Genomic DNA, 46,637 nt, shown 5'->3' on the forward strand with positions numbered 1-46,637 from the left:
ATTGGTCATTGGTCATTGGTCATTGGTCATTGGTCATTGGTCATTGGTCATTGGTCATTGGTCATTGGTCATTGGTCATTGGTCATTGGTCATTGGTCATTGGTCATTGGTCATTGGTCATTGGTCATTGGTCATTTAGACAGGGCGGGTTTAGTGACATTATGGTGAACAAAAAAATGATAGTAGTGAAACCCGCCCCTACACATAAAACCCTTTTCTAGTCATGGATCATTTACCTTCCCCATCTTCCCCATCTTCCCCATCTTCCCCATCTTCCCCTGCTCCCCCTGCTCCCCCTGCTCCCCCTGCTTCCCCTGCTTCCCCTGCTTCCCCTCTCCCCATCTTCTACCCTCCATTCTGTTGGAATTGCCACTGACTAATTGCGGCTTGGGCTTGTGGGTAAAGCGCCCGTTCTGGGGGAATCTGGGCGGCGGTGGCGATCGCGGCGTCAAATCGTCCTTGGGCGGCTAGGGCGGCGGCGGCTTCGAGGATGGGACGATCTTGGGCAGTTTGAATTTGGGCAACCCATTGGGCGATCGCGCTTTGAGCTTCAGCATACAGCATTCGACCTGGACGAATCTGATTGGCGGTGGAAATGGCGGCGATTAAATCCCGGCGTTGGGCGAAGGCGCGGGCTAAGTCGAGGATGGGTTGATCCTCTAGGGTTTGGATTTGGCGATTCCATTGGGCGATCGCCGTTTGGGCTTCGGGGCGTAAAGGTTGACCTGGCTCAATTTTACGGGCTTGGGTGACGGCGGCGTTTAATTGATCAATGGTGCCACCTGCGGCTAGCTGTTGGGCGGTTTTGAGGATATTGCGATCGTCGATATGTTGAATCTGTTTGCGCCATTGGGCAATGTGTGTCTGTGCTTCGATACGCTGGGGGCGATCGGGTGTGATGAGAGTAGCTTGGTCGATTGCCATCTGTAGCAAGGGGCGTTGCTCAAAGCTGGCAGTCATTTGGGCAAGGCGTAACTGGAGGCGATCTTGGAGTTGAGCCTCCCACTGAACCGCTTGGGCGGCGGCTGACGTTTGCACCGGACTTTTGCCATCCAGTTGGCGAACGGCGGTTAAGGCGTCAATGAAGGCAAGAATGGTGTTTTGTTGTACCAGTTTCCCAGCTTGCCCTAAACGTAACCAATCTTGAGCCTCTTGATACAGGGATGTATTAATCGGAATTCCTTGAGCAACCTCAATAACCCCCTGATACTCTTGATTTTGGAAGCGAGTGGCAGCAATTTTAAGTAACGTGCGACTCCAATTCGACAGATCACTCTGAGCTTGGGCTTTAATATAGCTGTTAGGATCAACCTTGGCGGCTAAGGCGATCGCTTGTTCGATCTTTGCCAATTGATTCGATTGGGCTAAATCTCGTGCTTCTTGCAGTTGCGTCCACGCCTGTTTTTCCGCCGCCAACTGTTGGGTCAGGGTATCATAGCGGGATACACTCCAGTATTGGTCATTGAAGCGTGACAGTTGGCTAATTAACTTAGCTGCCTGTTGCCAGTTTTGCACTTTCAGGGCATCTTGAACTTGACTGACAATTGCCTGAGCCTCGATTCGTTCCTGTTTCCAGGTGGCGATTTGGGCTTGAGCTTCAGGATACAGGGGACTACTTACAGGAATTTGCATCGCCATTTTTAGGGCATCGGTATAGTTTCCCTGATTCAGGGTTTCCCGGGCAAATTGCAGTACCATTTGAGACCATTCCTGCAGCAGTTGCTGCGCCTGGGGATATAGGGAATGGTTAGGCGACCAATATTGCACGATCGCGATCGCGTTTAGCAGTTGCTCAAATTCTCCGGATTGGGCAGCCAGTTGAGCGCAGTATAATCGTTCGCTATCCGTGGATAAAGGAGAAATGCGTTGGCAATTTGCCGGAGGTGGCAATCGGGTGAGTAATAATGTACCACCAACAACCATGCTGCCAACAACGGACACAATGATCAACCACAGCAATGACCATCGCCACAACTCCCGTTGGCGGCGTTGGCGGTCTGGGTTTGAGCGCCTGTTGCGGACAACTTTAGCGTTTAAGTGTCCCGTTTCTGCTAAACTCGATGCCTTAGAGCCTCTTGCAAGTCGGATGACTAACTTATGTCCCCGAGGTTTGCGAGCAGGCAGGGAAGTATGGAGATGAAATCGGGGCACGTCTCGTTTGGACACAGATAGACAACAACTGATAATTCATTGTTCACCGTTTATTGTGCATCATTGTATTCCCAATCAACCGTAAATTTGGGTGATTCGTATTGAGTTCAATAGAGTCCACAATAGGATGAGGAATCGTTTTGGAGTAGTTAGGGTGGCATGAGCCTAAGCATTCGCAATTGGCTAGCAGAACGCCACATTGAACTTGCCCAACTGGGACAGGATAACGCCCAGTTGGCGGGCATTGCGTTTCGCATTGCCCAAGACATGGAGGTTAAGAGTCTGAATCCCTTTGCGATTAGTGTCTTGACCGAAGTGTTGGAGTTACCGTTAACTGTCGCTTGGCAAGTCGCGCCGATTTTGTCTCAGTTAACGGTGGGGTTGCTGCGGATTTTGAGTCGCAAGAAGCCCTTACGCCGGAGTGAAGGCACCTGGCTGAGTTTTCAGGTGGCGTATCTGAACGCTTTACAAGGACTTTTAGCCCAAGAAGCCCAACTGCGAAGACCTTGGGTGAATCGCGCCCAAGTTCCGGCGTCACCGAATGCTGAGGAACCTCTGGTTGATCCCCAATTGATTGCCTTGCTGAAAACCCTGCGTCCGGGACGTCTCAGTGATTCCCAAGCCGAACAAGCCCTGTCATCTGTAGCGAATTCCTTTCTGGTGCAGCAGATGAATAATTTAGCGATCGCCTGGTTTGTGGCGAATGGGGCGGAGGAAACGGAAGCGAAGTTATTAACCCAACGGTTGAGTAATGGACTCGCGGGTCATTTACTCAAGGTGATTGCCGAAAATGCGCTACCCTTGGCACAACTACAAAAGTTTGTCCGGTTGGGTCATTTAAGTAACACCCTCACCACCCCTCCAGAAGAGGATGAGGAGGAAGAGTTTTCCACGCCCCAATTGACCCTGGATTTGGATCGGGAATATTATCGGGCGGAACTTTCCCGATCCTTAAGCGAACCCTTATTTGCGGAACCCTTTTCCCTCAAGGAAATCTACGTGTCCCTGAACGGCAGACGCCTCCCTACCACCCTGGGACAAGAAAACCGGGAACGACGCCGCCAAAACGATCTTGACCCTGCCTATCTCGCCGCTGCTTCCTCGCCACCGACGGATTTAATGGCATGGGTGATGTCTCAACTGAATGATAAAAACAGTATTGCGGTGATTGAAGCCGATGGTGGCTGTGGTAAGACCAGTTTCTGTCAGATGTTAGCTGCACGGGTAGCGCAAGAGCTGTATCCCCAGTGGATGCCTGTGATTATTCGCCTGCGGGATGTGACGTTAGGTCAAACCTTGGAGCAAACCTTGGAGACAGCCTTCCCGGTGGGACGGTTCACGGATACAGACGGGTGGTTCTCTCGCAGTTCCCCCCCTTGTTTGCTGATTTTAGATGGTTTGAATGAATTGCCCCGTTCTCCCCAGACGGAGCGTCACTTGTGGACATTTATGGATCAGGTGATGCGATTTCATACTCAGAAGAGCGGGTCAAATTCGCCTCGCCACAAGATTATCCTTACCAGTCGCCCGGTTACTTTGGATGGCGTGTTGGCGCGTAAATATCGCCATAGTAGTCTACCGCCGCTACAAAGCCGACTCCAACGGATTGCTATTGAACCGATGGCGAAGGAGGAATTCCGCAAGTGGTTTCTCCAGTGGGCGAAACTGCAATCTAAATCCATTGCTCAGTCGTATTTTAATTTCTTAAAACATGGTGGTGTGTTTCAGCCGCAATCTCCCCATCCCGACTTAGTGGCGCTGCTGACTCGTCCCCTGATGCTGTATTTGGTGGGCATTTTACATCGAGATGCCTTAATTGACGATCGCATCTTTAAAATGAGTCCGGCTGAGGTTAAGTTTGAAATCTATGACCGGATATGTCGCTGGTTGCTAGGTGAACCGACGAGCGGGAGTGGACCGCCCTTGGAGTTAATTCGCGAAGGGTTGTCCCATGCAGGGCGTTCTCTAGAAGCGATCGCGAATCTCTTGGAAGGACGTTCCCCGCAAAAGTTACGCCGTCAAATGCAGGGGACAGCCCTGACGATTTTGCAGACGGGTCAGAATCAAGTGACACAAACGGTAATCCAGAATCGGTTCCAGAATCAAGAAACGACGACGGATTCCTTTACCCAACCCCTACCCACGTTCTTTTTCCGCACCCAGCCCAGAGATAAAGCCGGAGACTGGATGAAGTCCTCACCGCGCCAATCATTTGCGTCCCAGAAAGCGGCATCAGCACCCCTCTCCATTGAGTTTTCTCACCCTAGTTTAGGAGACTATTTAGCTGCCGAAGAAATTGCCCTGCAACTGAAGGCATTAACGCAAAAGCTGCCCAACCCGTATGGGGAAGTCTCGTTTGTGATTGATTCGTCCCTCCATCTGGCTGAACATCTTTATCAGTTGTTGGGGTATGGTTTGTTGTCTCCTCAAATTGAGGAATTGGTCATTGAGAGACTACGACGGGAGCAACAGCGCAATGCGGACGCCTTTTCCTTCCCGGTATTATTTCAACGACTCTATCGCTTTTATCGCGCCTACTGTCGCGGACGGTGGTTTGATGAAGGGGTGGCTCATCGGGTTCACGAACAGTTGCGGGATCTGAATAATCCCTTGAATACGTTACAAATTGATGCCACCGTGGGATTAAATGTCTTTTTAGTCCTCTGTTCAGCCACCAGAGAAGCCAATCTCCCCTTCTGGCCCTGTGGCAACCCAGAGATTCCCCAGGAATTTGATGCCGATCAATTGTTAAGTTTTATGGGTCGTACCGTTGCCCTATCTCCTACCACATTTTGGCAACGGGCGAGAGGAAGTTTGGCGCAGATTCATTTACCCCAAGCTTGTTTAAATCGGGTAATGCTGGCAGAGGCGAATCTTGTCCATGCCGATTTATCGACGGCTGAGTTAAGTGGGATTAACTTAGCGGCGGCTAATTTACAACAGGCAAATTTAGCCTGGGCAAGTTTAGTTGGAGCAAATTTAGCGGATGCGGATCTCAAAGGGGCGCAGTTAGAAGGGGCGAATTTATTGGGGGCGGATCTGCGGGGTGCTAATTTAACATCGGCAAATTTGACGAATTCTTGTTTAGTAGACGCTTTGTTAGATGAACCGAATAAACAGTTTGCGGTTAAAAGTGGAGCGTTCTTTTCCTGGGACGAGTTTCAGTCCTATTACCAATCTTTGGTTGTCTCTCCCTTCGTGAAAACTATCGAAGAGGAGCATTTGTTTGAAGATGATCCGATGATTTTCATTGAGAGTGCCGAAGGGGAACTCATGTTACCAACCATTTACTCGCAAGGAAGCGATCGCTATGATGGGGAAACTGAACAGTTTGACCGTGAGCGGTTAAATGCCCAAGCTACAGTGTCGGAAACGGATCAGTATGCGGGGGAGACAGCGCAAGCGGATGAGTGGGTAACGGAAGCCCCGGTTTCGGATACAGAGCAGTATAGTGGCGATACGCAGCAATTGGACGAGATGGGACAATACCCGTCTGTGTCGGATACAGAGCAGTATGCTGGGGAGACAGCCCAAGTGAATAAGTGGGAATTATCCGAGTCGGAAACTGAAGAGGAACAGTTAGAAGCGGGCGCGGAACAAGAGACTGGCGTGTTTCACGAAGATACGATTATGTTGGATGAAGAGGATGATTAATAGTTATTAGTCATTTGTCATTAGTCATTTGTCATTTGTCAAGGTTTGAGGAACATTGACAGAATCTAACATCGTTTGGTTTATTTTCACCAACCTACTTATTTACGGTCATTTGTTGAAAAATTTTTATTTTTTAAGGATATATTTTTGTCGCAGCTTATCAAAAAAACTCTGGGTCATTAATTTAGCTAACCGTATCTTTGTTAAACGGGGAATACTCCCCGGTTTATTTTGGCTTAAATCAAAAAAATCATTGACATCCGCTAAAATTATTTTCAGGCGATGGATAATATTGTTATACCGATATTCCGCCAAAAAATGTTCATCTAAAGGCTTGAGTGACGGATTTTCTATAACTCTGAGAATGCGTTTAATATCATACTCTTGAGAATATACCGCAATTTTATAGCAATTAAACCCCGGATCTAAATAATCCGATAATCCCCCATTCACACTCGAAAAAACCTGACAGCCACAAGCAAGGGCTTCCATTGGTTGCAGCCCAAAGCCTTCACTTACCCCCTGTTGCGCCCAATACTCAGCCGAATCATACAAATAAACTTTAGCCCGATTGAAGAGTCCCACTAAATCCTCGACGTAGGAATCAACAACTTTAACACGACAATGCTTCTGTAACTCTGGTATCAAGTCCTGAAGTAAATACTCAGACGATTTCCGCGCCTGAACTAACACATCAATATCCCGTTCTCGATTGAAGTTCTGGAATTCTTCCGAAATATGATTAGGTAAATAGTAAATTAAAGAATTAGGCGATCGCTGTCCCCAATATCCCATAGTATTGCGACTAACGGTAATAATAGGGATACGCGCCGGAAGTTGAAATCGATACCCAGCACTATGGGCATGGTAAATAACCGGATATAACTTTAGCTTTGCTACAAGTTTGGGGCTATCAAATCCCCAACTGACCACAAAAATAACATTATTTAAATCCTGTTTTTTGAGCAAATCATCTAGGAACAGCGTATTCTTTTCCCGTTGACGATAGGTGACCACCTCCGCAGGGCAAACCTGCTTTGCCAGACTCAGGGTTTTTAACTCCGCCCAAAGACCGCCGCAAGCAAACTTGCCATAAGTTCCAGGGACTAAAAAGTAAAGGGTTCTCAAAACACCAATTGCCTCACTGAGATTGTCTGATAGTTTAATATACTAGAGTCCCCGTAGACGGACTGGCTTTGGCGAGCCGGTCAGAAAATATAAAACTTTACTAAATTTTTATATTCAGCGGGTTAGATTTCATCGTAACTCTACCCATTTTGCTGATGATTGATGGAAACTAGAGAAAGCAGATGCACCCTGCCTAAAAAAAGACCCTAAATGAATATGAAAGGGCAGATGCACCCCTGAAACCCTGACAGCCGCCCACATTCTGATTGACAGCACGTACGTCAATCGAAATGTGGGCTTCACTTCTAGGGTAGAAATTTCTAGGGACAATTGTTGTGATCTAAATTTCCGCTACTGTGTGGTAAAAGCGGACTTTTTCGTGATCGCTATCACTAAAGCATCGGTCTAGTAATCCTAGTTAGCGATAAAAAAGTAATACGTCAATTGTAGGGGCGGCGCTGGGGGAATGTCGCTATTCATGATATCGAGTCAAGGTGTTTCTTTTTTCTTCATAAAACTGACTGGCAACGAATCCGAGGGAATAAATGAGAGCTGCATTACTAGAGGCTCCCACGGCTGCACCAATGACTGGCAAAATTTCGACAAAACTCAAACCCCCTTTAAGAACTCCGGAACCCCCTACAGATAAGCCAAAAATTGCCAGAACTTCACCGCGTCGCGTTGGCTCTTTTAGCGAAAATCCATAAGCCGCCGCAATGCGATAAACCATCTGTGCTTGGAGTGCTGTAACCGCCGCTAGCTCAATCCCAAATAAAGCCAGCGCTAAAGGGGGAATAAAGTTGGTGATTAATCCCAACCTACCTCCTTTGATTGCTGTATCCACCATAATCCGGTGAGCTAGCTGTTCGGATGTGTCAAACGGGTACTCCTGTCGCAGCTTGTCTACGTCTTTTTGAGCTTGCTCCAAATCCACTTGACCCAGTGCAGCAACAAGTAAGTTAATCCCTGGTACTTTAGCAGCATATTTAGTCAACGGGTGTTCTGCGATCGGTGCCACGATTTTGCCGACGGTTTCCGTTCCTGGTTCTAGGAATCGCACAGCCGCAGGGCGAACAACTTCTCCGACAGCCTTGCTTGTGCTGGTAATGGTATCAGCCGCCGATTGCGTGGCTTTAGTCGCCAACTGAGTGGCAAACGTGGCGACTTGAGTGGTTGTTGCGATCGCGTTACTGATATGGTCTGTAAATGAACTATTTTTCCGCTGTGCTGTCATATTTCAGTTAATTTTTATACATTGTGGTGGTTGTCACTTCTACTCTAAAAGAACAAAGACTCAATATCATCTATCATTTGATAGTAAAACTCAGTCAATAAATTTTTGTTATCACACTATTGACAAAAGAGGCTCAGTTAAGCTGCTAAGATCTAAAATCTCAAATGAGATGCGGTCTGAGTCGCATTATGATTCACCGAAAATGCGCGACGGGAAGCCCTCAGCTTCAGATGTAGGGAGGAACGTCGCGCCAACAAATAAAACGCTTGCTGAGGACATCCGCTTTTATACTATAATCTAGAGAGTGAAGTTTGAATTGTGCATGAAACAAGTTCTGACGCTAGTTGTGCAAGTGAAAGTTGATATCAAACAGCAGCAATTGTTACTTGATACAGCTAGGGTTTTTGCGTCAGCTTGTAATTGGATTAATCAAAATGTCAATCCATATTTTACCAATAGAAACTCAATCCAAGCCTGCTGCTACAAAGACGTAAAATACCAGTTTAGATTAACAGCTAATCATGTGGTTAGAGCTTGTGCCAGAGTAGCAGCTAATCGTCTAACAGCAAAGCAAAAAGGGAAAAAGGTTAAATCTATTAAACCAACCAGTTTTGATTGTGATGCTAGAACGTTTCGCTTTATTGAGGAAGATTGGACGGTTAGCATTAGCACCACGGGCAAAAGATTAACTGCGCCAATTAGAGCTAGTAATTATCATCGAGGTAAACTGAAAGGACAAAAGCCGACATCGGCTCAAGTATGTTTACATCGTGATGGTAACTGGTATGTTCATATCCAATTGAAATCTGAACCGCCAAAACCAATTAAGACTGATAACGTAATCGGTGTGGATTTTGGTAGACGAGATATAGCTGTAACTAACACAGGGCAATCATGGTCAGGAAAAGAGATTCAAGACAAAAGAGATAAATTCGCCAGAGTCCGAGCTTCTCTTCAAAGAAAAGCGTCCCAAGGCACAAGATCAACTCGACGTAGAGCTAGAAAGATTTTGAAACGGTTATCGGGTCGAGAGAGAAGGTATCAGGCATGGCTAAACCACAATATAAGCTCATCTATCATAACTGAAGCCAAAACAACTCAATCCTTCGTAAGCCTTGAAGATTTAACGGGAATTCGAGAACGAACCAACCAAAAACCAAGAAATAAAACTGAGCGCAGACGCTCTAATTCTTGGGCTTTCTACCAACTAAGGACTTTCCTTGAATACAAGGGAATCAAAGAAGGAGTTGAGGTATTAGCAGTTAATCCAGCTTATACCAGTCAAACGTGTCATTGCTGTCTACATATAGGACTAAGAAGCAATAAGTCTTTTCAATGCAGCAATAGCCGATGTGGATGGACTGGCGATGCAGATGATAATGGCTCAAAAATGATTGCTTTAGTGGGGTTGAGTGTAAACCAGCCCAGAGGCTCAGAATTGTTGGCTTGTCCGATCAATTCTAGGGCTACCGAAAGCCCCCGCATTCTATGCGTGGGGTAGTTTACTATAATTAAACGTTAGTAGTGACTGAAGAGTCGTGAATAAACATCCCCTGTTTCGGCCAATAATCAAAATCCTAGGATTTTACCTAGCCCTGGGTTTTGGTGTTTCGACACTACCAGCTAACGCCCAGTTTCGAGAGGACTTTGAGCAAGACTTTCAACAACAATGTCAGCGAGCCAGACAAGCTCCCGGTGCCAATTTGAGTGAAAGAACTGAATACGACAGGCGTCTTGAACAAGCGTATGTTTTGCCGAGGCAAAATCGACCAAGTTTAGTCGGTTGTGATTTGCGATCGGCTGACCTCAGAGGAGCCAATTTAGGAGGTGTTGATCTCAGCGCTGCCAACTTTAGTCCTAAAACATCGGTGGATCGGGCAATTGTCACAGAAGTTCCCGCCAATCTTACAGGAGCAAATCTGAGCAATGCCAAGTTAGATTATGCTAACTTGACTCGTGCCATTTTAGCTAATGCTAATTTTCGCGGCGCTCGGTTGTACGATACCAATTTGAGTGGCGCTCAAATCGTTGGTGCTAGTTTAGATGGTACGTTTGCCTCTTATGTCATTTTATACGGGGCAAATTTGAGTGGATCAACTCTGAGTTTGGGAAATTTTAGCTCGGCGAGAATGACAGGTGCTGATTTAAGCAATACGAATCTTTTCCGAGCCAATTTGACATTAGCAGACTTAACCAATGTCAATTTCAATGGGGCAAATCTCAGTGAAGCTGATTTAAGCGGCGCGAACTTGACAGGAGCAAAACTCATTGAAACTGATTTGCGGGGAGCAACAGGTGTCAATTTGCAGGGAGCGCAGTTATGCCGAACAATGCTTCCTGATGGCACAGTAGCCGCTCCAAATTGCGTGGTGACGGATAATACTCCATCGGTTGAGGCACGTCCAGAATTGTTTTAGGCAATGGGGAAGGGGAAGATGGGGAAGATGGGGAACACCTCGACTTCGCTCGGTGTGTCAGATGGGGGAGATTGTGTAGGGGCGGGTTTCACTACTATCTTTTCGGTTACACCTAGATGTAACTAAACCCGCCCCGACTTGACAAATGACAAATGACAAATGACAAATGACCAATCAACAATCTCGATTTGATATCGTACCATCTGCTAGCGTCGTCTGGCATAAAATAGCATCTCGCCAGTCAGCCCCTTCTAGGTTAGCCCCCTGTAAATTTGCGCCCTGTAAGTTCGCGCCTTTGAGATAAGCATTGGTGAGATTGGCATTCTCTAATCGAGCGCTACTCAAATTGGCGCGGGTGAGAAAACTAGCGATCAGGTTTGTATCTCTCAAGTCCGCATTACTGAGGTTGGTATCCACCAGAGAAGCATTAATCAAGTCGGCATTTCTGAGAATAGCATTAACAAGGTCAGCACGGCTGAGTTCAATACCGCTTAATTGAGCCAACCGGAGATTAGCACCTCGCAGGTTGGCTCCTTTGAGTTGAGCGTCTTCTAGATTTACCTCTCGTAAATCACACCCCATACAGCTATTGGTTTCTAGCAATTGGCGTACTGTATCTGCATCTTTCTGGAGATGGGTTGCTGCTGTGGCTACAGCGTTGACGTTAACTGTAGCCACAGGTGAGAGTAGCATCAGGAAAATGGTAGTAATTAGACGCTTGTGGTTCATAATTTGATTTATTACTCTCAGCTTTCTAACAGTCCAAGTCTCACCAATCGCCTTGGGTTCAAACCCAAGGCTAAAAGCAAAAGTCGTCTAAAGACGACTTAAGAATTAATCGCGGAGGACGCAAGAAATCCACGATTAAGCATTCTGTTGGGTAGGAAGCCTGCACTCACTCATAGAGGAGTGCAGGCAATACTGCTCGGACAAGCTTTAATTGCATTTATTCTCCCCCTGCTCCCCCTGCTCCCCCTGCTTCCCCTGCTTCCCCTGCTCTCCTTAATCGAACAGTATTGGGAGTGCAGGGAGTTCACCGCAAGGTAACAAACTCCTCAGAGGTCGAGGGATGAATACCAACGGTAGCATCAAAATCGGCTTTTTTCGCTCCCATTTTCACAGCGATCGCAACGCCCTGAATAATCTCAGCCGCTGATGCTCCAACCATGTGCGCTCCTAACACTTTATCCGTGGTTTCGTCAACCACTAACTTGACGATAACCCGTTCCTCTCGACCCGTGAGAGTGTGGTACAAGGGGCGGAAACGGGCGCGATAGACTTTCACCGCATCGCCATGCTTTTCCCTGGCTTGAGCTTCGGTTAACCCCACCGTTGCCGCTTCTGGGGTACTAAATACTGCCGAGGGGACATTTTCATAACTCATCACCCGAGATTTGCCGCCAAATTCTGTATCGGCAAAGGCACGCCCTTCGTTAATCGCAACTGGCGTCAAATTAATCCGATCTGTGCAATCCCCAACCGCATAGATATGAGGTTGAGAAGTACGGCTATACTCATCCACCGCGATCGCATCTTGACAGAGATCGACTCCAGCCTTATCCAGCCCTAGATTCTGGAGATTCGGCTTGCGCCCCGTAGCAGCGAGAAAGATATCTCCAATTACCGTTTCCTCATACTTGCCACAGACTGTAACCTTTAATCCATCTTCTGTTTTTTCAATCGCTGTCGGTACGCTACCCTCCAAAATCCGGACACCGTGTTGCTGCATTCCCTCCTGGATTTGAGTGCGAATATCGTCATCAAACCCCCGCAAAATCTTTTCTTTGCGGATAATCTGAGTTACCTCAGAACCCAAGCCATGCATAATACAGGCAAATTCCACACCAATGTAGCCACCACCGAGAATCACGACTCGCTTCGGTTGCTCCTTGAGGAGGAACATATCATCGGAGATAATCGCATGTTCTATACCCGGAATATTGGGCGTAACCGGATGTCCGCCCACGGCAATCAAAATTTTGTCCGCACTCACTCTCTGTGACGCCGTACTGCTATTGGGAGACTCAAAAATCTCTAACGTATGAGGGTCAACAAATTTGGCATAACCCCGAAACAGTTGCACTTCGGAATTATCCAACATCCGCAGGTAAACTCCATTGAGGCGTTCGAGTTCCTTTTGCACCGCCTCGATCATTTTATGCCAGTCGAGAGTGCTTTGTACAGGACTCCAGCCATACCCTTGCGCCTCTTCAAACACTTCCGGAAAATGAGAGGAATAAACCATCAGTTTTTTGGGAATACAGCCGCGATTCACACAGGTTCCTCCCAAGCGGCTGAATTCAGCTACTCCTACCTTTGCCCCATATTGTGCTGCTCGTCGTGCTGTGGCAATTCCGCCTGAACCGCCACCAATAACAAACAGATTAAAATCGTAACTCATAATTCGGTTAACTCCGTTTGATCAGCATGTGAACTACTTATCACTGTACGCGAAGCGTCGTGTTAACTAATAGCATTATCGTGTAACGGATTGGATATAATCGGCGCTTGGGATTAGCCGCCGTTATGGTGAATACCGTTTTGGTTATGGGTTCATCTTATGCGATCGCGTCTTTGGCTGACGGGGTGATTCGCTGGCTGCATCCGGTTTCTTCAGGGGAGTTACTGGACTTTAGACTAAATTTGGGAGTTTTCAAGAAACTATAAGAACATCGGGATAAATTCCTTGGAGCCTTCTGCCTTTCTTCGGTCAAGAAACAAAACAGCTAGGGGTACGGCAATGCCGTACCCCTACTTTGTATTTTTGGAGACATTAATTAAACTGAAGTTCCCCCAGCCCAAAAATATTGCACTGCCTCACCGTGCGGCTTTGCGCGATTTTTGACGCGCCCTACTTATGTACAATTGCGCTCAACCAAGATGAGAGCGTGGGTTTCAACCGATAAGATTGTCATATTCCAATATCTTAATTTATGCTAGTCCGCGCAGGCGGACTGTGTTTGTATAGCTGCGATTTCCAATCGCCAAAGCTTAATCCTAAACACTAGCATCTACCAACAACGGCTGAATCGCCTCCCAAGTTAACCCCTGCTGAATGTAACGAGGTGCATCCGGATTATAGGGACTAGCGACGCGATCAATTTTGACAATTTCTGCTTCGGGTGGTATGACAGGTACATCCGGATCGAAAGCCGTTGGACGCATCAACGAACTAGAAAACCCTTTGTAAATAGCAATCTGATCCTCTTCGCCAGCAATTTGAGCGGTAACGAGTAAGACTTCTTGAGGATACTTAATTGTGTATTGTTCTAAACGCTGTCCAATAGAAGTTCCTTGGTTCATGGTTGACTGGTGATTCGTCATTCGTCATTCGTCATTCGTCATTCGTCATTCGTCATTCGTCATTTGTCATTTGTCATTTGTCATTTGTCATTTGTCATTTGTCATTTGTCATTTGTTGATTGGAAAATCTCTCCCTCATCTTCCCCATCTCCCTCATCTTCCCCATCTCCTTCATCTTCCCCAGTTTCCCACTACTGTTCCATCGCGATTCGTCCCTGTTTCCCTAAGCGAATTAAAACAAAATAGATCAAGTACAGAACATAAATCAATAATCCAACAATTCCAATAAAACCCAAAAATTGAGGAGAAGACTCAGGATGGAAATATTGTTTAAAGAGAAAGGGAGGTTCTAGCCAAACTCTACAGGCAAATGTTTCCAAAGCGTCTGGAGTAAACGCGCATCCTAGAGACGGAAGACTCCACAAGACACCAATCCCACAGTAAATAGTTATTGCCCAGCGCCAAGCCGTCAGCGTAAGTTTCAGCGGATTCGTCGGTTGATCCTCAATATCCTCATTCACATCTACCCAGAACCAGAGGGAGATGGGAATCAAAACTCGGGCAAGCCAACCCGATATAAAACCAATGGGCCACGAGGCGATCATGATATAAACCGTAATTGCCAGTAAACTGGACACGCGCCAGTAGATAATTAATAGGCGCACCATGGCATCAGCTTTTTTGACAAAAGCCCATACAATTAGGATCAGGGGAATCAACACCGTAAATAAAACGGCTAACCGATAGTCTGTCCAGACTAATGCTTGCAGAAGTTGATCGGGCATAGCTAATAGCCGACGAGTTCCTTTGACTTAACAGTATAGTGACACCGCGATCGGTTCACCTCCCAAATTGTACGGTAATCTTGCCATTTCCGCTTCGGGAATATTATCGATTTCAATTACTGGACGGGTGTACTAGTGTCCTGGACAAGGGGTTCTCAGGAACAAAAAAAGCAGCCGGAATCACCCGAAGGAGTTCCAGCCACCAAACTGATTCACTGAATTCATCCATACAAAATATGCACGGATAGCAGATGAAGAGTCATTATTCGTCGTAGACGCGGCACTCATCTGCATCAGGATTTTCTTCGCAATACTTCTCGAAGGAGGTTTTCTTTGTGCCTTTTTGCTTCTGATGTGCTGCCTCAGCTTGTAATTCTTCTACAGAATCCCAAGCTACCGCACAGTCTGGGGACTCTGCGCCTTGAGCGTCACAAACAGTTCTAGCTTGCTGACGCTCCCGATCAATTTGTTCTTGAATATCACTCATCGAAACTCCTTTGGGTCTGAAACTCTGTCTTTATCAGACAGCTTGACAATTAAATGCTGGTGTTTAAGCTGTTTACAATTCTACACGATCTGCCCGACTACCGGAAGTAGGAGGCTGTTTAGTACTATTTATCCTCTTGCCATTGAAATATCTTGACGCTCCCCCGCCGCCCCAATACTACTCGGATAAGCTATAAATGTAATTTCTGCTTCCCCTGCTTCCCCTGCTTCCCCTGCTTCCCCTGCACCCTGACACCAGTCCCTTGGGAGTTAGCCAAATTGGAGTTATCATAAGGCTTTGCACCTGTAGCCAACCAGAAAAAACCCTACCCAGGGAAAACCTCAGTAAAAGTCATGGCAAATTTGATGAAGTGGGTAAATGCCTTATCAACTCGTCCGTCCTTGGAAACAGCGATCGCGGAGGTGGTAGAGCGTCTGGAACAATCCTTGTCGATGCCTGCGGATTTGGGTCTGGTGTTCATCTCTTCAGCTTATGCCAGCGAGTATTCCCGATTAATGCCCCTGTTACAAGAACGGTTATCTGTACCGGTGATCATTGGTTGTGGGGGAGGTGGCGTGATTGGGATGAATGCCCAAGGGCAACCTCAAGAAATTGAAGCAGAACCCGCTATATCAATTAGTTTGGCAAGTATGCCAGAAGTTTCAGTGCGGGCGTTTCATATTCCTGGGAGTGATTTGCCCGACTTGGATAGTTCACCCAGTACTTGGGTGGATTTAATCGGTGTTCCCCCCCAAGATCAACCCCATTTCATCTTATTAGCTGATCCCTTTTCCTCGAAAATCAATGATCTCCTGCAAGGGCTAGATTTTGCCTATCCGGGTTCGGTTAAGGTGGGAGGATTAGCGAGTGCCAGTGCCATGGGAGTGCAGAGCGGGTTATTTTATCGTGATCCGGAACGATACTCTGGAGGTACGCTACATCGAGAAGGTACAATCGGCGTGGCGTTAAGTGGGAATGTGGTACTAGACCCAATTGTTTCCCAAGGTTGTCGTCCTATTGGTCAACCCTATCAAATCACCAAAGGTGAACGAAATATTGTACTGGAACTAGCCGATAGTAACGGGATGAGCTTCAGTGAGGTTGAATCCCAGCCGCCGCTAGCTGTGCTGCGTGACGTAATTCAAAACCTGAGTGAGAGCGATCGCGAATTGGCGCAACATTCTCTATTTATTGGCATTGCCCGTGATGAGTTTAAGCAAAGTCTGGGTCAAGGGGATTTCCTGATTCGCAATCTGTTGGGCGTTGATCCCAGACTGGGTGCGATCGCGATCGGCGATCGGGTGCGCCCTGGTCAACGGATTCAGTTCCATCTGCGAGACGCTCGCACCTCTGAGGAAGATTTAGAATTACTTTTACAGAATTATCAAAACCAAGTCAATCCCACCCCAGAAACGGCGGGAGCCTTAATGTTTTCCTGTTTAGGGCGGGGTCAAGGATTGTATGGCAAACCCGATTTTGATTCCCAACTCTTGTGTCGCTATATCAATAATATTTCCGTTGGCGGTTTCTTTTGTAATGGCGAGATTGGACCCGTTGGCGGGAGGACATTTTTACACGGCTACACGTCAGTATTTGGCATTTGTCGGCAACCCTAAGTAGGTGGACACAATAAAAGCTAAATGTGGAGATCGTCATTTGTCATTTGTCATTCGTCATTTGTAGTTAGTAGTGGACTGACACAACTAAAATTGTGGAATAGATTTGACGTTTAAACTGGGCGCAAGCCTTGCGCCCCTACAATGCTAATTCACCAATTAAGGTGTGCCACGCCGCCATCGTGGGTTAGGCGGAAACTCAATCGGCAACATAACTGTTTAATTCAATATCCGCCGTAACCCACCAACAACAGTATTTGTGGAATTTTAAGATTTACCCGCAAATTTATCCACTGTCGAACTATTAAATGAGCTGGGGTTTTGGGTGGCGATCGCTCCCAAGGCTTAAGATTTTATACACAATAGCTTTCGCTTCACCCATGAGTTCAAAGTGATATATCGAGAATCGTACAGAGAGCTTGAGCTAGTTCTTGGAGATAGATATCATCCAAATGACCAAGCACTCTAATAATCCGAGATTTATCAATGACTCGAATTTGTTCACACAGAATCACTGAATTTTGGCTTAAACCCCCAACTCCTGCTGGAACGAACACATGAGAAGGTAAAAGCTTTTGCCGTATCTTGGTTGTAAACGGCGCAATGATAGTATGAGGACTAACAGCATTTGCCCGATCAATCTGTAGAATCACTACAGGTCTTATACCTGCCTGTTCTGTACCTACGACTGGGTTTAGGTCACATAAAACTACATCTCCCCGTCTAATTTGTAAACTGTTTGAAGGCTTGGCTACCACTGAATTTCTCCACGAGCGAGACGTTCTTCATACTCTTCTAAATTCGGTAAGTAGTCAGTGAAATCAGATTCAGCAATTTCTAGCGCTTCGTTAAACTGCATCCATAGGGCAGCACGTCTGTTGTCACTTCTCATCAGCAGGAACTCAATGTAATCGTTCACTTGCTGGACAAGTGGTTCCGGTAATTGGCGAATCTTCGCTATGGTTTTCTCATATACAGTCATTTATCTAATCTCCCGTGTTTAATCCTGTCTTTGTGGGAATAGCCATACCTAAGTTAAGTGCGACTTAAGACTTAAACCCTGATTATACCGTTAGCCTTTACAGCATTTTTGAGCAAGTATTAGTCAACCATCATTTTAAAGGAGTGGGATTTTTGGGTAAATCCTGCTTTCACGGCTCATTTTGGCTAAAGGCTTCAACGAGTTCCTCAAGAGTGCAATTAAGTACCTGCAATAATTTCTGAGTTTGCTCTGGATATAACCGTGGTCTTTGTCCTCCTGTCTCCCACAGGGAAACGGTACCAACAGTGACATCCATCAAAATTGATATTTTCCGTTGGGTTAAGCCAGCACGCTTCCTCAAGTACGCAAACGTTATTGATTCTTCTTCGTTTGCCATTTTGCATCCTTGTTAACTTTAGGTTGATCAGTCTTTTTGGACAAGTATTCGTCAACCATCATTTTAAAGGAGTGGGATTTTTGGGTAAATTCGGCTTTCACGGCTTGTTTTGGCTGAACGCTTCGACGAATTCCTCAAGGGTGCAGTCGAGAACTTGTAATAATTTCTGAATTTGCTCTGGAAACAAACGCGGTCTTCGTGCGCCCGTCTCCCACTGGGAAACAGTCGTAACGGTTACATCCATTGCAATGGAGATCTCGCGCTGGGTTAAACCCGCACGTTTCCTTAAATAGGTAAAAGTGGTTGGTTTTTCTTGACTTGCCACTTCACTTGCCATTTTGCATCCCGGTTGACTGGGGATTGACCAGTATTTTTCGACAAGTATTAGTCAACCCTAATTTTAGAGGAGTAGGATTTTTGGGTAAATCTTGACTTTCACTGTTCATTTGGGCTAAAGGCTTCAACGAGTTCCTCAAGAGTGCAATTGAGTACCTGTAATAATTTCTGAGTTTGTTCTGGATATAGCCGTGGTCTTTGTCCTCCTGTCTCCCACAGGGAAACGGTACTAACAGTGACATCCATCAAAATAGATATTTTCCGTTGAGTTAAGCCAGCACGCTTCCTCAAATAGGTAAAAGTGATTGGTTTTTCTTCATTTGCCATATCACATCCCCGTAAAATTTAGGTCGAACGGGAGGGGTTGACAACTTTAGGTCAACCTAAATATACTAGACATAGAAAAAGACAGGCGAATCGAGGAGTCGCCTCAGACCTTCGATCAACTTGTCTGTTTTCCTCACCTGTTAGGACTCGTCAACCTAACGTCTACCCTATCCATTGGCTAGCTAGCCCAACAGTTAGTTTAGCCATTGGCTAGGTTTCGTCTGGCTGTCTAGATAGCTTACGCATTAGACATTTTATCTTATCTGACCAAAAAGCGATGCCGCAAAAGGGCGATCGCACTCACTCAGTCTATCCATACATACCCTATGAAGACATTAAACGCAAGCTCGGCACTCGCTGTCGCGCCACAATTTGCTGCCATTCGCGCCGTTTTCCCTCCTGACGGTGATTACCAGCGCCAACGCCGGAAACGGTCAACTGGCAACGTTTTCACAGCCCTTAATCCCGCCCAAAAACGATGACCCATCCACCTATTCAACCCTTCGACTTCGCTCAGGGTTAAAAATTAAAATCTAAAATCCAATGACTGCCTTATTCCGCCGTATTAACCCCGCACAAAAGTTCCGCATCACCAAACGCCAAATCGCCCAATTCCTGGGAATTTCCGAATCCCTAATTGTTAAAGTTGAATCCTGGCTTTATGTTATATTCGTTCACCGTTTGGACAAAGGCGGACAATTTATCAGTTATCGCCAAATGGAACAATGGAAAAATGCTGTAGCCTGTCACCTGCAAAAATGCTCAACTTGGGAACAGTTAGAACATCTGCGGAATGCTATTAAAGTTGATCACACGAAGCATCGAAAACAATATGTCGCCTCTGTCTTGCCATTCCTGGACAAAATTAGGTTGAAATGTCTGGAAGCCATTTCCCCAGAGATACCACCCGTTGCCAAGACGCAGGGCTATGCTAGTTTATTAACGTGCGATCGCGTCCTGATCTCTTTTGGCTAAAGACTCGCTGATAAAGCGTTTTGCTTTTAGTACCCCCTTTATAGTTCAGTCCGCGTAGGCGGACTTTGTTTGTGTAGCCGCGACTTCAGTCGCCAGGGCAAAAAGGGCATTACTCCAAGAGTAATGTTGTGTGATTATCGATAAAAGCCGGCTTACCCTGACTATCCATCGCGCTGAACGTTTGGAAATAGCGGCGGACAGGCGGAGGAAAATCAGGAAAATCAAAATAGGTGTCACCCACGGCAATATCTGCCCAAAAGTTGCGTAAACTGGGGGCAAGTTTATCGGCGTCGTGTTGGGGTAAACATAACGGTGGGGCGGTAAGTAACTTTACCATAAACGGATAAGAGCGATCGCCCATCCATTTTCGCGAAATTTCCGGCAAATTCTCCCAACCGGGTACAGAGGTGATGTGATGGGATTCTATTTGTAACCAGCGATTCCCTAAATTATCGGTTCGCAGTTCTAAGACGCGGTAGGGATGGGGATAGCTGACTAATGATCCAGTGGTAATATCATAGATTCCCTGGTGATAGGCGATATCCTGGACATGAAGATGACCCGTAAAAATCAAATTGACCCCAGCCGCTTTGAGCAGATTTAACAGGGTGGGGGCATTATCCAGCATATAGCGGCGTCCCAAGGGATGCTTAGCTTGATCCGGTAGATGTTCAATAACATTGTGATGTACCATGACCACAATCAATTTATCCTGGGTTTGAGCAAGTACATCCTCAAGCCATGCCAATTGGGGTGCATCGAGACAACCGAGTTGTTTACCCATCTGGTCAAATTGGTTGGAATTTAAACCAATAAGCTGCACACCAGGGAAAATTTCATGGGTGTAGTAGAGTTTATCTGGATTGTTATAGCCAAATTGACGATAGTAGTGGGGAAACTCCTTTAATCCAATCGAACGTTCATCAGGTAATAGCGTGGGGACATCATGATTACCAGGTACAACGTAAACCGGGTAGGGTAGCTGGGACAATCGCCTTTGTAGCCAGTCATGGTTCGTCGGTTCGCCGTGCTGGGTTAAGTCTCCTGGAAGTAGGAGAAAATCTAGATTAAGCTGTTCTAAATGATTGAATACTAACTCTAGGGCAGGGATACTGATTTCCACTAAATGGAAGCGGTTGGGAATATCCCAAATAGTTTTGGGTAGGGCGATGTGTAAGTCGCTGATTACTGCAAAGCGGGCATTTAAACTCATGAAATTTTTCCCTCTCTCAGCCCTTGGTTTCCAGGTTGAGTGTCGGATTTGTATTGGCTGCAAAAGTTTCTGTGAAAACTGAGATGTTTCTGGCATCTAGATTTTCACAAAAATTAATTATTCTGTATATTTTCGAGCCAGATTCCGACACAATCGCTAGATTAGAATTAGCATCTATCATCTATAAGCTAGTGCTTTACCGAAATCGAGCGGCACTATCCAGAGTTGAAATTCATTATACCATTGTCAGAGGGGTAACAACCCTACTATTTACCAGGGTTTTGGAGAAAGTGGTTATGTTTGAAAAGATGCTTGTTGCCATAGATACCTCTGGTATGGGTGATTATGTTTTTGAGCAAGCCCTAGAGTTAGCCAAAGCGGTCAAGGGTAATCTATTACTGTTGCACGTCCTGTCTCCGGAGGAAGACACGAGTCCGGGTATGCCAGGATTTTCTGATGTGGACTACTATCCGTGGCGATTAGATGATGTGAATATTGCCTACCGCAAGCAGTGGGACGAATTTGAAAGCGAATGTCTGGAGATTTTGCGATCGCGCACAGGTGACGCTACGGCGGCTGGTGTCATGGCGGAGTTTACCCAGGTGCCAGGAAGTCCGGGGGAAACCATCTGTAAGGTGGCGAAGAATTGGCAAGCTGATCTCATTATCATTGGTCATCGGGGTTTGTCGGGGCTTTCGGAGTTAATTTTGGGGAGTGCCAGTAATTACGTTCTTCACCATGCTCCCTGTTCAGTCCTGACGGTGCAATCATCTACTGTTAAAACGTCTTAATCCTGTAAAAATGATGGAATGGAATCCTGAATCTTTAGAAAGCCAAATCGGTATTCAGTTTAAGCATAGTGATCTGCTTAGACTTGCTTTGATGCATCGTTCTTATGCTGAACAAATTGGAGAATCTGAACAGAATAATGAGCGATTAAAATTTATGGGAAATGCTATTTTTAATCTGGTAATTACTGACTATTTATATCACAACTGTCCCTATTTAGAGGTGAGTAATTTTAAAGGCTTACGGGACAAGTTAGTCGAAGGACAACGGTTAACCAAACTGTGGGATAAATTGGGGTTAGGCGAAGGGTATCCGTTTCTGGGACTGACGCAAGAACGGCATCGCTTGCGTTTACAAAATCATAATCCCTTTGAAGAAGCATTGATAGCGTTAGTTGGGGCGATTCATCAGGATCGGGGGTTTTCTCAGGCGCGGAATTGGTTAGTTAAGCAGTTGATTGCGCCCTTGCTGGAGCGTCATTTAAAAAAGATAAAAGAGCGTTCGTCACCGAATAAACAGTTAAGATTTCTGGGAGATGCGGTATTGAAGGGGATAGTTGCGGATTATTTGTATGGCTATCTTCCCAATGTTAAAGTGGGCAATTTAAATGACTTATTTAAGGAATTGACCTCTAAAGAGAATCAATCCAACTTTATCAATCAAATCACGACTGAAGAGTTGACGGCGCTAAATTTGGGAAATGAGAAAGTTTTAGGCAAATCATTTAAAGCATTATTAGCCGCCTTTTATCTGAATCGCAGTGCTGAAAATGATAAGCGGGGATTTGCGGAAACCGAAAACTGGTTTGTTGAACGGTTTATTGATCAGGAGCAGGTGTTGAGGAAGGCGATTCGTTTACTGATGGAGGATGGCAGATCACAAAAGTGGATTGTCCGGCATGTTATGGGGTATGAAAGTAAAGATTATCATGCGGGGAGAGATCGGTTTAATCAGGTGATGGAAGGTTAGGGATGCGATCGCGTCCGCCATCGGTTCCCATCTTACACCTGACACGGGCGATCGCACGGAGCATCCTATCTCCCCACATTGACGCAAAAATGCCCCGAATTCAAGGATTCGTCATTGTAAACGTCCCTCTGAAGGATAGTATTACTACTTGAGACTTCATCGTACACAACCATCATTATGAATATTCTGTTTGTTGCCGCAGAGGTAGCGCCCCTGGCAAAAGTCGGCGGTATGGGGGATGTCGTGGGCGCATTGCCTAAGTTCCTGAAGCGCTTGGGACATGATGTGCGGATTTTTATGCCGTATTACGGCTTTTTACCCGACAAGATGGAGATTCCCAAAGAACCTGTCTGGTGGGGATCTGCCATGTTTGAGCCATTCGCTGTCTATGAGACGGTATTACCCGGAACCGATGTCCCCCTCTATCTGTTTGGTCATCTCGCCTTCTCAGGACGCCATATTTACGCCGGAGCGGATGAAGACTGGCGATTTACTCTCTTTGCTAATGGCGCGGCTGAGTTTGCCTGGAACTACTGGAAACCGCAAATTATTCATTGTCACGATTGGCATACAGGCATGATTCCGGTGTGGATGAATCAATCCCCGGATATTTCCACCGTCTTTACGATTCACAACTTGGCGTATCAAGGTCCCTGGCGCTGGCGCTTACAGCAGATAACCTGGTGTCCCTGGTATATGCAAGGTCATAATACGCTGGCAGCAGCGGTACAATTTGCGGATCGAGTGACTGTCGTGTCGCCAACTTATGCAGAACAAATCCGCACGGCTGAATACGGTGAAACCCTAGAAGGCTTAATGTCTTTCATTAGTGGTAAAACCGTCGGGATTATTAATGGCATTGATACGGATAGTTATGACCCAGAAACCGACAAATATATCGAGCAAAAATTCAGCGCCGATACGCTGGAATTACGTCGCAAAAACAAAGTGACCTTGCAAGAAGAAGTGGGCTTAGAAGTCAACTCCAATGCCTTTTTCATGGGCATGGTCACGCGCCTCGTGGAGCAAAAGGGGATTGACCTATTATTACAAGTCATTGATCGCTTCTTAGCTTATACCGATGCCCAATTTATATTGCTGGCATCTGGTGAACGCTACTACGAAACCCAAATGTGGCAATTGGCATCTCGCTATCGGGGTCGTATGTCTGTCCAACTCCTTTATAGTGATGCTCTGTCCCGACGTATTTATGCGGGTTGTGATGCATTCCTAATGCCATCCCGCTTTGAACCTTGTGGCATTACTCAAATGCTCTCTATGCGCTATGGTTGTGTCCCCATTGTCCGGCGCACCGGGGGTCTGGTGGATACGGTTTTTCACCATGAACCTGTTAGCCAAACTGGGACAGGTTACTGTTTTGACCGCTATGAACCGTTAGACTTTTATACCTGTATGGTACGGGCTTGGGAAGGTTTCCGCTTTAAAGAACAATGGACAACACTACAGCAACGCGGTATGCGTAAGAATTTCAGTTGGGATAAATCAGCCAAACAGTATATCCGCACCTACCGAGAGGTTTTAGGATTACCGCCAGAGGACGAAACTGCCCAAACACAAGAGGCTGATTCAACCCTTACAGGTGTTATCAGATACATTTAACCCGGAAAAATCTGGTATGGCTCCGGAAGTTTCTGAGTATGGCACAATCTGGAATGAAGCTATCACACCAGATGTGGAGGTATCTCTCAAAGCCTTCAACAGAATGTTGAAAGCGCCATTGATATCACGCCCAATAGTATGACCACAGGAGGGACAAACGAATCGTTTGTTGCCTCCTAATTTTGTGTGAACATGACCACATTTTGAACAGGTTTTACTGGTGTACTCTTGATACCGCAAGTGTTTAAACTGGCGTCCCTTAGATAGACCGATTCGAGACATCAACCGATCAAGGTGACTGGCTAACCGATAAATGCGCCCTATGTCATACTTGCCAACCTCCCAGACTTCAGAACCGTCGAACCCGGTCAAGAATGTTCTCACGCCAGGGTCAAGGGCGATAGCCAGTTGGCTATCCAAAGGTTCGGGCTTAGGCGCGTCTATGGCATAACAAATAAACCAGCGCCCTCTGTCCAAGACCAAGGCAGGTTCATGCTGCATTTTATCGATGATTGGCTCACTTGCCTTAAAGCTTAATCCCTTGGTCTGTGTCGGGTAAAACGCTCCCTTCTTCCAATTGTCCTTTTGAAACCGAATGGATTTAACGGGTTCACGCACAGATCTGAATTGAGCATCTCCCCCCGACTTCCTTGCCGCTTTATGTGCTTCAAAGGCTTGAAATACCGCCAGTTGGCGTGGGTTATAAGGGGTTTGACTTACCCAAGATGGAGCCATGTCCATGACCATTTTTCGGAGGTCGTATTTGCCAATTTTCTGGGTCTTAAGTATGGCTATTGCCTGATTAAAGCACCATCGTGCAGCCGAAATCCACTGAAACCAGGCTTTAGCCAGCGTTGTTTCTGGATAAACTCGGATCTTCTTTGATAGCAGACTTGTACTTTCTGAGACCGTACAATCTGCAACTGAAGACATGGACGATGGCAAGGATATCTTCAACCATTTCTCGCTCATTAGACAAGTCACTTCGGTTGAGAACCACGAGGAAGCAATCTTTTTGTTGACAGAGCCATTCGATAAGGTCAAGACCGAACCTGACAAGTCGGTCTTTGATCGAGACCACAACTTCTCTGACGTTTCCTGACAAAACTTGTCCCAAAAGGGAAAGAAGTCCTTTGCGCTTGTAGTTGAGTCCTGAGCCGACTTCTTTGATAAGCTTTCCGTTTGTGAACAGGGATTGCAGGTAGTCGGCTTGTCGCACCATCTCTGACTTTTGTTTGTATGAGCTAACTCTGGCATAGAGGACTCTGATTCTTGTATCGCCCTCTGGATTGACGACGGAATCGATATCGTACCGTCGATGACCCGCAGGAGTTCTAATTGTTCGGTTCTCGCCGTCTCTGTCCCAGTTTCGCAGTGTTTTTGGAGAGACTTGGAGGACTTGAGACGCTTCCCTCGGCGTGGCATATCTTAATGTTAGTGTTTGATAAATCACTCAATATCCTACCACACAAGAGGAGATATTTCCAGAAAAATCTAGAAATTGCTGGCAAATCATGGTTTAGTCATTAACAGTTAGATTCACGTCCCGACTCAATCCCCGACCGATTTAATTAAGGCGTCGGGAATCTAAGGGGAAAAGGTGATTCGTGATACTTGTAGGGGCGGGTTTGGGGATTTTCTGTGGGCTATTGATGGTAACATTTGTGCAAAACCCGCCCCTACTCAGTTTGCAGGTAAACTACGAGACTTCGCTCCGTCCCCTGCACATGGAGTCCTTCGGCTTCCCTGCATTTCCACTGAACCACCAGCGTGATCCGTTCATGATCAGGCTATAATTATCTACTGCCCAATAAAAATCGGAATAGAAGCTTTTTGTCTGAATCGAATTTTTCACCGAGCAATTCTACCAACGCTATCGAGATCGACTTTGATCGCTTAGAGGAAGTAAGTCTAGGTGAAGTGGAGTTAAAAGGTGAGCTGCTCGCCGCCTTGCTGGAGGTCATTCGCGTTAACTTAGAAGCGATTAAACAAGCTGAAGCTGTCAATGATTATCCAACTGTCGCCAGATGCGCCCATCAGCTCAAAGGAGCGGCGGCTAATGTGGGTGTTTCATCTCTCCACGCGATCGCGACTGAATTGGAGCGTCAGGCAAAAGCCGAGTATTTGTCCAATGCGGCGGATCTGGTTGTTGCACTCGAAAGCCAGAGGTTAGGGGTAAAATCATATCTTTCCCAAGAATTCCCCTGATGTAGAATTGCGGTTAATCAGCTATGGCGAAAATTTTAGTGGTTGATGATGATTTGACGGTTCAGCTTGTGCTGAAAAATCTACTCACGAGTCAAAATCACGACGTCGCGATCGCCCCAAACGGAGAAGAAGCCCTACTCCAGGTCAAATTGCTCTATCCCGATTTGATGATATGTGATTGGATTATGCCTCGTCTGGATGGACTAGAAGTCTGTCGGCAAGTGAAAGCTGATCCAGAATTGGCAACCACGTTTATAATTTTGCTCACCATGCGCGATCAAATTACCGATCGCGTTCAAGGCTTAGATGCAGGTGCTGATGAGTTTATCTCCAAACCTATTGATGTCGAAGAGTTATTGGCACGGGTTAGGGCGGGGCTGCGATCGCGCCAATTAACTCAACAGTTAAGTCAAGCCCTGCGACAATTACAACAAACTCAGGCACAATTAGTGCAAACGGAAAAAATGGCAAGCTTATGGCAGCTTATCGCCGGCTTAGCCCATGAACTCAACAACCCCGTCACATTTATCTACAGTAACCTCAGTTACGCTGAACGCTACACCCAAGACTTAATTGAACTCCTCAATCTCTACCAAGGAATCACCCCCAACCCTCCCCGCGATGTTATTGACAAAATTGAAACCGTCGATCTGAACTTTCTCATTGACGACTTGCCGAAAGTTTTATCATCAATGCGCCGAGGAACCCAACGCATCCAGAAGATGGTTCTTTCTCTACAAGAGTTTTCCCGGCAAAACCGTTCTGGTTTGCAATCGGTTGATATTAATCAAGAACTTGACAACACCTTATTGATGTTGCACTATCGCTTAAAATCGAATCAACCCGAATTGAATATTGAGGTAGTCAAAGACTACGGCAACTTACCCTTAGTCGAATGTTATGCTTGTCAGTTAAATCAAGTGTTTCTGAATATTCTGAACAACGCCATTGATGCTATCAGAGAAGAACCGCATACAATACCCGCTCGGATTATTCTCTGGACAGAACAATTAGAAAACGAGCGTGTTATGATTCGCATTGCCAATAACGGGTCTCATATCACCTCAGACATTAAAGCTCGCATATTTGATCCCTTTTTCACTACTAAACCCATTGGTATGGGTACTGGTTTAGGACTAGCCATTAGTTACCAAATTATTGTCGGACAGCATAAAGGCTCAATCCAATGTTTCTCAGAACCCGGTAAAGATACAGAGTTTCGGATTGAGCTACCTATCTCTTTGACATCCTCCCTGGCGTGAACGAACGGGGATTTCTCACCCTGGCATTGCAAGCCAACCTACACTGAATGGCACTGAAATAAGCATTGTGATATAGCCAAAACCTTTGATGTGCCGTAGGGTGGGCATTGCCCACCAGCCTACCAGTCAGTGACATTCAACCTAAACGCCGAATTTTCTCTCAACAGAGGCTTGAAACAGTTCCCTGTTAAGCAGTTCCCTGTTAAGCAGTTCCCTGTTAAGCAGTTCCCTCCCCTCACCACAAAACTTATTCAGCAGCCCCTAACTATATGTATCGTTTAACCCAAAAGCAGCCATACTAGCCGAAGCCAGCTACTATTGTTAAATTACCATTAAATAAACCTAAAGGTTCACACGGGATAAAAGCGAAATTAGTCATCAGTAGGACTTGACATTTTAGTGCCTGTTGTGCATTGGAACAGAGACTTCCTTTAAACCCTGTTGGGTCATAACAGAAGTATCCACGGCAATTTTTTAGATAAATTAAGGCATTAATCAGCAAAACTCATGTACCTTTGAGATAACAACTCAGCTTCGGGAGCATAGCAAAAGTGATGAGGAGATATAGGTTTAAGGGTTGTTTCCAGCCAATCGGCAAAACTATGCACCATTGGGGATATATAGTCATTGGTTCAGTGGTGGGCAGCACCTTACTCAGTGTGGCAGCTAACATAGCCAGTCCTCAGAGTATTGCCCAAGCCCAAACCAACCCACAAGCTAATCAAAAAGACTCATTAGGAGAATCACTCCTAAATAATATGCTGGGGGCTGATGCCCTGCGCCCCCAAAACTCTGCCCCAAATACAACTCAACCCGCACAAACAGCACCGACATCGACGCCTAGTCGTGGCAGGCAAATCGTTCAAGCCACAACCTTTCCAGATATTCAAGACAATTGGGCGCAAGCCTTTATCCAAGCCCTAGCTGCACGGGGAATCATCCAGGGATTTCCCGATGGGACATTTCGACCTAACGCCCCAGTCACCCGCGCTCAGTTTGCGGCGATGATTCGTCAGGCGTTTGAGCAACCCTTGGAACGTCCAGCCACTCAGTTTTCGGATATCCCAGCTAACTTCTGGGCATTGGATGCGATTCAAGAAGCATATCGCATGGGATTTATGGAAGGATATCCCAATAATATTTTCCTTCCGGATCAAAATATCCCCCGTGTGCAAGTGCTAGTGGCATTAGTCAGTGGATTGGATTTATCGGCTCCCGCTCAAAGCACAGCCCTATTAAATCAAGCCTTTCAGGATGCCGCTCAAATTCCGGACTGGGCGCAGACTAGCATCGCGGCAGCAACGGTAAACCAGATGGTAGTGAATTACCCGAATGTGGCGTTCTTGAATCCGAATCAGACGGCCACTCGTGCCGATGTAGCTGCCTTTATTTACCAAGCATTAGTCAGCCAAGGGCAATTACCCCAAATCCCGCCCACCACTGTGGCAAGCCGTTACATTGTGGGGTATGAACCCATTGCCCAAGAACCACCACCACCGACACCGGAACAAGTTGCTGCTTTGCGACGGCAGTATCTCTTACCAGCACCACCTGTGGAAGAGCAATTGCGTCGGATTGTACGCGGGGGTTCCAGTATTAATACTCCTACAGCCTTTGGCGCTCAAACGGGAAATATATTCTTCGGTGCTACCTATCAAGAGCAAGTGCGGTTTTTCGATGAAGACGATGGTGCTGTTGTTGTCGGTTTTGGCGTCGGTGATGCTAAGAAAATCGTTGCTCTAGAAACCGCTGTTTCCATTTATGACTTATTTGGCGATACCTTTGAAGATGGCGGAGTTAGCTTCAAACTTCACCGCTTAATTGGTGATGATCTCGCTGTGGCAGTTGGTGTGGAGAATGCCATTGTTTGGGGCAATACCGATGGTGACCAAAGTGTTTATGGAGTTGTCAGTAAAGTCTTCCGTTTGCGGGAAAATCCCAGTGATCCCTTTAGTCGCCTAACTGCTTCTGTTGGTCTCGGTGGGGGGCGCTTCCGCTCCGAAAATGATATTGAGGATAAAGAGGGTTCGACGAATGTATTTGGTAGCGTTGGTTTACAAGTTGTAGAACCCATTACCTTAATTGCCGATTGGACGGGTCAAGATTTATATTTAGGCGCTTCAATTGTGCCAATTCAGGGTGTTCCTCTGGTAATTACCCCGGCTGTAGCTGATGTGACGGGTAATGCTGGCGATGACCCTCGGTTCATTTTGGGGATTGGTTATGGGCTATCGTTCTAAAGCGTGTAGATTGATTCACCTCCAATTCTTGGCGTAGGGGCATAGCAATGCGATACCCATTACTCAAGTCAGTTATATAAGGAGAAGACGAATGAAAAAGAGACATTTAGCATTTCAGTTAGGACTAGGTTTAGCTGTGGGAGTAGCAGGAATTTTATCGATGACAACATCGAGCCAAGCCCAGCCTGTCCTATCAGATGTTACGGGCAATATTATTACCACTAGCGATATAGCGGGTGGTGCTTTTGCTCCAAGTCGAGGTGGTGAACTCATTCTCGTGTATGAAACACCTCAGATACGAGAGGATGTGTTCGAGGTAGCGGATTTCGTAAATGAACGACTTGCCCAACGAAATTTGCCCGGTGTTGGTAATGATACGTCTCCCATTCCCGCATCAGTTCAGCAAAACTTTGCCCAGGTTTTGACGGGAACGGGTAACGTTGATGCAGGGATGAGTCAAATTCAAAATTCCCTTGTTAATGCTGGGGCAAATCCAACCCTTGCCCAAAATCTAGCCACTAGCCTAGCGGGATTGACAGCAGGGGGTAATGTTAATCCGGCTCAGTTTGTGGCTGTTGTGGATGCTTATAATGCTTTAATTAATGCTAGTAGTTTCGAGTTTTTACGGGAACCGCCAGAAGAACTGCGAGCAATTCGTTCTGTTCTGGCTATTTTGTTAAATGCGGCTTTGGCTAGCAATTAGGCTAGGAATTATGATGATTGGTAGGTTGGGTTGAGGAACGAAACCCAACTCTACTGACGTGGGTGGTAAGCTGTCATGTATTTAGGGCTTGCTGCATGAGTGTGGAAGGTAGACCAGATAAGGGTTTCAATCTATTTTTTCATCCAACAAGTGCAAGGTTTTTACACTAGCACCCTCTTGCATCTTGGGATTTTCGCCGACCTAAGCGCCGAATTTTACCTCAACAGAGGCTTGAAACTGTTGCCTGTTGCCTGTTCCCTGTTGCCTCTCCCCACCACAAGACTTATTCAGCAGACCCTATTTAAATTGGGTATTAGTAGCGAGCTTTCTGGCTCGCACACCAAGGAGTTCGTCATTATTGACATTAAAATTTAAATGCCGAACAGCTTATACCTAATTTGATTTAGTATTCTGAACCTCTAGGCACGTAGTCATCCTCGTCTTCGTCCTCCAACGGATCAATGGGTTTATAATCCACATAATCGCTGGCAGGCGGTTCTACCTCTTGATCTGCCACAGATACCGTTGCTTCTTGGGGAGGACGACGTCTTTTTCTGGGTGGGGGTTCTATATCAGGTTCGGGGCTGCGACTCGGTGGACGCGAAGGGCGAGGACGACGACTCGGAGTTGGTCTATCATCCCAGTCATTATCTACGTCAGCCTCCCATCTGTCCACAGGCGGTCTTGAGGAACGAGTTGCAGGACGTGGACGGCGTTTACGGGAGCGTTCTTCTGGGGGGAAGTCATCGGAAACGCTGCGACTTCTAGGACGGCGAACCTCGGCTTCGTACCTGTCGCTGCGGTTATAGCGCGAATCGGCGGTTCCCCGGAGGCGACGACCAATGTAGGGATCTTCATCTTCCATCGGTTCGAGTTCGTCCAACTCAGCCACCTGGCGATAAACGTTGCTCACGGGGCGTTCGTCATCGACAACTTTTGTATTGCGCTTGGCTTGTTCGGTGGTGATTCCTCGTAGACGCAGGGTTTCAACCGCAAAGAAAATGACAGAACCCGTTAACAGAAACTGACCAAACTGGAGAATCGGATCAAGTCGCCATCCCTGAAATACCAAAATAAAGCCGCACAATAGTCCGACAGCGGCGAAGAATATGTCGTGATCTCGTGCTAACTCCGGACGTACCGATCGCAGGAAATAAAGCCCTGCTCCGGCAACTGCCAAGAAAATACCCAGAATACTGGCTGGGTTCAGCCCAAAATTTACCATTGCTGCTCTCCTAAGTCAGTCCTATGGTAGCGAGTTTTGCCCATAAATCTCTACCTTAACTGGCTATGCCAAAATTTTTGAGAGAATAAAGCTTCACGCCTAGTCTATTCTACTCAAAAGTTGAGGTTCAGGAAGCTAGATAGGGAAAACAGGGCAGCGACTGACTGGGCTACCCTGTTCCTGGACAAAGGGTTCAAAAACGACCGCTCAAGCTTAGGAGCGTTGGATTTTATCCTTCTGGCTGATAAAGATCAGAGCAACAGTGGCGGGAATCACCACAATTACTCCACCCAAAACGAGACTCCAGAAAAAGTTGGCTAATGAGGGCGTCATAGAACTTTAATCCTTGCTAAGTAATGTTCATACTCATTTTACCGTTACATAAGACTTTCCCAAAGTTGCCCACAAGACTGATTTCAGCAGACCCGAATTACTTCCCAGCGACACAAAGCGCGGGTTGGGAGTCTTGTGCCATAACCTGAGAGGCGTAGTGACTCGATTTAGCCACATAGATGCCGACTAAAACCACAGCAAACGCGAATCCGTTAAACAAACTTAAATGTTCGGCAAACAGAACCCACGCCACCAACGCCGCCAGTACGGGATCAAGGAGCAGGAACACACCCACTAATCCAGAAGACAAGCGTTTGAGACTATATGCCTGTAGTCCTTGACCGACCACTTGACAGACAACCGCTAAACTGATAACCGATAACCATCCTGAACCCGAAATCGGGAATAGTCTGTCTTCAGTTAGCAGGACAACGGGCAACGTTACCACTGTTCCGACTAAGCAGCACCACATAATAATGGTGGTGGCATCCCACTTGGCACGCAGTTTTTCAATCAGCATCAAGTTGGCGGCGGAAAACAGGGCGGATAACAACGCGGCAATATCTCCGGCAAAGTTATCCGTCGCGACTTGTAAATCATCAAGTCCTAGGGCAGTTGCCCCCACCATTGCCATCATCAACCCAATCAGAAACCGACTGTCAAAACGCTGACCGAATATCAACCATACTCCTAATGTTGTGAATAAGGGAGTCAGGTTATGTAAGATGGTGGAATTAGCAACGCCTGTTTGGGTGAGAGACCATGCCCAAAGTGCCAAACACCCCCAGAACATTACTCCCGCCGAGATCAACATGATCCAGTCGCGAACGGTATAATCTGACTGAGGTCTAGACGATTGTTCATCGTGTTGCGATCGCGCCTTTGACTGGTTCAATAGCCATAAAACGATAAAGGCAATCCAGAAGCGATTAAAGATGGTGGCAAATGGACCAAGTTCCCGTTCACTCAATCGGATCAATATAGCCGCCATGGATAAAGCTACGATGGCGGTGAATATAGCCAATAGAGCCATCATCGTTGGACTAGGATTGAGCTGAGGTTGGGATACGTGTAAGGGTTTAGTTTTCTGTATCATTTAAAGTTAATAGAAAGTAACTTGATCGTTATAATTTAGATAAATTCACAAATTAACAATGGATAATGAACATCCCTTTTAACGAGGAGAATTTACTTGGGAATTTTGGATTGTAGAAGCTTTTACTTTTTAGCTAACACTACTAGGTATCTTAAGGTTTTAGAGTGACTTAAACTGCTATTATTTCTTGTTTTGTTACTTAATTTTATTTTTTTTTACATTACACTGTATTTCTTAAAATACTTGAATTCCAAGAAAGACTACTCATTTCACCAAGCTGCTTCATACGCGATCGCACCTTGACCGTCAAGGTAGTAGTCCAAGCTACTGAGCCGGATTATGGGATTGGATCATCACCCCCTCTGGTGTATAAACCTCTACTCGCAATTGGGCGTTATCGCTAATCACTTCCAACGCTTCTCCCAAGGTCAAAATGTGATTCACAATACCCGCATGAGCCTCTGAGTCTCCTTGGGTTCTAGCACTGAACGCTCGTTGTTGTACCATCTGGACGTAAGCAGGGGTTAACCGCACCTTGATCATCTTGTTGTCAAGCGTATAGGTACAAATTTTGGGTGTCCCCGAACAAGTTTGATTAAGATCCCGACGGGCTTGTTGCATCTTGACAGCTAACTGAAGCTGGTTTTGAGCCTGTTTGAGCGCACCTCGGTAGGGTTCAACCAACGATTGTGCCTTAGCATAGTAATAGGTCTGTTTGGGTACCTGATTGACATAAGTTAACGCATTTCGCCAGTGAACTAGAGCGACTGACCATTGCTGATCGGATTGAGAGTCTGTCGCCAGTTGAGCCAGCCGCACGCCTTGATTATAGGCATTAGCAGAAATTTGCTCTTGAGTTTTGCGATCGCGGGCTTTGGCAAGATTGGGTAAATACAGCGCCAATAACTCTTGGGCTTCCTCATAAGGAGTTGTCCCTTGGGGAATCTGTTTCAGGCGCTGCATCGACGCTTGCCAAGTCGCATAAACCAATTGCCAGTCTGATAAGGATTGGGCAATTCCTTGACGCACTTCAGCCATCCGCGCCGCTTCTTGAGCCGCTTTTAAATGTTCCTGGGCAATTCGTTCTTTAAGCAGTCGCTGATTAATTTCCTCTAAATTCGTCTTATATGCTTTAATTTTAGTTTTGGCTAAAGGTTGAAGATTGCTATCCGTAGGTAGCTGTTCCAATTTCGCGATCGCGTCTCGCCAGAGGTTCTGAACTTCCCGCCACTTCGATTCTGGATGCGGCGGGTTTTGGCTCTCATACCCCGCTCTAGCTGCTGTTTTCAGCGCCTCTACCATATCCGCCACGGTTTCGGATTGGGACTGATAGACTTGCAGTTTTTGTTGCGCTTGGCTGCGGTAACCGGACCAAAACGGAATCGCCGCCACTAATTGAATCGCCTCTTGTAACTGCTCCTGGGCTTCCAAAACCGCTTTTCCCGATGCTGGGTTTTGCAGGGTTTCTGCTGATGTCTGACTTAACTGTTCCGCTTCTGACAAAACCGTGCATTTACCCATGACACAAGGGCGAGTCAGGAGATAAAGCGTGCTCAAGAAAACCACCAAACTCAACCCAGCACCCGCGACTACTAACGGTAGCCAGGATGATTTTAACCTGAGCTTGACTGACGGCGGTTGTTCGGATTTTGACTCATCGGCTTTATCGTTTACCTCAGGAATAGGTTGATCCCACGAATGCGATGATTCAGCTTGTGTTTTTTCTGAGTCTAGGTTTGGCGGAGTTTCCGCCTCAGAGGAGGAGTTAGTCTCCTCTGTCTCCTTTGTTTCTACCGAATCCACCTCAGAGGGTGTCGTCGTTTCGGGTTCAGGTTCAGGCAAATCTAGGGAGAGCGATTGCGAGACGTAAGGTTTCTTTTCGCCAGATCGCAGCAGGTTAACTCTTACTTGTTGAGCCACCAATGGATATTGGCTGCGGATCGTTTGTTCTAAAAACGCCAGAATCTGGTCTTTATCCAGCGTCGCCTCGGCGGGATGCTGTACCCAAATCGCTAACTTTTCATCACTTCGCCGACACCGAACTTGAACAGGAATACTCTCATGCAGGTATGACTGCAAGTCCTCCTGTAAACAGTTGGCTAAATCCGTTAATTTCTCTGGGCGCGTCGCTGTTTTCATTTGCTCAAAGTTTGAGCGCTACTCTCAAAATTTACACCCCATTATGACGTATTAGTAATGGAGCTGGGGAAGCGAGATCAGGGCACGATAGTATCGTGCCCCTACGAATCAATTATCCCTAAGCTTTGGTAGGGACACGGCATTGCCGTGTCCGATTATCACCATCGCTTCCCCATCTCCCCCCGCTCCCCCTGCTCCCCCTGCTCCCCCTGCTCCCCCTGCTCCCCCCGCTCCACCTGCTCCACAAATTTAAGATGAAGCCTTCCCACCCCAACCTGGAGCCTTTTGAGCCGCTCTCAGGACAAATGCAGCTAACTTTTCAATTTGCTCCCGTGGCATCCAAGTGTCTGGGACTTGGCGACACCAAAAACTTGGGGCGCTGCCATCATAAGTCATAGGTTCTCTGAGAAAAGAGATAATCCCATCGACATTATCGCGAGGTGGGGTTGCTCCCGCCAATGTTTCTATTTCCAGGGAAACTCTGGGATCTTGTAGGGTTGTTCCGCCAACATGACAATTGATGCAATGGGCTTTAAACAGTTCTTTCCCCTCAGCCAAATCCTCTGGGGTAAATTGCTGGGTTTGTCCCTGTCCATCTAAATCTAACGCAATGGGTTCAGTCACCTTTAAGAAGCGTTTAACGTAGTCATCTATCGCATAAGCCGGAGAGCTGACTATAAAGACGATAGAGATAGCCATCAACGTAGCGAAAAGACCGCGAGCTGAAAAAAATTTATAGCGGAGTAAATGACCCAGGGGAAATATTTTAATCCAATTAGTCAGCATTAGTTTCTAGTTTTTTATCTTTTGTTTGGGGTTACTGAAGGGTTGAATACTAGCCAATTAAACGTTAAATGATTTTACCTCCAACCGTTTAATCGTCTACTTCCAACCCTTCGATGCATCATTCAAAAAAATCCGGACTTAGCTGACAGCCTTACCACCTCCCCACATGATACCTTGAACCTTTGGTTGGATCAGAATATAACCCGCGAGCGCCTCCAGATCGTCTTCTGTGAGATTTCTCATCTCCGGGAAGATATCTGCGCTGCGAGTGCTAGGATGCAACTCATAAATCTCTGTAAATCCGTCATAGGTTGTGGGGTTTTTTATGTAGTCTACGAGAGCGGCAATGTTATCTCGCGGAGGAAATGCTCCTTTGAGATCCTCCATCTTTAAAGTGACGTTGGGGTTTGTCTTGGTTCTGCCGCCGAGATGACATTGACTACAGGTATCGTTAAACAGGCGTTGACCTGTCTTGAACTCGCCTAGGCTGACAACCGTAGTATCACCCTGTTCATTGACGGGAACGGTGCGAACGTCCTCACTGAGTTCAAGAGCGCTGGCGCTACTCACCGCTACTTGAAACACAAACAATACCATTGCCACAGCCAGCAATATCAATCGTTTCATTGGGGGTTCTCCTTGGAAAATTTGGCTCATTCGTTTTAAATGCATGAAAATTGCTCAACCTGTAGCTTATCCTCTACCTGAAGGGCATCGACGTCAACCACTTCTGGGGATCAAACCGACAGTCTGCACGTTTAAAGATGTCACACTACGGATTTTCAGTGAACTCTTCACAGAAAACAGGGAATGCACAAGCCGCCCATTTTCAGTCTTTCAATGATTCCCAACGGTTTACCTGGATCGGGTATCTTTTTTGTGGGAACCGTGTATTCGGCAGTAATGTCCACCTTTGATCGGTCTGCAAACCCCATAATAATTGACTGACGAAATTGAGATTGAGTCACTTCACTATGAATATGATGCCATCCTGGGGACGCCTTTCTCTCAAGAAGTTTTTTACGTCAAAGATTTATAGGTAAAAACTCACAAAACGCTCCCCCCTTAAAACTCAGTTTTGTGATCAGCGCCTTTCGCCATCAACGTCATCGGTTCAGAATGGGAAACCACAGTAGGTGAGGTAGGGAAGGGTTGATGGAGGCGGATAAGCTGCGCTAACGTCTTTTGCAACTGGGTGCGAGGAACAATCGCATCGACAAAGCCGTACTGGAGTAGATATTCAGAGGTTTGAAAGTCGTCGGGGAGTTTTTCGCGCAAGGTTTGCTCAATCACTCGGCGTCCCGCAAAACCGATGGTAGCTTTGGGTTCAGCTAGGATAATGTCCCCTAACATAGCAAAACTAGCCGTAACGCCTCCCGTGGTGGGATGGGTTAACACCGGGATATAGAGTAGGTTAGCTTGACGATGTTGTTCCAGCGCCCCAGAGATTTTCGCCATCTGCATCAGGCTTAACATTCCTTCTTGCATTCTCGCCCCCCCAGAGGCGCATATAATCACCACAGGTAAGCGTTGGCGGGTAGCTTGTTCGATCAGGCGGGTCAGTTTTTCGCCCACCACCGAACCCATACTACCGCCCATGAATCGGAAATCCATGACGCCTAGGGCGATGGGTAATCCATGAAGCTGTCCGATCCCCGTTTGCACGGCGTCGGTGAGTTTAGTCTTGTCTTGGTAATCTTGTAGCCGATCTGTATAGGATTTGCGATCGCGGAATTTTAGCGGATCAGTGGGGCGAATTTGCTCATCCAGGGGTATCCAGGTATTCCCATCAATAAGCTGGCGAATCCGTTCATCGCTATATACCCGGATATGATGACCACATTCAGAGCAGACCATTTGATTCGCTCTCAGGTCTTTAGTATAGGTGAGAACCGCGCACGCCTCACATTTTGTCCACAATCCATCAGCAATCTCCCGTTCCCGTCGTTGTTGGGGAATCGGTTCTGATTTTCGTCGATTGGCAAACCAGTCAAATAAAGACATGAAATGTTTTAATTCCTTAATAATTATCCGATATTTCTGCTTATTCCTCGTCTGGAGAACTGAGTAATAGCAAAGCTGTCCATTGATCATAAGAGCGAACTTGCAACGCAGCCGGACTTCCCGCCCCAAAATAGGACGGGATACCCTGGTCAATAATCCGACTAGGGATGTCGTGAGCTGCTAGAACCTGCTGCATCAGCTCGGCTTCCCAGCGGGTATGAGTTGTTTTCAGCGTGATCCAGGTGGTCAAAATTAAGCAGGATGATCACAAGTAAGAGTTATTGTACTCGTTTGCGATCGTTATTCGTCATTCGTCATTCGTCATTCGTCATTCGTCATTCGTCTTATGTCATACTCGCTTCCCGAAACGAAGCCAGCTATGTCATTGGTAAGGGTTGGAGAGGCTTGAATAGGACTTACGCTTTCTTTACGGCACAGGCACTACCTGTAGGGGCACGGCAATGCCGTGCCCCTACTATAAATGGCGTTTGTGCGTAAATCCTGTTGACAGAACTTGTCGGGTGTTGAGTTAATTTCCACCAACCATCCCAAAGTATCGTAAAATCACAAAATTTAAAGTATCGTATCGTTTTATAGCGTTTTCTTGCTTATCGATTAAACCCTTGTCAGGGGGGGTAAAATTCAACCGAATAGGTCTGGGTGTATTTCATGAAATCTGCTCAATGGTACTTGAGATGGCTGTCTGTTACTCCAGCAATTCTTCTGCCAATAGTGGCGAGTCTTGTTGGTTCAGAAACACTGGCGCAATCAATTACTCCAGCCTCCGATGGAACGGGTACGATTATTGACCAACAGGGAAATATACATAACATTAATTGCGGTAGTTTGTCAAGCGACGAAACCAATCTATTCCACAGTTTCCAGGAGTTTGGTTTAGATGCAGGTGAAACCGCTAACTTTTTGGCAAATCCTCACCTCAATAATATTTTCGGACGAGTGATGGGGGGAAATCCCTCGCTGATTAATGGCTTGATTCAGGTGACGGGGGGAAATGCCAACTTATATTTAATGAATCCAGCGGGGATAGTGTTTGGGCAAAATGCCCAGTTAAATGTCCCGGCTGATTTTATGATGACAACAGCGACAGGGATTGGGTTTGGCGAGAATCTTTGGTTCAATGCCTTTGGCACAAATGAGTATCAGCAATTAGTCGGAAATCCGCAACAGTTTATTTTTGATGTATCTCAGCCCGGAAGTATTGTTAATGCCGGAAATTTAGCTATCTCCCAGGGTCAGAATTTAACTTTACTCGGTGGTACAGTGATTAATACGGGAGAACTGACAGCACCGGGAGGAAGAATTACGATTGCAGCAGTTCCGGGTTCTCATCGGGTTAAGATTTCTCAGCCGGGACAATTGCTGTCTTTGGAAGTTGAACCATTGGTGAATAGTTCGGGAGAAGTTATCCCCTTTACACCATTAGATTTAGCTGAATTGTTGACGGGGACAGAGGAAAACCTGGAGACAGGCGTTGAGGTAGATTCAGCCGAAACGGTGAAATTAACGGATTCTGAATTAATTCTTCCTAATGAGCCAGAGGTTACTATTATCTCTGGCACTATTGATGTTTCCCAGATCGGAAATGCTGGAACACCAGTGGGGGCGCACGTCTATGCGCCCCTACATGCGCCTTCATCTGCAACTGGCGGCGAGATAAATGTTATTGGCAAAACTGTAGGATTAATCAGCGCCAATATTGACGCATCCGGTACAAATAACGGTGGTACTATTCGCATTGGTGGCGACTATCAAGGTGAAGGAATAATCCCGAATGCTGATATCACATTAGTTAATGAAAATTCTACGATTAAAGCTGATGCTATAACCGCAGGCGATGGTGGAACTGTAATTATCTGGGCAGATGAGCAAACTGCATTTTATGGCAACATTAGCACTCGTGGCGGACATAATTCTGGCAACGGCGGTTTTGTCGAAATATCCAGTCAGCAACAGTTAGCCTTTGACGGTTTTGTCGATGTAAGTAGCAGTGGGGGTGAAGCGGGACAGTTATTATTAGATCCCACTAGCGTGATTATTGGCACAACTGGAACCAATGATACAGCACTCGACGATAATCAAATCCTGTCGGGAGAAGGTAGCGGGAGTTTCCTGATTTCTGCTAATTCACTGTTAACGGCATTAAATTCTGGGGATGTCTCAATTGCTGCGAGTAAAAATATTGATATTATCAGTGATATTAATTCTAGTAGCAGCAACAATTTATCATTTGAGGCGGCGTTCATAAACTTGGATGCCTCAGTTTACTTAAATGGTGGAAATCTCACCTTTGAAGCACCTGTAATTCTTCGCAGTAGTCAGACAGTCAGCACAGGTTCTACAGTGGGCGGGGATATTACATTTAATCGTAGTCTTCATGCCTTTAATCCAGGTACGGATACGTTAACTTTAGAAGCTGGAACCGGGAATATTACGTTTAATGGTGCTGTAGGTGGAGCGTTACCTTATAATGTGGCGGTACTGTTAGATGATCCGGTAGGATATTGGCGTTTGGATGAAGAGGGGGAAACGGCTTTTGACTCGTCTGGAAACAATATAGATGGCACTTACTTTGGTGGGGTAAATCGTAATCAAGAGGGGGCGTTAGTGGATGATGCTAATCCAGCCCCATTTTTTGATGGTACGACAGGGTATGTAGAAATTCCGGATTCAGATTTTATTGATTTTGGCACGAATGAGGATTTTACGATAACGGCTTGGATTAAAGTGTCGCCTGAACAATTGGATACGGTAGCTGGTGATAAGGATGTCATTGAAAAATGGAGTGGAGGCGAGCCATACCCTTATGTGATTCGCTATTTCTACCAATCAGGAAAAATCCTTGCTGCGCGATATGATGGTGTTCCTACAAATCTGAGTCCTACCGTTAACTCAACAGTATCCATAGACGATGGACAGTTTCATCACATTGCTTTTATCAAAGAGGGTTCGACACTCTCTTTATATGTTGATGGAATTCTAGAAGATACGAATACCGATACTATAAATAGCCCGACACAAAATAATTCTCCACTTTTTCTAGCACGTAGAGGGGGGAACGCAGTTGATAATTTTTTCCGGGGCAGTATTGACGAAGTAGCAATTTACAACTCTGCCTTATCCCCTGATGAAGTAGCAGTTCAATACACCACAGGAACAGGTACGGCTACCTCAAGAAAACTTGCTGGATTGACGGTCAATAATGCCGCCAATATCATAGCCAATGATACAATAACTGCCAATACTATTGACCTAACAGCCAGTCAAGATATCACGACTCAATCCCTAGACACAAGTTCAAGTTCAGGTGATGGTGGTTCCATTACCCTTAATGCTGAAAATAATATTCAAGTTACCGCAATTAATACCCAAGCCGGAATTAATGGTACAGGCGGAAACGTTGACATTACCGCTGGCGGATTCATCCAGATAACCGACACATTCATTGACCAAAATGGCAGAAATGCCAGTATTTCTACAGCCGGAGGTAACGGCGGAGGTGCGATTACTATCCAACATGGTGGTCAGGGTTTGATTGCGTTTGAGGTGGGTAATGCCTCAATTAATGGTACAGCAGGTGCGATTAGCAGTGGCGAGTCTAATCTTGAGCCTTTCCAATCGTTTACTGAGAATAAAACCGCAGGAAATATTCAGATTATCACGGATGAATTTATTACAGGTTCTTGCCCTCCCGACTGTTTAGATACCGAACCAGACGATATAGATGAATCTGAGGATATCACTGAGGATTTCGGGACTGATATAGCAACCGCTATAACGGTTAGAACACTCAGTCTATCTCAAAACCATACATTGCATTTATCAGTATGTCCTAATAATCCTGGCGACTGCGATACTTCTCCAGTTTTGAGTCCGATCGCGGAAACTGAAACCGCGTTTACGAATGAGTATGAAGAGTATTGGGGGTTAAGTGAGACGCCAATTATTACACTGACACAAGCTCAAAATACTTTACAAAAGATTGAACAGGCGGCTGGGGTGAAACCGGCTCTGATTTATGCGGTGTTTGTGCCAGGAGATGGTTTTGGAGATGATGGTGGGAGAGTGGAAGTTGAGACGAGAAAACGCAGAGGGGCGCAGAGGGAAGCGCAGAGGTTCGCAGAGGGGGTTGGTGGTTGGGATGAGATGTTTTTGGCTCAGGAGGTTTGGGAAGATACGGATACATTGGAGTTGATTTTGGTGACGGCTGGTGGGGAACCGATGCGATTTGTTGTTCCGGGGGCAAGTCGGAAAAGGGTGATGGAAATGGTACAAGGTTTCCGTCGTGCGGTTACGGATACTCGCATTCCTCGTCCGTATCTTGCCAGCGCACAACAATTGTATCAGTGGTTAATTGCTCCTTTGGAGGCGGAGTTACAAAAGAGGGAGATTAATAATTTGGCTTTTATTATGGATCAGGGTTTGCGATCATTACCTGTGGCGGCGCTTCATGATGGCAATGGTTTTATTGTTGAACGCTATAGTATTGGGTTTATGCCGAGTTTGTCGCTAACGGATACTCGTTATGTGGATGTGAGGGATTTACAAGTTTTGGCAATGGGGGCGTCGGAATTTACGGAGCAAAATCCGTTGCCGGCTGTGCCTGTGGAATTATCCGCGATCGCAGATAATTTATGGCAAGGTGAATCATTCCTTAATTCTACGTTTACTCCCGAAAATCTGAAAGCAGCACGGGCGTCTCAACCCTTTGGTATTGTGCATTTGGCAACTCATGGTGAATTTAAACCGGGTCAACCGGAAAATTCCTATATCCAATTTTGGAATACGAGACTATCCCTGGATCAAATTCGCCAACTTGGACTGCATAATCCACCTGTAGAACTCATGGTATTAAGTGCTTGTCGAACCGCATTAGGAAATGAAGAGGCGGAGTTAGGATTTACTGGGTTAGCGGTACAAGCGGGGGTGAAATCAGCGTTAGGAAGTCTCTGGTATGTCAGTGATGAGGGGACATTGGGATTAATGACCACTTTTTATCAAAACTTAAAGCAAGTCCCGATTAAAGCCGAAGCGCTGCGACAGACCCAATTAGCGATGATTCAGGGTAAAGTTAGAATTGAAAATGGGCAATTGATTACTCCTAATGGGATAATTGATTTACCTGAAGAATTAGCGGGAATTGAGGATAAGGAGTTGACTCATCCTTATTTTTGGAGCGCGTTTACATTAGTGGGAAGTCCTTGGTAAGGGTGTAGAGACGTAGCCTGCTACGTCTCTGGTCAAGTATTCCTAGAAACCGGGTTTCTCGTGAGGATGACAACAATATTAACCTTTCACCCAAAGAAACCCGGTTTCTTGACTGATGTCCTACGGTATATCCAGGGTTTCGGTGAACCCAAAATCCAAATTTTCAGTGCCATTGGTTTGAAATTTGTAGGGGCGGGTTTAGGGACTTGCGTTTGGTTATTGATGATAACGTTTGTGCAAAACCCGCCCTGACTGAGTATTGACTAAGTAGGTTAGCGGAAATAAACTCAAATTATGAAGTTATATAAACAACCCTCAAACCCTTACAAAGGACGTAGCTTGCTTCTCGATGAAAGCGAGTAGAGCGACTTGCTATACTACTCAACCGGATGCTGATGAAATTTCCAGAAGCGCCACAAAAGAGCGATCGCTAAAATTATAGCGGGTGTGAGTACGGCAATCAGGGCATTCCCGGATGTTGCCGGAATAGGGGGTAAACTAGGACTGGCGTACTTGATCAGCAGGGAAATGCCTAGGGCGAGAATTAAGACTTTGATAATGAAAGTGAACTGAATACCCATACGTTTTTAGGCTACCTGGTATGCGGTTGTGATATTATTCCTTTTTTTAGCACTGATGAGCAATGAGCAAATTCCCACCTGATCAGGTTTTTATGCCTTAAATCAAAGCACAATGAATCAACTCGACCCATTGGACAATCAAAACCTGCAACGTTTACAGCTATTTGCCTACCTGCTGCCTGTGATCGGCTTTTTTCCGGCACTGTGGACAATCTACCGTCGCCAAGGAACGCGAGAACAGCAAGCGGTGAGTCGTTTGTCTGTAACCTTGGCTTTCGCTTGGCTAGTAGGCTACATTTTATTATTGTCAGGGGCGCAGCTCACGGAGTTCTGGAGCTTCCGCCTGTTATTTATGAATACCATGCTCACCTCTGGGTATTTTTTAGTGAGTGTTTGGCTCATGGTGCGCTTGTGGCAAGGGAAGTTACCCCGTCTGCCTGGGATTAGCCAGGTGGCGGAAGGAAAAGTGCGAAAGCATCTGTCCGAGTAAACGATTTCAGCGTTTGGGTTGTCCGGTTATAGGAAAATGGTGACGGGCTTTTTGCCTGAAGTTGATCAACTGCTCTCATCTTTTGCCGTATTTGCCTGGTTTTGCCCCAAACGGTGAGAAAACCTGATAGGAGTGTTTGTGTCAAACTCTCTCAATCAAACTTAGGGTAAGCAATGAGGGCATCAGCGTGTATCATCTGCCCAAACCCATCCTGATCGCTTATGTGTGTGTGAGGAAACCAAGTGTCAGCTCGAAAAACCTACGAACAACCCCGCCCAGGACAGAAAAAGAGGAGTCAACCGCCGAAAAAAAAACCGACTAAAGCTAAACGAGGACATTGGCTTTGGCTGTGGTTAGGCTTTACTGGCGTCGCCATGTTATCCGCGACAGCCGGGGCAATGCTTGCTGTTTCGCTATCGAGTATGCCTTTACTGCAAAGCCAACTGAGTGATGATGAGGCAGCTGTCTTTAGTGAAAAGGGTAGTATGACCCGCAATAGTATGCGACTGCCCGAATTGACGCGACCTGTTAATATTTTGATATTGGGGACGAAGGTTCTTACCTCTGACTTGGATGAACCGACAGAGGAAGAGTTAGGCTACCATGCACTCGTCAATTCCTTTGATGGGCATTCCGACACCATGCTGTTGGTTCGGTTTGACCCTAATAACCAAAAATTAAATGTTCTCTCCATTCCCCGTGATACCCAAACCTACGTTGAAGGGTATGGTGTCACTAAAATTAATGCGGCTAATTACCATGGTGGACCAGCATTAACGGCAAAGGCAGCCAGTGAACTTTTGGACGGTGTAGGGATTGACCGTTATGTGCGAGTGAATGTCCAAGGTGTGGAAAAGCTCGTGGATGCCTTGGGTGGCGTCACTGTGTATGTTCCCAAGGATATGAAATATCAAGATGATTCTCAACACCTCTATATCAATCTTAAGCAAGGTAAACAGCATCTGAATGGCGATCAGGCGATGCAATTTTTGCGCTTTCGCTATGACAAATATGGTGATGTCGGTCGAGTACAGCGTCAACAAATCCTGATGCGGGCATTAATCGAGCAAGCCCTTAATCCTACAACTTTAGCCCGACTACCTAAAATTTTATCGGTGATTCAGTCTCACATTGACACCAACTTAAGCGTTGAAGAATTGGTGGCTTTGATTGGATTTGCTGTTGATAGTAAACGGTCTGACGTACAAATGTTAATGGTTCCAGGTCGGTTTAACGGCACGGGTGAAAATGAAGTCAGTTACTGGTTACCAAACCACCGCCAGATTCGACAAATGGTGGCTCAACATTTCGATCAAGGTTATAGCGAACTCTCCGATATTGATCCAGCTTATTTGCGGGTGGCGATTCAAGATAGTACGGATAATTCAGAAGCTGTTCAATCCCTAATCAGTACCCTAAGAGAAGCCGGTTATCGAAATAATTATGTCGGCGAACCTTGGGCAGAACCCTTAAAGGTTACACGCATCATTGCCCAAAAAGGAGACGAAACCAGCGCTGCGGCTATCCGGGCTGATTTGGGATTTGGTGAGGTGCGGGTCGAGAGTACGGGTTCTCTCGCCTCCGATGTGACCATTCAGTTGGGTCAAGATTGGCTAGAACAGCAGGATTTCTCTGATGAGGGGTTTTTTAATTTCTAGGTTATTCGTCATTCGTCATTTGTCATTTGTCATTTGTCATTTGTCATTTGTCATTTGTCATTTGTCATTTGTCATTCGTCATTTGTCATTTGTCATCTGTCTGTAGGGGCGGGTTTAGGGACTAATATTGATTGTTATCCCTAGCTTGGCAGCAAAACCCCCCCCGACCAAAAGACAAATTACAAATGACAAATTACGAATTAAAAATGACAAATTACAAATTAAAAAAGACAAAATACAAAAGACAAAATTAAAAAGACGAATGACGAATAACCGAGAAATTAAAAAACCCCACATCAGAGA

Annotated in this window: 45 protein-coding genes; 19 read left to right on the forward strand and 26 right to left on the reverse strand. The window is 46.1% G+C overall.

Features of this window, described 5'->3' with window-relative positions; genetic code table 11:
• Window positions 1-345: 345 nt before the first annotated feature.
• Window positions 346-2,151, reverse strand: a complete 1,806-nt coding sequence (locus tag RIG27_RS21730; RefSeq protein ID WP_446348598.1) for a hypothetical protein — start codon at window positions 2,149-2,151, stop codon at window positions 346-348.
• A gap of 159 nt (window positions 2,152-2,310) precedes the next feature.
• Here RIG27_RS21730 and RIG27_RS21735 point away from each other — a divergent pair, with 159 nt between their 5' ends.
• Entirely contained in the window at window positions 2,311-5,805 is a 3,495-nt protein-coding gene (locus RIG27_RS21735) for an NACHT domain-containing protein (protein ID WP_446348600.1), read from the forward strand.
• Between the two features lie 126 nt (window positions 5,806-5,931).
• Here the strand turns inward: RIG27_RS21735 and RIG27_RS21740 are convergent, their stop codons facing one another.
• Both RIG27_RS21740 and RIG27_RS21745 read right to left on the reverse strand, forming a co-directional pair.
• Window positions 5,932-6,933: a glycosyltransferase gene (locus RIG27_RS21740; protein WP_446348602.1), complete on the reverse strand. Its 1,002-nt coding sequence runs from the start codon at window positions 6,931-6,933 to the stop codon at window positions 5,932-5,934.
• Between the two features lie 472 nt (window positions 6,934-7,405).
• Window positions 7,406-8,167, reverse strand: coding sequence for a hypothetical protein (locus RIG27_RS21745; RefSeq protein WP_446348604.1), 762 nt, complete (start codon window positions 8,165-8,167; stop codon window positions 7,406-7,408).
• Between the two features lie 322 nt (window positions 8,168-8,489).
• Here RIG27_RS21745 and RIG27_RS21750 point away from each other — a divergent pair, with 322 nt between their 5' ends.
• Window positions 8,490-9,668, forward strand: a complete 1,179-nt coding sequence (locus RIG27_RS21750) for an RNA-guided endonuclease InsQ/TnpB family protein (protein WP_446348605.1) — start codon at window positions 8,490-8,492, stop codon at window positions 9,666-9,668.
• Window positions 9,669-9,705: 37 nt separating this feature from the next.
• Window positions 9,706-10,584: a pentapeptide repeat-containing protein gene (locus RIG27_RS21755; protein WP_446348607.1), complete on the forward strand. Its 879-nt coding sequence runs from the start codon at window positions 9,706-9,708 to the stop codon at window positions 10,582-10,584.
• A gap of 174 nt (window positions 10,585-10,758) precedes the next feature.
• Here the strand turns inward: RIG27_RS21755 and RIG27_RS21760 are convergent, their stop codons facing one another.
• Together RIG27_RS21760 and gor are read right to left on the reverse strand one after the other, a co-directional pair.
• Complete coding sequence (locus RIG27_RS21760; RefSeq protein ID WP_446348609.1) at window positions 10,759-11,313, reverse strand: pentapeptide repeat-containing protein; 555 nt, start codon at window positions 11,311-11,313, stop codon at window positions 10,759-10,761.
• Window positions 11,314-11,617: 304 nt separating this feature from the next.
• Window positions 11,618-12,985, reverse strand: coding sequence for a glutathione-disulfide reductase (gene gor, locus RIG27_RS21765; RefSeq protein WP_446348611.1), 1,368 nt, complete (start codon window positions 12,983-12,985; stop codon window positions 11,618-11,620).
• 125 nt (window positions 12,986-13,110) lie between these two features.
• On the opposite strand from gor, the gene RIG27_RS21770 reads away from it, so the two are divergent.
• Complete coding sequence (locus RIG27_RS21770) at window positions 13,111-13,251, forward strand: hypothetical protein (RefSeq protein ID WP_446348613.1); 141 nt, start codon at window positions 13,111-13,113, stop codon at window positions 13,249-13,251.
• 330 nt (window positions 13,252-13,581) lie between these two features.
• Here the strand turns inward: RIG27_RS21770 and RIG27_RS21775 are convergent, their stop codons facing one another.
• The 3 genes from RIG27_RS21775 to RIG27_RS21785 all read right to left on the reverse strand — a co-directional run bounded on the left by RIG27_RS21775 (window position 13,582) and on the right by RIG27_RS21785 (window position 15,159).
• Window positions 13,582-13,908 (reverse strand): DUF7734 family protein, encoded by a 327-nt coding sequence (locus RIG27_RS21775; RefSeq protein WP_446348615.1) that lies wholly within the window; start codon window positions 13,906-13,908, stop codon window positions 13,582-13,584.
• Window positions 13,909-14,078: 170 nt separating this feature from the next.
• Entirely contained in the window at window positions 14,079-14,672 is a 594-nt protein-coding gene (locus tag RIG27_RS21780; RefSeq protein WP_446348617.1) for a DUF3177 family protein, read from the reverse strand.
• A gap of 262 nt (window positions 14,673-14,934) precedes the next feature.
• On the reverse strand, window positions 14,935-15,159 hold the full coding sequence (locus RIG27_RS21785; RefSeq protein WP_006100550.1) for a Calvin cycle protein CP12: 225 nt from the start codon (window positions 15,157-15,159) through the stop codon (window positions 14,935-14,937).
• Between the two features lie 353 nt (window positions 15,160-15,512).
• Between RIG27_RS21785 and RIG27_RS21790 the strand changes: the two genes are divergently transcribed.
• On the forward strand, window positions 15,513-16,775 hold the full coding sequence (locus tag RIG27_RS21790) for an FIST signal transduction protein (protein ID WP_446348619.1): 1,263 nt from the start codon (window positions 15,513-15,515) through the stop codon (window positions 16,773-16,775).
• A gap of 386 nt (window positions 16,776-17,161) precedes the next feature.
• Here RIG27_RS21790 and RIG27_RS21795 read toward each other — a convergent pair whose 3' ends face one another.
• The 5 genes from RIG27_RS21795 to RIG27_RS21815 form a co-directional block, all read right to left on the reverse strand.
• Complete coding sequence (locus tag RIG27_RS21795; RefSeq protein WP_446348621.1) at window positions 17,162-17,533, reverse strand: type II toxin-antitoxin system PemK/MazF family toxin; 372 nt, start codon at window positions 17,531-17,533, stop codon at window positions 17,162-17,164.
• A complete protein-coding gene (locus tag RIG27_RS21800; RefSeq protein ID WP_446348623.1) occupies window positions 17,527-17,757 on the reverse strand; it encodes a hypothetical protein in 231 nt (76 codons plus the stop codon). The genes RIG27_RS21795 and RIG27_RS21800 overlap by 7 nt, the downstream gene beginning before the upstream one ends.
• A 169-nt stretch (window positions 17,758-17,926) precedes the next feature.
• On the reverse strand, window positions 17,927-18,154 hold the full coding sequence (locus RIG27_RS21805; protein ID WP_446348625.1) for a helix-turn-helix domain-containing protein: 228 nt from the start codon (window positions 18,152-18,154) through the stop codon (window positions 17,927-17,929).
• Window positions 18,155-18,251: 97 nt separating this feature from the next.
• Window positions 18,252-18,491 carry a helix-turn-helix domain-containing protein gene (locus RIG27_RS21810; RefSeq protein WP_446348627.1) on the reverse strand — a complete coding sequence of 80 codons (240 nt, stop codon included), beginning with the start codon at window positions 18,489-18,491 and terminating at the stop codon, window positions 18,252-18,254.
• Between the two features lie 98 nt (window positions 18,492-18,589).
• Window positions 18,590-18,817 carry a helix-turn-helix domain-containing protein gene (locus RIG27_RS21815; RefSeq protein ID WP_446348629.1) on the reverse strand — a complete coding sequence of 76 codons (228 nt, stop codon included), beginning with the start codon at window positions 18,815-18,817 and terminating at the stop codon, window positions 18,590-18,592.
• Window positions 18,818-19,360: 543 nt separating this feature from the next.
• On the opposite strand from RIG27_RS21815, the gene RIG27_RS21820 reads away from it, so the two are divergent.
• Window positions 19,361-19,792, forward strand: a complete 432-nt coding sequence (locus RIG27_RS21820) for a hypothetical protein (RefSeq protein WP_446348631.1) — start codon at window positions 19,361-19,363, stop codon at window positions 19,790-19,792.
• A 109-nt stretch (window positions 19,793-19,901) separates the two neighbouring features.
• On the opposite strand, the gene RIG27_RS21825 is transcribed toward RIG27_RS21820, so the two are convergent.
• Window positions 19,902-21,005, reverse strand: a complete 1,104-nt coding sequence (locus RIG27_RS21825; protein WP_446348633.1) for a metallophosphoesterase family protein — start codon at window positions 21,003-21,005, stop codon at window positions 19,902-19,904.
• Between the two features lie 296 nt (window positions 21,006-21,301).
• On the opposite strand from RIG27_RS21825, the gene RIG27_RS21830 reads away from it, so the two are divergent.
• From RIG27_RS21830 to glgA, 4 genes are read left to right on the forward strand one after another with little or no spacing between them, the layout of a single operon-like run.
• Window positions 21,302-21,796 carry a universal stress protein gene (locus RIG27_RS21830; RefSeq protein ID WP_446348635.1) on the forward strand — a complete coding sequence of 165 codons (495 nt, stop codon included), beginning with the start codon at window positions 21,302-21,304 and terminating at the stop codon, window positions 21,794-21,796.
• A gap of 10 nt (window positions 21,797-21,806) precedes the next feature.
• Complete coding sequence (locus RIG27_RS21835; RefSeq protein ID WP_446348637.1) at window positions 21,807-22,763, forward strand: ribonuclease III domain-containing protein; 957 nt, start codon at window positions 21,807-21,809, stop codon at window positions 22,761-22,763.
• Window positions 22,764-22,765: 2 nt separating this feature from the next.
• On the forward strand, window positions 22,766-22,915 hold the full coding sequence (locus RIG27_RS21840; RefSeq protein ID WP_446348639.1) for a hypothetical protein: 150 nt from the start codon (window positions 22,766-22,768) through the stop codon (window positions 22,913-22,915).
• A gap of 25 nt (window positions 22,916-22,940) precedes the next feature.
• Window positions 22,941-24,383 carry a glycogen synthase GlgA gene (gene glgA / locus RIG27_RS21845; RefSeq protein ID WP_446348641.1) on the forward strand — a complete coding sequence of 481 codons (1,443 nt, stop codon included), beginning with the start codon at window positions 22,941-22,943 and terminating at the stop codon, window positions 24,381-24,383.
• Here glgA and RIG27_RS21850 read toward each other — a convergent pair.
• Window positions 24,351-25,130: a zinc ribbon domain-containing protein gene (locus RIG27_RS21850; RefSeq protein ID WP_446348643.1), complete on the reverse strand. Its 780-nt coding sequence runs from the start codon at window positions 25,128-25,130 to the stop codon at window positions 24,351-24,353. The two genes, glgA and RIG27_RS21850, sit on opposite strands and share 33 nt — an antisense overlap.
• Before the next feature lie 97 nt (window positions 25,131-25,227).
• Entirely contained in the window at window positions 25,228-25,833 is a 606-nt protein-coding gene (locus RIG27_RS21855; protein ID WP_446348678.1) for an IS607 family transposase, read from the reverse strand.
• A 383-nt stretch (window positions 25,834-26,216) separates the two neighbouring features.
• Here RIG27_RS21855 and RIG27_RS21860 point away from each other — a divergent pair, with 383 nt between their 5' ends.
• The 4 genes from RIG27_RS21860 to RIG27_RS21875 all read left to right on the forward strand — a co-directional run bounded on the left by RIG27_RS21860 (window position 26,217) and on the right by RIG27_RS21875 (window position 30,796).
• Entirely contained in the window at window positions 26,217-26,591 is a 375-nt protein-coding gene (locus tag RIG27_RS21860; RefSeq protein ID WP_446348645.1) for an Hpt domain-containing protein, read from the forward strand.
• Between the two features lie 23 nt (window positions 26,592-26,614).
• Window positions 26,615-27,853, forward strand: a complete 1,239-nt coding sequence (locus RIG27_RS21865; protein ID WP_446348647.1) for a hybrid sensor histidine kinase/response regulator — start codon at window positions 26,615-26,617, stop codon at window positions 27,851-27,853.
• A 602-nt stretch (window positions 27,854-28,455) separates the two neighbouring features.
• Complete coding sequence (locus RIG27_RS21870) at window positions 28,456-30,093, forward strand: S-layer homology domain-containing protein (RefSeq protein ID WP_446348649.1); 1,638 nt, start codon at window positions 28,456-28,458, stop codon at window positions 30,091-30,093.
• A gap of 91 nt (window positions 30,094-30,184) precedes the next feature.
• Complete coding sequence (locus tag RIG27_RS21875) at window positions 30,185-30,796, forward strand: hypothetical protein (protein ID WP_446348651.1); 612 nt, start codon at window positions 30,185-30,187, stop codon at window positions 30,794-30,796.
• 403 nt (window positions 30,797-31,199) lie between these two features.
• On the opposite strand, the gene RIG27_RS21880 is transcribed toward RIG27_RS21875, so the two are convergent.
• From RIG27_RS21880 to RIG27_RS21915, 8 genes are all read right to left on the reverse strand, one after another.
• Entirely contained in the window at window positions 31,200-32,021 is an 822-nt protein-coding gene (locus tag RIG27_RS21880) for a Ycf66 family protein (protein ID WP_446348653.1), read from the reverse strand.
• 213 nt (window positions 32,022-32,234) lie between these two features.
• Entirely contained in the window at window positions 32,235-32,354 is a 120-nt protein-coding gene (gene psbX / locus RIG27_RS21885; protein ID WP_006100705.1) for a photosystem II reaction center X protein, read from the reverse strand.
• Between the two features lie 97 nt (window positions 32,355-32,451).
• Window positions 32,452-33,450 carry a DMT family transporter gene (locus RIG27_RS21890; RefSeq protein ID WP_446348655.1) on the reverse strand — a complete coding sequence of 333 codons (999 nt, stop codon included), beginning with the start codon at window positions 33,448-33,450 and terminating at the stop codon, window positions 32,452-32,454.
• 324 nt (window positions 33,451-33,774) lie between these two features.
• Window positions 33,775-35,589 (reverse strand): hypothetical protein, encoded by a 1,815-nt coding sequence (locus RIG27_RS21895; RefSeq protein WP_446348657.1) that lies wholly within the window; start codon window positions 35,587-35,589, stop codon window positions 33,775-33,777.
• A 249-nt stretch (window positions 35,590-35,838) separates the two neighbouring features.
• Entirely contained in the window at window positions 35,839-36,375 is a 537-nt protein-coding gene (psbV2, locus tag RIG27_RS21900; RefSeq protein WP_446348659.1) for a photosystem II cytochrome PsbV2, read from the reverse strand.
• A 138-nt stretch (window positions 36,376-36,513) separates the two neighbouring features.
• On the reverse strand, window positions 36,514-37,002 hold the full coding sequence (gene psbV / locus RIG27_RS21905) for a photosystem II cytochrome c-550 (protein ID WP_446348661.1): 489 nt from the start codon (window positions 37,000-37,002) through the stop codon (window positions 36,514-36,516).
• Between the two features lie 438 nt (window positions 37,003-37,440).
• Window positions 37,441-38,379: an acetyl-CoA carboxylase, carboxyltransferase subunit beta gene (accD, locus tag RIG27_RS21910; RefSeq protein ID WP_446348663.1), complete on the reverse strand. Its 939-nt coding sequence runs from the start codon at window positions 38,377-38,379 to the stop codon at window positions 37,441-37,443.
• A 40-nt stretch (window positions 38,380-38,419) separates the two neighbouring features.
• On the reverse strand, window positions 38,420-38,629 hold the full coding sequence (locus RIG27_RS21915) for a hypothetical protein (protein WP_006100380.1): 210 nt from the start codon (window positions 38,627-38,629) through the stop codon (window positions 38,420-38,422).
• An 11-nt stretch (window positions 38,630-38,640) separates the two neighbouring features.
• Between RIG27_RS21915 and RIG27_RS21920 the strand changes: the two genes are divergently transcribed.
• On the forward strand, window positions 38,641-38,877 hold the full coding sequence (locus RIG27_RS21920; RefSeq protein WP_446348665.1) for a hypothetical protein: 237 nt from the start codon (window positions 38,641-38,643) through the stop codon (window positions 38,875-38,877).
• Window positions 38,878-39,048: 171 nt separating this feature from the next.
• Window positions 39,049-43,605 carry a CHAT domain-containing protein gene (locus RIG27_RS21925; RefSeq protein ID WP_446348667.1) on the forward strand — a complete coding sequence of 1,519 codons (4,557 nt, stop codon included), beginning with the start codon at window positions 39,049-39,051 and terminating at the stop codon, window positions 43,603-43,605.
• A gap of 377 nt (window positions 43,606-43,982) precedes the next feature.
• Here RIG27_RS21925 and RIG27_RS21930 read toward each other — a convergent pair whose 3' ends face one another.
• Window positions 43,983-44,186: a hypothetical protein gene (locus RIG27_RS21930; RefSeq protein ID WP_446348668.1), complete on the reverse strand. Its 204-nt coding sequence runs from the start codon at window positions 44,184-44,186 to the stop codon at window positions 43,983-43,985.
• Window positions 44,187-44,298: 112 nt separating this feature from the next.
• Between RIG27_RS21930 and RIG27_RS21935 the strand changes: the two genes are divergently transcribed.
• The 3 genes from RIG27_RS21935 to RIG27_RS21945 all read left to right on the forward strand — a co-directional run bounded on the left by RIG27_RS21935 (window position 44,299) and on the right by RIG27_RS21945 (window position 46,440).
• A complete protein-coding gene (locus RIG27_RS21935) occupies window positions 44,299-44,676 on the forward strand; it encodes a hypothetical protein (protein WP_446348670.1) in 378 nt (125 codons plus the stop codon).
• A gap of 242 nt (window positions 44,677-44,918) precedes the next feature.
• Window positions 44,919-46,334, forward strand: a complete 1,416-nt coding sequence (locus RIG27_RS21940) for an LCP family protein (RefSeq protein ID WP_446348672.1) — start codon at window positions 44,919-44,921, stop codon at window positions 46,332-46,334.
• Window positions 46,312-46,440 (forward strand): hypothetical protein, encoded by a 129-nt coding sequence (locus RIG27_RS21945; RefSeq protein WP_446348674.1) that lies wholly within the window; start codon window positions 46,312-46,314, stop codon window positions 46,438-46,440. The genes RIG27_RS21940 and RIG27_RS21945 overlap by 23 nt, the downstream gene beginning before the upstream one ends.
• 8 nt (window positions 46,441-46,448) lie before the next feature.
• On the opposite strand, the gene RIG27_RS21950 is transcribed toward RIG27_RS21945, so the two are convergent.
• The coding region (locus tag RIG27_RS21950) for a hypothetical protein (RefSeq protein WP_446348676.1) at window positions 46,449-46,637 on the reverse strand (189 nt) is incomplete at its 5' end.

Origin of the sequence: Coleofasciculus sp. F4-SAH-05 (assembly GCF_040222985.1) — a bacterium.
In the GTDB taxonomy this organism is placed as follows: Bacteria; Cyanobacteriota; Cyanobacteriia; order Cyanobacteriales; family Coleofasciculaceae; genus Coleofasciculus; species Coleofasciculus chthonoplastes.

Coding starts and splice junctions, on each gene's coding strand:
- RIG27_RS21735 (WP_446348600.1), top strand. CDS start 2,311: ATGAGCCTAAGCATTCGCAATTGGCTAGCAGAACGCCACATTGAACTT.
- RIG27_RS21745 (WP_446348604.1), bottom strand. CDS start 8,167: ATGACAGCACAGCGGAAAAATAGTTCATTTACAGACCATATCAGTAAC.
- RIG27_RS21750 (WP_446348605.1), top strand. CDS start 8,490: ATGAAACAAGTTCTGACGCTAGTTGTGCAAGTGAAAGTTGATATCAAA.
- RIG27_RS21760 (WP_446348609.1), bottom strand. CDS start 11,313: ATGAACCACAAGCGTCTAATTACTACCATTTTCCTGATGCTACTCTCA.
- gor (WP_446348611.1), bottom strand. CDS start 12,985: ATGAGTTACGATTTTAATCTGTTTGTTATTGGTGGCGGTTCAGGCGGA.
- RIG27_RS21770 (WP_446348613.1), top strand. CDS start 13,111: ATGGTGAATACCGTTTTGGTTATGGGTTCATCTTATGCGATCGCGTCT.
- RIG27_RS21775 (WP_446348615.1), bottom strand. CDS start 13,908: ATGACGAATCACCAGTCAACCATGAACCAAGGAACTTCTATTGGACAG.
- RIG27_RS21780 (WP_446348617.1), bottom strand. CDS start 14,672: ATGCCCGATCAACTTCTGCAAGCATTAGTCTGGACAGACTATCGGTTA.
- RIG27_RS21785 (WP_006100550.1), bottom strand. CDS start 15,159: ATGAGTGATATTCAAGAACAAATTGATCGGGAGCGTCAGCAAGCTAGA.
- RIG27_RS21790 (WP_446348619.1), top strand. CDS start 15,513: ATGGCAAATTTGATGAAGTGGGTAAATGCCTTATCAACTCGTCCGTCC.
- RIG27_RS21800 (WP_446348623.1), bottom strand. CDS start 17,757: ATGACTGTATATGAGAAAACCATAGCGAAGATTCGCCAATTACCGGAA.
- RIG27_RS21805 (WP_446348625.1), bottom strand. CDS start 18,154: ATGGCAAACGAAGAAGAATCAATAACGTTTGCGTACTTGAGGAAGCGT.
- RIG27_RS21810 (WP_446348627.1), bottom strand. CDS start 18,491: ATGGCAAGTGAAGTGGCAAGTCAAGAAAAACCAACCACTTTTACCTAT.
- RIG27_RS21815 (WP_446348629.1), bottom strand. CDS start 18,817: ATGGCAAATGAAGAAAAACCAATCACTTTTACCTATTTGAGGAAGCGT.
- RIG27_RS21820 (WP_446348631.1), top strand. CDS start 19,361: ATGACTGCCTTATTCCGCCGTATTAACCCCGCACAAAAGTTCCGCATC.
- RIG27_RS21825 (WP_446348633.1), bottom strand. CDS start 21,005: ATGAGTTTAAATGCCCGCTTTGCAGTAATCAGCGACTTACACATCGCC.
- RIG27_RS21830 (WP_446348635.1), top strand. CDS start 21,302: ATGTTTGAAAAGATGCTTGTTGCCATAGATACCTCTGGTATGGGTGAT.
- RIG27_RS21835 (WP_446348637.1), top strand. CDS start 21,807: ATGATGGAATGGAATCCTGAATCTTTAGAAAGCCAAATCGGTATTCAG.
- RIG27_RS21840 (WP_446348639.1), top strand. CDS start 22,766: ATGCGATCGCGTCCGCCATCGGTTCCCATCTTACACCTGACACGGGCG.
- glgA (WP_446348641.1), top strand. CDS start 22,941: ATGAATATTCTGTTTGTTGCCGCAGAGGTAGCGCCCCTGGCAAAAGTC.
- RIG27_RS21850 (WP_446348643.1), bottom strand. CDS start 25,130: ATGGTCATGGACATGGCTCCATCTTGGGTAAGTCAAACCCCTTATAAC.
- RIG27_RS21865 (WP_446348647.1), top strand. CDS start 26,615: ATGGCGAAAATTTTAGTGGTTGATGATGATTTGACGGTTCAGCTTGTG.
- RIG27_RS21870 (WP_446348649.1), top strand. CDS start 28,456: ATGCACCATTGGGGATATATAGTCATTGGTTCAGTGGTGGGCAGCACC.
- RIG27_RS21875 (WP_446348651.1), top strand. CDS start 30,185: ATGAAAAAGAGACATTTAGCATTTCAGTTAGGACTAGGTTTAGCTGTG.
- RIG27_RS21880 (WP_446348653.1), bottom strand. CDS start 32,021: ATGGTAAATTTTGGGCTGAACCCAGCCAGTATTCTGGGTATTTTCTTG.
- psbX (WP_006100705.1), bottom strand. CDS start 32,354: ATGACGCCCTCATTAGCCAACTTTTTCTGGAGTCTCGTTTTGGGTGGA.
- RIG27_RS21890 (WP_446348655.1), bottom strand. CDS start 33,450: ATGATACAGAAAACTAAACCCTTACACGTATCCCAACCTCAGCTCAAT.
- RIG27_RS21895 (WP_446348657.1), bottom strand. CDS start 35,589: ATGAAAACAGCGACGCGCCCAGAGAAATTAACGGATTTAGCCAACTGT.
- psbV2 (WP_446348659.1), bottom strand. CDS start 36,375: ATGCTGACTAATTGGATTAAAATATTTCCCCTGGGTCATTTACTCCGC.
- psbV (WP_446348661.1), bottom strand. CDS start 37,002: ATGAAACGATTGATATTGCTGGCTGTGGCAATGGTATTGTTTGTGTTT.
- accD (WP_446348663.1), bottom strand. CDS start 38,379: ATGTCTTTATTTGACTGGTTTGCCAATCGACGAAAATCAGAACCGATT.
- RIG27_RS21920 (WP_446348665.1), top strand. CDS start 38,641: ATGATCACAAGTAAGAGTTATTGTACTCGTTTGCGATCGTTATTCGTC.
- RIG27_RS21925 (WP_446348667.1), top strand. CDS start 39,049: ATGAAATCTGCTCAATGGTACTTGAGATGGCTGTCTGTTACTCCAGCA.
- RIG27_RS21930 (WP_446348668.1), bottom strand. CDS start 44,186: ATGGGTATTCAGTTCACTTTCATTATCAAAGTCTTAATTCTCGCCCTA.
- RIG27_RS21935 (WP_446348670.1), top strand. CDS start 44,299: ATGAATCAACTCGACCCATTGGACAATCAAAACCTGCAACGTTTACAG.
- RIG27_RS21945 (WP_446348674.1), top strand. CDS start 46,312: ATGAGGGGTTTTTTAATTTCTAGGTTATTCGTCATTCGTCATTTGTCA.